This window comes from Microbacterium sp. NPDC003461 (assembly GCF_053588335.1).
In genome coordinates this window covers 113831-168386 of record NZ_JBSFPT010000002.1, presented here as the reverse complement: position 1 = coordinate 168386, position 54556 = coordinate 113831, and the positions used below count along the sequence as shown (strand labels likewise).

Genomic DNA, 54556 nt, shown 5'->3' with positions numbered 1-54556 from the left:
GACCGCGGTGGCGATGCCCACGGCCAGCGCGAACACCATCGTCACACCGCCCGACAGGTGCAGGACGACGAGCGCGAGCACGGCGGCGGCGCTGGCGCCCGACGTGATGCCGATCACGTCGGGGCTCGCCAGCGGATTGCGCAGCAGCGTCTGGAACGTCGACCCGGCGATGCCGAGCGCGATGCCCGCGAGCACCCCCGTGACGGCGCGCGGGATGCGCAGCCGCCCGACCGTGAACGAGGCCCCCGGCACGTCCTGGCCGGCCAGGACGGCGAGCACATCCGAGATCGGGTAGATCGTGGATCCGAGCATCACCATCGCGACGACGAGCCCCGCGAGCAGGACGGACAGGATCGAGATGCCGACGACGCGGCGCCGCGCGCGCCGGGAGCGGCCGCGGCGCAGCGCCGCGATGTCGGTCGCGGCGGCGGGGGCGAGGGCGACGGCCATCAGAGCGCCCTCATCCGGGTGCGGCGGGCGATGATGACGAGCACGGGCGCGCCGAGGAAGGCCGTGAGGATGCCGGCCTCGACCTCGCCGGGCGAGCCGAGCACGCGCCCCGCCGTGTCGGCGAGCGTGAGCAGCACGGCGCCGCCGAGGGCGGACAGCGGCAGCAGCCAGCGCTGGTCCGGGCCCGAGACGAGTCGCACCACGTGCGGGATCATGAGGCCGACGAAGGCGATCGGCCCGGCGACGGCGGTCACCCCGGCGCACAGCACCACGCCGGCGATCGCGGCGACCGCGCGGGTGCGGCCGACCTTGACGCCCAGCCCCACGGCGACGTCGTCGCCGAGGGCGAGGGCGTTCAGCGCCGGCGCGAGCGCGAACGCCGCGGCGGCGGCGACGGCGAGCAGCGGGGCGACGATGCCGATGTTCTCCCACGAGGCCCCGCCCACGCCGCCGACCTGCCAGAAGCGGAACTCGGTCATGGCCTGCGCGCGCGGCAGCAGCACGGCGCTCACGAGCGACGACAGCGCCGCGGTCGTCGCCGTGCCCGCGAGGGCGAGCTTGATGGGCGTCGCGCCGCCCGGCCCGACCGACCCCACGAGGTAGACGAAGGCGGCGGCGAGCAGGCTGCCGGCCAGCGCCAGGCCGAGGAACTGGAACGCCGTGGTCATGCCGAACAGCGCCATGCCGCACACGACGAACAGCGCGGCGCCCGTGTTGACGCCCAGGATCCCCGGATCGGCGATCGGGTTGCGGGTGATCGCCTGCATGACGGCGCCCGACATCGCGAGCGCGGCTCCGGCCAGGAGCGCGAGCACCGTGCGCGGGATGCGCTCCTGCACGGCGATCGCCCCGATGTCGGCCGCGACCTCGCCGCGGGTCCACGCCGACAGCCCCTCGACGACCTCGGCGAGGCTGACGAAGCGCGAGCCGAAGGCGAGGGAGAGCACGATCGAGAGCCCGACCGCGGCGATGCCTGCCGCGAGGACGACGCCGCGCCGGGGCGCCCGCACCGTGGTGGTGGGGGCGCCCCGGCGTGCGGCCAGGCCGATCGTCACAGGTGCCGTCTCACTCCGCCGTGGCGACGGCGTCGGAGAGCAGCCCGACGTACTCGTCGAGCATCCACGGGATCGACAGCGCGGTCGCGCTCACGGCGCCGCTGAGCGGCTCGCCCGCGCCGACCGTGACGACCGCGCCGTTGCGCACCGCGGGCACCGTGCTCCACAGCGGATCGGCCTGCAGGGCCTCCAGCAGCGACTCGTGGCCGTAGGTCACGATGACGTCGACGTCGGCCAGCTGGTCGGCGTTGTCGGCGGCGATGTCGGCGTAGAAGGTGCCGCTCTCGGCCGCCTCGATGGCGACCTGCGGCATGTCGAAGCCGAGGTCGCCGAGGAACGCCGAGCGCACGTCGCCGTCGGTGTAGACGGAGGTGGTCGACAGGTCGGCCTCGTTGAAGGAGAAGAACGCCGCGGTCTTGCCCTCGAAGCCGGCTTCGGCCGTGGCATCGGCGATCTGCTGCTCGAGGTCGGCGATGAGCTCCTCGCCCTCGGCCTTCATGCCGAGCGCCTCGGAGTTGAGTGCGATCGACTCGCGCCAGCCGGTGAGCCAGGGCACGCCGGGGTGCGCGACGACGGGGGCGATCTCGCTGAGGGTCGCGTAGTCCTCCTCGCTCAGGCCCGACTGCGCGGCGATGATGACGTCGGGCGCGGCGTCGGCGATGGCCTCGAAGTCCACGCCGTCGGTCGTGTCGAAGATCACGGGATCCTCGGCGCCGAGCTCGGCGTACGCGTCGAGCGACCACTCGTAGATGCCGAGGCCGTCGCTGCCGTCCATCGACCAGGTCTGGTCGTCGACGCCCACCGGCGCGATCCCGAGCGCGAGCGCGGTGTCGTGGTTGCCCCAGCCGACCGCCGCCACCCGCTCCGGGTGCGCCGGCACCTTGGTCGTGCCGAGCGCGTGCTCGACCGTGATGGTGTCGTCGGAGCCGCCGCCGGCGTCCGCGGTGGTGTCGGCGGCGCACGAGGCGAGCAGCGCGAGGGACGCGGCGCCGGCGGCGAGGGCGATGAGGGGCCTGCGGACCACGGGGGCCTCCCTTTCGGAGGATGGCACATCAGCGGGTAGAGGTGAGGCTCACCTAACTTCGGGAGCCTCAAGCAAGGTTCACCTAACTCGACGCGATGTGCAAGTTCCGAATCATTCGCGAGAAAGCGACACGGTGCGGTCCGGGATTCGTCGCGGGCCGACGGATCTGGCAGAATAGAGGTTTGGAGCGCGCGCTCGACCCTCTATCCAGCGCAGCGATCCACCCTTTTGAGCTTCCCGCTGGCGTGCATGACCCCACGCACCGGCGAATGGTTCGTTCACTTTCACACACCACAGGAGAATCGTGGCTGTCAAGATCCGTCTGAAGCGCCTGGGCAAGATCCGCGCACCTTACTACCGCATCGTCGTCGCCGACTCGCGCACCAAGCGCGACGGTCGCGTGATCGAGGAGATCGGCAAGTACCACCCCACCGAGGAGCCCTCGTTCATCGAGGTCGACTCGGAGCGCGCGCAGTACTGGCTGTCGGTCGGCGCCCAGCCGACCGAGCAGGTCCGCGCCATCCTCAAGCTCACGGGCGACTGGGGCACCTTCAAGGGCGAGAAGGACGCGAAGTCCACCGTCCAGGTCAAGGGCGAGAAGCCGGCGTTCGAGATCGACGCCAGCAAGAAGTCGGTCGTCAAGCCCAAGGCCGAGAAGAAGGCCGAGGAGCCCACCGAGGCTCCCGCCGAGGCCGAGGCTCCGGCCGAGACCGCCGAGTAATCGCCGTGCTGGCCGCCGCGCTCGAGCACGTCGTCAAGGGGATCGTGGATCGCCCGGACGACGTGCGCATCGTGTCCTCCTCGTCCCCGCGGGGCGACGTGCTCGAAGTGCACGTCGCCGCCGAGGACCGGGGGCGCGTGATCGGGCGCGGCGGTCGGACCGCGAAGGCGCTGCGCACCGTCGTGGCGGCGCTCGCGGACGGCAAGCGCGTGCGCGTCGACGTCGCGGACGGCTGACGTGGCGACACCGCGCGCAGGGAGGACGCAGCTCCGCGTCGGTCGCCTGCTGAAGGCTCACGGCCTCAAGGGCGCCCTCAAGGTGGAGCTGTACACCGACGACCCCGACCGGCGCTTCGTGCCGGGGGCGTCGTTCACGCTGCAGGTGCCCGAGGGCTCCAAGTGGCACGGCAGGAGCGTGACCGTCCGCGAGTTCAAGTGGATGAACGGTCACCCCGTGGTCTTCCTCGAGGGAGTCGAGGACCGCACCGAGGCCGAGACCCTCGTCCGCGCGATCCTGTGGATCGATCAGGACCAGGACGAGCCGGCCGAGCCCGACGCCTGGTACGACCACCAGCTGGTCGGGCTGGACGTGATCCGCGAGGGATCCGTGGTGGGCAAGGTGGCCCGCGTCGATCACTTCCCGGCGCAGGATCTGCTCATCGTCAAGTCCGGCGACCGGGAGGTCATGGTCCCGTTCGTCGCGGCGATCGTGCCCGAGGTCGACGTGGAGGGCGGCCGCATCGTCGTGACGCCGCCCGCCGGCCTGTTCGAGGAGCTGCCGGACGAGCCGCCGGCGGACGAGGACGCCGCCGAGAGCTGACATGCGCATCGACATCGTCACGATCTTCCCGGCGTTCTTCGATGTGCTCGGCGTCTCGCTCGTCGGCAAGGCGCGCGAGCGCGGCCTGCTGGACGTGCGCGTGCACGACCTGCGCGACTGGACGCACGACCGGCACCGCACGGTCGACGACACCCCGTACGGCGGCGGCGCCGGCATGGTCATGAAGCCGGAGCCCTGGGGCGAGGCGCTCGACGAGATCCTGGGCGACGACGCCGTGCTCATCGTGCCGTCGCCCGCGGGGGAGCGCTTCACACAGCGCATGGCACGCGAGCTGGCCGAGGAGTCGCAGCTCGCGTTCGCGTGCGGGCGGTACGAGGGCATCGACCAGCGCGTCATCGACGAGTACGCCGAGCGGGGCCGCGTGCGCCTCGTGAGCCTCGGCGACTACGTGCTCAACGGCGGCGAGGTCGCCGCGATGGCGATGATCGAGGCCGTCGCGCGGCTCATTCCCGGCATGGTCGGCAACCCCGAGAGCCTCGTGGAGGAGTCGCACGAGGACGCGGGGCTGCTGGAGTACCCGATCTACACCAAGCCCGCCGTCTGGCGCGGGCGGGAGGTGCCCGACGTGCTGCTCAGCGGCAACCACGCGCGGGTGGCGGCGTGGCGGCGCGAGCAGAGCCTGGAGCGCACGCGACGCGTGCGGCCCGACCTGCTTCCGGACGGCGACTGAGCGCGTTCTCACACCCGCGCACCGCGCGCCGTGATCACAACGTTCCCTGCGCGTGACGGGCGGCGACCGCGGCGGTAACGCCGCGCGCGCACAGTGGTCGGTACGCACCACCGATCACTCGCACCGGAGGCACCCATGTCGTACGTCCCGCCCGCCGATCTCGCCCAGTCCATGATCGAGGCCGGCCAGTCCAAGGTCCTGATGTCCACGCGCGACACGCTCATCCGCGCGTTCATGGGCGGCGCGATCCTCGCCCTCGCCGCCGCATTCGCCATCACCGTGTCGACGCAGACCGGCCAGCCGCTGCTGGGCGCCGTGCTGTTCCCCGTCGGCTTCATCCTGCTGTACCTGCTGGGCTTCGACCTGCTCACGGGCGTGTTCACCCTCGCGCCGATGGCGCTCATCGACAAGCGGCCCGGCATCAACCTTGAGCTTGTGCGGGGCGCGCAGGCCCCGATAGCGCAGCTCGAGGCGCACGGCCATGCCGACGGCGTCGAGCACGCCGTAGCGGCACCAGGTCGACCCCACGCACGACTTCACCGTGCGCAGCGACTTGCCGTACGCGTGGCCCGACTCGAAGCCCGCGTCGACGAGGCGCTGCCAGATGAGCGGCAGCTGCTCGAGCCGCGCGCCGAACATGTCGATCCGCTGCCCGCCGGTGATCTTCGTGTACAGGCCGAAGTCCTTCGCCACCTGCCCGACCGCGATGAGCCCCTCGGGCGTGACCTCGCCGCCCGGCATGCGCGGCACGACCGTCGGGGGAGCGGCCCTCGAAGTACGCCGTGAGGCCGACGCGGTCATAGGGGAGCCGGCCCTCGTCGCCGATCACCGTGATCCGCCGCGGAGCGTCGTCGCGGGCCAGCAGGCTCTCGACGAGGCGATGCGCGACCATGCCGGCGCCGACCACGACGACCTGCTGCGGGACTGCGGGGGAGGGAGCGCTCATGCGGCCAGGCTAGGAACCGCGTGTTTCCGGCCCCGCGCCCGGGAATTACCTCGCGCGAACGAAACCCTCACATCCCGCCGTGCGGCGGCGTGAGCCGCGCCCCGATCAGAGGTGCGAGCGGTCGGTGAGGATGATCGGGCCGTCCTCGGTGATCGCGACGGTGTGCTCGGAGTGCGCGCCGCGCGATCCGTCCACGGCGCGCAGCGTCCAGCCGTCCGGGTCGGTGAACAGCTCGTCGGTGGTCTGCAGCAGCCAGGGTTCGAGGGCGAGGACGAGGCCGGGCTTGAGCGGGTAGCCGCGGCCCGCGCGCCCGTCGTTCGGCACGTGCGGGTCGCCGTGCATCGTCCGGCCCACGCCGTGGCCGCCGAAGTCGGTGTTGATGGAGTAGCCGTCGCCGTGCGCGACCGCCGCGATGGCCGCCGAGATGTCGCCGATCCGGTTGCCGACGACGGCGGCGGCGATGGCGGCGTCGAGCGCGCGCTCGGTGGTGTCGATGAGGCGCAGGTCCTCGTCGCGCGGCGCGCCGACGATGAACGACACGGCGGAGTCCGCCACCCAGCCGTCGACGGAGACGGCGAAGTCGAGGGTGACGAGATCGCCGTCGCGCAGGTTGTAGTCGAACGGCAGCCCGTGCAGCACGGCGTCGTTGATCGACGTGCAGATGACCTTGCCGAAGGGCATGGCGCCGAACGACGGGTGGTAGTCGATGTAGCAGGACTCGGCGCCGGCGGCGCGGATCATGTCGTGCGCGCGCCGATCGATGTCGAGCAGGTTGGTGCCGACCTTCGTCTCGTCCTTCAGGGTGGCGAGCGTCTCGGCGACGAAGCGGCCGGCGGGCCGCATCTGCTCGATCTCGGCGGGGGTGCGCAGTTCGATCATGCGGTCCATTCTCCCGGATGATCCGGGAGCGGACGCCGTGCGCTCCCATTTGGGCCGCTCGCCGATCCGTGGCAGAATGGACAGCTGTGCCGTGGCACGGTGCGCCGTTGCGCGCCGCCGCTTCGGTTCTGCCTCAGGGGAGCCGAGGGCCGGGATCCGGCCTCACCGCACGAGAATCTACTTCCTTCGATGGCGGTCGACCTGTGGCGGCCGCAGAAAGATTGCGCCATGAACCTCATTGACGCCGTCGACGCGGCATCGCTGCGTACCGACATCCCCGCGTTCGGCCCCGGCGACACCGTCAAGGTGCACGTGAACATCGTCGAGGGCTCGCGCTCGCGTGTCCAGGTCTTCCAGGGCGTCGTGATCGCCCGCCAGGGCGGCGGCGTGCGCGAGACCTTCACGGTCCGCAAGATCAGCTTCCAGGTGGGCGTGGAGCGCACGTTCCCGGTGCACTCGCCGGTCATCGACAAGATCGAGGTCGTCACCCGCGGTGACGTGCGTCGCGCGAAGCTGTACTACCTGCGCGAGCTGCGCGGCAAGAAGGCGAAGATCAAGGAGAAGCGCACCAACGCGTGACCCCTTCCGAAGCGCCCCGGTCTGTCGGACCGGGGCGCTTTCGCGTTCCCGACCTCAGCGAGACAGCAACTGTGCGCCGAGACAGTGTGCACGCGCCGCTGTCTCGGCGCGCAAATGCTGTTTCGCGGAGGGGAGTGCACGGCGGGATGTGCGACGCTTGAAGCAGCGCCCGCTCCGGGGCCTGACGAAGGATCACATGAGCAGTTCAGACACCGCCGACGCCGCGCCCCGTACCCGCCGCCGCGGGATCGCCCTCTTCGCGCGGGACATCCTCGTGATCGTCGTGATCGCCGTCGTGGTGTCGTTCCTCGTGAAGACGTTCGTCGTCCGCTCGTTCTACATCCCATCCCCGTCGATGGAGGACACGCTTCTCATCGACGACCGGATCCTCGTGGACGAGCTGACGCCCCACTGGAACGAGTACGAGCGCGGCGAGATCGTCGTGTTCGCGGATCCGGGCGGATGGCTCGACACGCCTCCCCCGGCGGAGCGCACGCCCATCGAGGAGGGCATCGACTGGTTCCTCACGCTCATCGGCATCTCCGCCTCGGACTCCGAGGATCACCTCGTCAAGCGCGTCGTGGGGCTTCCCGGCGATCACGTGGTGTGCTGCAACGGTCTCGGGCAGATCACCGTGAACGGTCAGGCCGTCGACGAGCTGGGCTACCTCAAACTGCCCGCCGGCGACACGCGGGCCTCGAACGATCCGTTCGACGTCGTGGTGCCCGAGGGCTCGCTGTGGGTCATGGGCGACAACCGCGACCGCTCGAAGGATTCCCGCTACAACAGGGAACAGCCGGGCGACGGCTTCGTGCCGATCGACAACGTCGTGGGGCGGGTGTTCCTGCGCACGTGGCCGCTGGATCGCTTCGGGCCGATCGAGGGGACGAAGGCGTTCCAGAGCGTGCCGGATCCGGAGAGCGCGCAGTGACCGTCGTCGCGCCGCGCCTGACGCTCGAGCGGCGGCTGCTGCGCGAGACCCCGCTCGTGTTCGCGTGCGACGAGGTCGGCCGCGGCGCGCTGGCGGGGCCCGTCGCGGTGGGGGCCTCGGTGATCGACGCCGCCGACGCGCGCCGGCGCGTGCCGGAGGGACTGCGCGACTCCAAGCTCGTCTCGGAGCCGCGCCGCCCCGAGGTGGCCGCACGCGCCGCCTCGTGGGTGCGCGCGAGCGCCGTGGGCTGGGCGTCGGCCGCCGAGATCGACGAGATCGGGATCATCCGGGCGCTCGGGCTGGCGGCGCTGCGCGCCCTCGCCGCCGTCGAGGAGCAGGGCTTCGCCGCCGCCGCGGGCGTGGTGCTGCTGGACGGCAACCACGACTACATCACTCCGGCCGGCGGCCGGGGGCTCGACGTGCGCCCCGTCGTGAAGGGCGACCGCGACTGCGCGTCGATCTCGGCCGCGTCGGTGATCGCGAAGGTCGCGCGGGATGCGCACATGACGCTGCTGCACGACGATCATCCGCCGTACGAGTGGGGGCGCAACAAGGGGTACGCGAGCGCCGTGCACCGCGACGCGATCCGAGAGCACGGCCTCAGCCCGCACCACCGCCGCTCGTGGGCGATCGCCGACGCCCCGACGCTGTTCTGACGCGCCCGATCGGCGGCGCCCGGTGCCGTCGGCGGCGCGCGGCCGCGTGGATCCGCCGACTCCTCCGGCACATAGGATGGACGCACCATGGATGACGATGTCTTCGAGGACTATGACCGCGAACTCGAGCTGGCGCTGTACCGCGAGTATCGCGACGTCGTCGGTCAGTTCCAGTACGTGATCGAGACCGAGCGCCGCTTCTACCTCGCCAACGAGGTCTCCGTCGTCCGCCACGACACCGAGAACGACTTCTACTTCGAGCTCACGATGAGCGACGTATGGGTGTGGGACATCTACCGCGCCGACCGCTTCGTGAAGTCGGTGCGCGTGCTGACGTTCAAGGACGTCAACATCGAGGAGCTGACCCGGCGCGACTTCCAGCTGCCGGAGGACCTCTCGCTCGACGGCAAGTGAGCCTGCCGCTCCGGCGCGCTCGCCTCGCTCACAGCTGACGGATCCGGCCGCACCGGCCCGATCCATCCACATCCTGCGTCGTTCCGCCCCGGCGGGCCCCTGCGCTCCACGACGCTGGGCGCATGGCACGCAAGGACGAACTGGGACGGGCGGGTGAGGAGCGCGCGGCGGCGCACCTGAGGGCGCGCGGCTACGAGATCCTCGACCGCAACTGGCGCTGCGACCAGGGCGAGCTCGACATCGTCGCGCTGCACGACGACGGCGTCGTCGCGGTGGAGGTGAAGACGCGCACCGGCACCCGGTTCGGGCACCCCTTCGAGGCCGTGGACGAGCGCAAGCTGCAGCGGCTGTGGCGCCTCGCCTACGCGTGGCGCCGCGCGCACCCGGCGCTCGCGCGGGGGCGCCGCCTGCGGGTGGACGTCATCGCGCTGATCGGGCCCGACCCCGCGGCGGCGCGGATCGAGCACGCCGAGGGGCTGTGGTGAGCGTCGCACGCACGTGGGCGGTCGCGCTGAACGGCCTGCGCGGCGCGCTGGTGGAGGTCGAGGCCGACGTCACCTCGCACACGCCGGAGTTCCGGATCATCGGCCTGCCGGACAAGACGCTCGGCGAGGCGGCGCGACGGGTCGTGAGCGCGTGCGAGAACAGCGCCCTGCCGCTGCCGCGCCAGCGCATCACGGTGAACCTGTCGCCGGCGGCGCTGCCGAAGCACGGCTCGGCCTTCGACCTGGGCGTCGCGGTCGCCGCGCTCGCGATCGAGGGCGTCGTGGAGGCGGCGTCGATCGCCCGCACGGTGCACCTGGGCGAGCTCGGGCTCGACGGGCGGCTGCGCCCGGTGCCCGGCGTGCTGCCGGCCGTCCGCGCGGCCGCCTCGCGCGGCTTCGAGCGCGTGGTCGTGCCGCACGCCAACCGCGCCGAGGCGGAGCTGGTGCCGGGCGTCGAGGTGGTGGCCGCCGCCTCGCTCGCCGAAGTGGCCGCCCGGCACGGCGCCGAGATCGAGGTGCCCGACGTCGTGCCCGTGCGCCCCGACCGCCGGCCGGCGGGCCGCGACGAGACGGGGGACCTCAGCGAGGTGGTGGGGCAGCGGGAGGCCGTCGAGTCGCTCATCGTCGCGGCGGCCGGGGGCCATCACCTGCTGATGACCGGCCCGCCGGGCGCCGGCAAGACGATGCTCGCCAGCCGCCTGCCCGGCATCCTGCCGCCGCTCGACGACGAGGCGGCCCTCGAGGTGGCGGCGCTGCGCTCGCTGGCGGGGGAGGAGGTCGAGGGTCTGTCCCGGCGGCCTCCGTTCGAGGCTCCGCATCACAGCGCCACGCCCGCGGCACTCGTCGGCGGGGGATCGCGCACGGCGCGACCGGGGGCGATCTCGCGCGCGAGCCGGGGCGTGCTGTTCATCGACGAGGCGAACGAGTCGCGCGCGGGGCTGCTCGACGCGCTGCGTCAGCCGCTGGAGCGCGGACGGATCGACATCCACCGCGCGGGGTTCACGGCCAGCTATCCCGCCCGCTTCCAGCTGGTGCTCGCGACGAACCCCTGCCCGTGCGGCGAGTTCGGGGTGCGCGGCGGCACGTGCGTGTGCGCGCCGAGCGTGGTGCGCACCTATCAGCGCAAGCTGTCGGGACCGCTGCTGGACCGAATCGACATCGAGCTGCACCTCACGCGGGTCACCGCCGCATCGGGGCGCGGAGACGTGTCGTCGGCCGCCGCGCGGGAGCGGGTCGTGGCGGCCCGCGAGCGCGCCGCGGAGCGGCTGCGCGGCACGCCGTGGCGCGTCAACGCCGACGTGCCGGGCGCGTGGCTGCGCGGCGACGGCCCGCCGATCCCGCCGTCGGCGCGGGGATCGCTCGATGCCGCGCTGCGCCGCGGCGCCATCACCCTGCGGGCCTACGACCGGATCCTGCGCGTCGCGTGGACGATCGCCGATCTCGCCGAGCGGGAGGTGCCCACGGCGGCCGACGTGGGGCGCGCGCTGTACCTGAAACGAGGGGGAGAGTCATGAGCGGCATCCTGCAGGAGCGCTCCGTGCGCGAGGCGGCCGAGCGGATGTGGCCGCACGCAGGCGACGACGCGCGCCGGACGCGCATCGCGCGCGCGGCGTGGTCCGTCCTCGCCGAGCCCGGCGACGGACCGGCCGGTCGGCTCGTCGCCGCGCTGGGGCCGGTGCGCGCCCTGTGCGCGATCGGCCGATCCGAGGGGCCGCCCTCCGGCTTCGACAGCGAGGCCTGGCGCGCGGCGGTGATGCGCTGGCGGCCGCGGCTGGCCGAGGGCGCGCGGCTCGTCGCGGCGGCGCTCGGCACGGCCGCGCAGCGCGGCCTCACGCTGCTCACCCCCGAGGACGACGACGCGTGGCCGACGCAGCTGGCGGATCTCGGCGACCACGCGCCCGCGGCGCTGTGGGTGCGCGGCGATCCCGGGGTGCTCAGGAGCCTCGAGCGCGCCGCGGCGATCGTGGGCGCCCGCGCCGCGAGCGGGTACGGCGAGCACGTCGCGACGGAGCTCGCCGGCGACCTCGCCGTCGACGGCATCCCCGTCGTCTCGGGTGCCGCGTACGGCATCGACGGGGCCGCGCACCGTGCCGCCCTCCGCGAGCGGGGCGCCACCGTGGCGGTGCTCGCGGGCGGCGTGGACCGCGTGTACCCCGCGGGCCACGCGCATCTGCTCGGCAGCATCGCCGAGTCGGGCGCGGTCGTGAGCGAGGTGGCGCCCGGCACGCCGCCCACGAAGTTCCGCTTCCTCATGCGGAACCGGCTCATCGCGTGCCTGACGGGGGCGACCGTCGTGGTCGAGGCCGGCTGGTTCAGCGGATCGCTCAACACGGCGTCGCACGCCGCGAGCCTGGGCCGCCCGCTGGGAGCCGTGCCGGGGTCGATCGTGTCGGCGACCTCGGCGGGGTGCCATCGCCTGCTGCGGGAGTTCGACGCCGTCTGCATCACCGGTGCGGCCGACGTCAAGGAGCTGCTGGGCGTCGGCCCGGCCGCGGAAGGGGGCGCCGGCGGCGCGCGCGAGGACCCGACCGTCACGCGCGTCGCCGACGCCCTCGGCACACGCTCCTGGCGCACGGCCGACGAGGTCGCGCTCGGCAGCGGCGTCGCGGTCGCCGAGGTGGAGGCGGCGCTGGGCGTGCTCGCGCTGGAGGGTCGCGCCGAGCGCGACGGCTCGGCCTGGCGTTTGGCGGCGCGGTGAGGTCCGGGTGCGCGTGGGGTCGGCCGGATCGGCGCGCGTCCTTCTACGCGGGTCGCGCGCCCGGTGCAACCCCGTTGCCGATCGGGGGTCCGCGTCGTGAAGTGGGGACGCGGGGCGCGGTCCGCGCCCGTGGACCGATACGGGGAGGAACGCGCATGAGCGACGACGGCCAGACCTTCGACCCACAGACCCTCAAACCTCGGTCTCTGGACCCGCGGGGTGCGCCGGGGCCCGAGGAGGCACGGGGCGGCGCGGAAGGGCCGACGGGCAGCGACGGGCAGCTCGGCGCCGACGCGCCGAGCGGCGACGCGGGACTTGCCGGTGCCCATGAGGTGGGCGAGGGCGCGATGCCCGGAGGGGCCGACAGCCCGAGCGACGTGTACGGCGACGACGACCTGTACGACGACGGTCTGGGCCCCGAAGCCCCGGACGAGGAGGAGGGCCAGCTGTGACCGACGACACCATGGGCGAGCCCCTGCCCGAGGAGCGCGACGGCGAAGCCACGACCGACGAGGCGGCGCTGCGCGACGCCGCGGAGTACAACCGGATCGCGACGGAGCAGGGGGTGGCCGACCCCGGCGGCTTCCCGGCGCCGGAGTCCGGAGGCGCGGACGTGAGCGACGTGCCGGATCGTCCGGACGCGGTCGAATCGTCACTCGAGTCGGCAGCCGACGACGAGGACCCGCTGGCGCCCGACGACCGCGCGGACGACGCCGTCGAGGAGCTCGGCCCGCCCCAGTAGCGGATCGGCTCGCGCGGCTGAGCCGCGGGTCGCGCCGCGCACGTCGGACGGGCGCGGCATGCTGGAGGCATGCAGCTGGAGCGGGCCGTCGAGGCGTTCGCGGCGCACCTCGAGCGGGTGCGTCGCCTGTCACCCGCGACCGTGCGCGCATACCGGAACGACCTGCGCGACCTGCGCGCCACGCTCGGCGACCTCGAGATCGGCGAGATCGACCTCGAGCACCTGCGCGAGTGGCAGTGGGCTGCCACCCGGCGCGGCGACGCACGCTCGACGCTCGCGCGGCGCACGTCGTCGGCGCGCGCGTTCTTCGGGTGGGCGCGCGAGGAGGGGCTCGTGGAGGTCGATCCCAGCCTGCGCCTCGTCTCGCCCAAGCGCGGCCGCACGCTGCCCCAGGTCGCGGCGGCCGACGCGCTCGGTGAGGTGCTCGAGCGCGCGGCCGCGGCCGCCGCCGACGGCGACCCCCTGGCCCTGCGCGATCACGCGGCTCTCGAGCTGCTGTACGGGGCGGGCATCCGCGTGTCGGAGCTGTGCGGCCTCGATGTCGACGATCTCGACGGCGAACGCGCGACCGTGCGCGTGCTGGGCAAAGGGGCCAAGGAACGCGTCGTCCCGTTCGGCGCGCCGGCGGGCCGCGCCCTGTCCGCCTACCTCACGCGCGGGCGGCCCGTGCTCGCGGCACGGGCGGACGATGCGACGCCCGCCCTGTTCCTCGGGGCGCGCGGCCGCCGCGTGGGCCCCCGCGCGGTCTACGACGTCGTGACCCGCCACGTCGGACCGGCCGTCGGCTCCTCGGCCGTCGGGCCGCACGCCCTGCGGCACTCCGCGGCCACGCACCTGCTCGACGGGGGCGCCGACCTGCGGGCCGTGCAGGAGATCCTCGGTCACGCGAGCCTCGGCACGACGCAGATCTACACGCACGTCTCGTCCGAGCGGCTGCGTGCCGCCTACGCGCTCGCCCATCCGCGGGCCTGAGACGCCGCCAGGGGGCGGGCCCGAGCCGTCGCCTCAGCAGCAGGGCAGCAGCACCGCCCGGGGCACGCCGCCCAGCAGCAGCAGCGGATTGACGTACGCCCCCTGCAGCCGCACCCCGAAGTGCACCGACCCCGCCGGAGCGTGCCCGCCCGTGGCCACCGTGCCCACGACGTCCCCGCGCGTCACGGCGTCGCCGGGGGAGAGGTCCGTGGTGACCGGTTCGAGCGTGGTGACGAGCCCGTCGCCGTGGTCGATCGTGATCACCGGCCGGTCGACGACCACCCCCACGAAGGCGACGGTTCCCGAGGCCGGCGCGCGCACCTCGCCGCCGGCGGCGAGGTCGATGCCGCGGTGGCCGGGGCCGTAGGCGTGCGGGGGCGCGACATAGGGTGCGACGATGCGCACGGGGGCGACGGGCCACTCCCAGCGCTCGCGCGTGGGGATCTCGGAGGCGCCCGTCTCGGCGGACACGACGATGCGGGCCGGTGTGCTCGGCTCCGGACCGCGCGCCGCGGCGACCGTGGAGGCCCGGTCGAGGGCGGCCGGCGGCATCGCCCCGGCGGGGGTCGCCGAGACGAGCACGAGGAGGGCGGAGAGGACGAGTGCGGCGGCGATTCGGGACATGGTTCCCACGATCCGCGGGGACGGGGAGGCGCGGGGCGCGGGAGCCCGGATTGTGGACGAATCGCGCGGTTTCGCCGCCTGTGGACGGGGCGGAACGCCGCGCGGCGCCGGCCCCGCTGCTGGTATGCTGGCAGGGCACCTCGCTGAGTCGGGGTGACTTCGCGTGTCCACAGCGATCTCGATCGCGGCGCATCGCTCCCCACGGTCCCTCGGAAGAGGGCGGGAGCGCGTCGGGCACCAGGCTCGCCGGCCGACCGGTCCGGCAGAACAACCGCAACAGAAGGAGAACGGCCATGGCCGTCGTCACCATTCGCCAGCTGCTCGACAGCGGCGTCCACTTCGGACACCAGACCCGCCGGTGGAACCCGAAGGTCAAGCGCTTCATCCTCACGGAGCGCTCGGGCATCCACATCATCGACCTTCAGCAGTCGCTCGCCTACATCGACAAGGCGTACGACTTCGTCAAGGAGACGGTCGCCCGCGGCGGCACCGTGCTCTTCGTCGGCACGAAGAAGCAGGCGCAGGAGGTGCTCGCCGAGCAGGCCACCCGCGTCGGCCAGCCCTACGTCAACGAGCGCTGGCTCGGCGGTCTGCTGACCAACTTCCAGACCGTCTCGAAGCGCCTCGCCCGCATGAAGGAGCTCGAGGAGCTCGACTACGACAACCCCGCCGAGTCGGGCTTCACGAAGAAGGAGCTCCTTCTCAAGAAGCGCGAGCTCGACAAGCTGCACAAGTCGCTCGGCGGCATCCGCAACCTCACCAAGACGCCGTCGGCCCTGTGGGTCGTCGACGCCAAGCGCGAGCACCTCGCGATCGACGAGGCCAAGAAGCTGGGCATCCCGGTGATCGGCATCCTCGACACGAACGTCGACCCCGACGACCTGCAGTTCCCGATCCCGGGCAACGACGACGCGATCCGCTCGGTGTCGCTGCTGACGCGCATCATCGCCGACGCCGCGGCCGAGGGCCTGCAGCAGAAGCACAACCCCGAGGCGGGCGACGCCGAGCCGCTCGCCGAGTGGGAGCAGGAGCTCCTCTCGGGCGAGACCGAGGCCCCCGCGGCCGCGGCCACCGAGGCGCCTGCCGACGCCGCCGCCGAGGCCCCGGCCGAGGCGGAGACCACCGAGGCAGCCCCCGCCGAGTAATTCTCCCGATCCGCCGGTCCCGCACGGGGCCGGCGGATCACCCGAAACGAACCAAGGAGAGCCAGGACACATGGCCAACTTCAGCATCGCCGACATCAAGGCCCTGCGCGAGCAGCTCGGCACGGGCATGGTCGACACCAAGAAGGCGCTCGAGGAGGCCGACGGCAACGTCGAGAAGGCCATCGAGATCCTCCGCCTGAAGGGTGCGAAGGGCAACGCCAAGCGCGCCGACCGCGCCACCAGCGAGGGCCTCGTGGTCGCTCGCGAGCAGGACGGCAAGGCGACGCTCATCGAGCTCGCGTGCGAGACCGACTTCGTCGCGAAGAACGACCGCTTCATCGCGCTGGCCGAGAAGGTGGCCGACGCGGTCGCCGCCGCGGCCGCCGAGAACGTCGAGGCGGCGCTGGCCGCGTCGGCCGGCGAGCAGACCGTCGACCAGCTGATCGCCGACGAGGCCGCCATCATCGGCGAGAAGGTAGAGCTGCGCCGTGTCGCCACGCTCAGCGGCGACGCGTTCCAGGTGTACCTGCACAAGACGAGCAAGGACCTGCCGCCGCAGGTCGGCGTCGTCGTGGCCTACTCGGGCGACGACGCCGAGACGGCGCGCAGCATCGCGCAGCACATCTCGTTCGCCGACCCGGCGTACCTGACCCGCGACGAGGTCCCGGCCGAGGTCGTCGACAAGGAGCGCGACATCGTCACCGAGATCTCGCGCAACGAGGGCAAGCCCGAGGCCGCCCTGCCGAAGATCGTCGAGGGCCGCGTGAACGCGTTCTTCAAGCAGGTCGTGCTGCTCGACCAGCCGTACGCGAAGGACAACAAGCTGTCGATCGAGCAGGTCGCGAAGGACGCCGGGATCACGATCACCGGCTTCGCCCGCTTCAAGGTCGGCGCGTAAGCACCACGAGGGGGCTCGGATCCGCGGGATCCGGGCCCCCTTCCCATGCCCGGGGCGCCGCTCACGGGCTCGGCACAGGGTCAGCCGATCGCGTCGCGATACGGTGAGAGACGGCACAGCGACAGCCGGTACAGGAGAGACAACATGCGAGAGAGCACCGGGCGCCGCCGCGTCCTTCTGAAGCTGTCGGGAGAGGCGTTCGGCGGGGGTCAGCTGGGTGTGAACCCGGATGTCGTCAGCCAGATCGCGCGCGAGATCGCCGCCGCCACCGAGTCGGTCGAGATCGCGATCGTCGTCGGCGGTGGCAACTTCTTCCGCGGCGCGGAGCTCAGCCAGCGCGGCATGGACCGCGGGCGCGCCGACTACATGGGCATGCTCGGCACGGTCATGAACGCGCTCGCCCTGCAGGACTTCCTCGAGCAGGCCGGCGCCGCCACGCGCGTGCAGTCGGCGATCGAGATGACGCAGGTCGCCGAGCCGTACATCCCGCGCCGCGCCGAGCGCCACCTCGAGAAGGGCCGCGTCGTGATCTTCGGCGCGGGCGCCGGTCTGCCGTACTTCTCCACCGACACCGTGGCCGCCCAGCGTGCGCTCGAGATCCGCGCGAGCGAGGTGCTCGTGGCCAAGAACGGCGTGGACGGCGTCTACACCGCCGATCCGCGCACCGACCCCACCGCCACGCGACTGGATCGCGTCACGTACGGCGACGCGCTGCAGCGCGGACTCAAGGTGGTCGACTCCACGGCGTTCAGCCTGTGCATGGACAACGGCATGGACATGCGGGTGTTCGGCATGGAGCCGGCCGGCAACGTCACCAAGGCGCTGCTCGGCGAGGAGATCGGCACGATCGTCACCGCCTGATCCGCACGGATCCGCGCCGAGGGCGCATTCGCGGGGGCGAGGGCGCCCCGCGACTAGACTCGACCCCAGTTCCCACGACGAATGGAGTGACCCGTGATCGCGGATGTCATGACCGAGGCGACCGAGCGCATGGACCGCGCCGTCGATGCCGCGAAGGAGGACTTCGCCACCGTCCGCACCGGACGCGCCAATCCGCAGCTGTTCCAGCGGCTGATGGTCGACTACTACGGCACGCCCACGCCGCTGCAGCAGCTGGCCTCGCTGCAGAACCCCGAGGCGCGCACGCTCATCGTCACGCCGTACGACAAGTCGGCGCTGAAGGCGATCGAGGACGCGATCCGCGACATGCCGAACCTCGGGGCGAACCCGACCAACGACGGCAACATCGTGCGCATCACGATGCCCGAACTGACCGCCGAGCGCCGCAAGGAGTACGTCAAGCTCGTCAAGGCGAAGGCCGAAGACGCCAAGGTGCGCATCCGCGGCATCCGCCGGCAGATCAAGGACGACCTCGACGCGCTGAAGGACGAGATCGGCGAGGACGACATCGCCCGCGCCGAGAAGGAGCTCGACGCGCTGACCAAGGCCCACGTCGACCAGGTCGACGAGGCGCTGAAGCACAAAGAGGCCGAGCTCCTCGAGGTCTGAGGCCGGCAGATGACCGACTCTCCCGACGACGCCGCCGTCACGCCGCGCACCCGCCGCGAGGCGGCGTCGCGCCGTGACGACGCGGTGCCGCCGGCCGTGGTCGCGGGGCGCGCCGAGGGGCGCGAGCCGCACGAGCATGCGCGGGCGCACCTCGAGTACGCGCGCGACCAGCTGGGGCACGCGCGCGAGCAGTTCGAGGCGACGAACGAGCGCATCAAGGCGCGCACGGGCCGCGATCTGCTCCTTGCGATCCTCACGGGCCTGGTGCTCGGGGCGCTCGTGCTCGCCTCGCTGCTGTTCGTGAAGTGGACCTTCGTCCTCGTCGCCGTCGCGGGCGCCGGACTCGGCACCTTCGAGCTGGTGCGCGCCATGCAGGCGGGCGGCCGTCGCGTCGACGTCGCACCGCAGCTGATCGCGGTCCCGCTCATCCTGCTTCCCGCGTACGCGTCGGAGCACTGGCTGCACTGGACGGCCCTGTTCGCCGCGGTGTTCCTCATCGTCGTGTGGCGGCTGCTCGGGCAGATGGCGGCGCGCGATGGCCGGACCTACGGCGACGTGCTGGGCGACGTCCTCGCATCGGGCCTCGTTCCCGTGTACGTGTCGCTGCTCGCGAGCCTCGCGCTGGCGCTGCTGCGCCAGCCGGACGGCGAGTGGTGGGTGCTGGCGTTCCTCATCGCGGTGATCGCCGCCGACACGGGCGCCTACGCGGCCGGCCTCGCGTTCGGACGCCATCCGATGGCCCCGCGCATCAGCCCCAAGAAGACCTGGGAGGGCTTCGCCGGCGCGGCCCTCGCCGCGCTGACCGCCGGTGCGCTGCTCGCGCAGTTCATGCTGGGGATGCCGTGGTGGACGGGGCTCGTCTTCGGCGCCGTCATCCTCGGCACGGCCACGGTGGGCGACCTGGGCGAGTCGATGCTCAAGCGCGACCTGGGCATCAAGGACATGAGCTCGTGGCTGCCGGGCCACGGCGGCGTGCTCGACCGGCTCGACAGCATCCTGCTCTCGGCCGCGGCGGCGTACGCGCTGCACGCGCTGCTCTCGCCGCTGGGCGGGATGTGAGTCCGCATGCGCAGGAGCGACGGGCCGGCGGACGGACGGGATGACACGGAGGCGGATGTGACGCACGAGACCGAGGCGGCCGACACGACGGGTGCGCAGCCCGTCATCGGCGGCGTGACCGCGCTGCTCCACGTGATGGGTGACGAGCCGGGCCTGCGCGACACGGACGCGCCCGCACCCCCGGAGGCCTTCGACGAGACGCTCGGCGCGCCGGCACCCACGGTCCGCGTCGCGGCGCCCGCCGCGGCCGCCGCGCCGGAGCCGCGGGACGCGCGAGCGGATGTCGCGCCGGTCTCGACCGAGCCGGACGACGCGGCGCCCTCTGCCGGGGGCGGCAAGCACCTGCCCTTCCCCGTGATGCACGGTCGCGAGCGCGGCTACCGCCGCGACGCCGTCGAGGCGTTCATGGCGCGGGCGCGCGAGGCGTTCGAGCGCGGCGACGACACCGTCGACGCGCGCGCCGTGCGTCAGGCGGGCTTCCCGCTCGTGCGCGGCGGCTACCAGATCGCCGCGGTCGATGCGGCGCTGGGGCGGATCGAGGACGCGTTCGCGGCACGCGAGCGACAGGCGGCGATCGCGGCGGAGGGACCCGAGGCCTGGGTCGAGCGCGCGCGTGCCGAGGCGCAGGTGATCCTCGAGCGGCTGGCCCGACCCGCCGGCCGCCGCTTCGATCGCGTCGGCCCGCTCTCGTTCGGCTACGCGCCCAAGGAGGTCGACATCGTCGCCGACCGGATCAGCGCGTTCCTGCAGGACGGCGACCCTCTCACGGCGGAGCAGGTGCGCTCGGCAGCCTTCCGCATGTCGCGCGGCGGCTACCGCGAGGAGCAGGTCGACGCCCTGCTCGATGCCGTGGTCGACGTCATCCTCGCCGTGCGCTGATACGCGGATCAGATCACGGAACCGTAACGACCCTGGTACAGTAGGCCCCACTGTGACTTCCACACCCGAACCTCCCACCCGAAAGACGCTGTCGCGGCGCGAGACGCGAGCCCTCGTCGCGCGCGCGGGCGTCGGACCGTCGCGCCCCGCCACGGCCTGGTCGGCGAAGCGCGCCGTCGCGAGCGTGATCGCGGGAGCCGCCGCCGTCGGATTCCTCGCCTCGTACCTCGCGCCCACCGTGGCCGCCATGGCGGAGCCGGGGCAGGAGGACGTCACCTCGGCCTACGCCGAGACGGTGGCCGACGCCCAGATCTACACGGCGCCGGCCGATCTGTCCGTCGCGACGTCGCTCACGAGCACGGCGTACGAGATCTACGTCACGCCGACTCCCACTCCGACGCCCACGCCCGAGCCGGCGGAGGTCGCGGCGGAGCCCGCGTCGTCGTCCGCCCCGGTCATCCCCGCCTTCGCCGCGCCGGATCCCGGCAGCGCCCAGGCGGTCGCGTACGGCATGGTCGCGGCGCGCGGCTGGGGCGACGACCAGTTCTCGTGCCTCGTCGCCCTGTGGAACAAGGAGTCCGGCTGGCGCGTGAACGCGTACAACGCCTCGAGCGGCGCCTACGGCATCCCGCAGTCGCTGCCCGGCAGCAAGATGGCCAGCCACGGCGCCGACTGGCAGACCAACCCCGCCACGCAGATCGCCTGGGGCCTCGACTACATCGCGGGCCGCTACGGCACCCCGTGCGGAGCCTGGGGCCACTCGCAGTCGGTCGGCTGGTATTGAGCCGTGCCGCGGTCGAATCGCCCGCGAGGGCGTCGACCCGGCGGCGGTGACGAGTCGGGCGACGCCTCGTTCGAGCGCCTGCTCGCCGGTTGGAAGCGCACCGAGACGCGACGCGGCCGGGACTACACGGTTCAGCCGGTCACGGGCGCGCGCACCGAGAAGACGTACACGTGCCCCGGGTGCGCCCAGACGATCGAGGTGGGCACGCCCCACGTGGTCGTGTGGCGCGAGGACGGGATCCTCGGCCCCCAGGCCGACCTCGCCGCGCGGCGGCACTGGCACAACCACTGCTGGAGGATCAACGGATGACCGACGCGAGCACCGGGGCCGAGCCCACCGAGATCCGCGGGGCCACGCTGCTGCCCGCGCGGCGCGAGGACGTCGAGCTGCGCACCGCGGACGGGCTGACCCTCGTCGGCGAGCTGTCGCTGCCGGCCGGGCGCGAGCCCGTCGCCACGCTCGTGACGCTGCACCCGCTGCCCACCGCGGGCGGCTTCATGGACTCGCACATCATCCGCAAGGCGGCGGCGCGGCTGCCCGCCCTCGCCGATCTCGCGGTGCTCCGCTTCAACACGCGCGGCACGACCTCGCCGCGTGGCACGAGCGAGGGGGCCTTCGCCGAGGGCGTCGACGAGCGCCTCGACGTCGCCGCGGCGATGGCGCTGGTCGCGGAGCGCGGCCTGCCCGATCCGTGGATCGTCGGGTGGTCGTTCGGCACCGAGCTCGCGCTGAAGTACGGCAGGGAGCACGACATCCGCGGCATGGTGCTGCTCTCGCCGCCGCTGCACCGCGCGACGGACGACGACCTGCGCGCGTGGAACGGCGATCCGCGCCCGATCGTGGCGCTCATCCCCGAGCACGACGACTTCCTGCGGCCCGCGGAGGCCGCGCGGCGCTTCGCCGTGGCGCCGGGCATCCGGCTCATCGACGTGGAGGACGGCAAGCACCTGTGGGTGGGCGAGAAGCAGACCTACCGCGTGCTCACCGAGATCGTGAACGTCGTGAACCCGGGCGCGCTGCCGCTGCCGACCACCTGGCCCACCGACTGAGGCGAGGCGTCAGCGCTCGTTCATGCGCGGGATGACGACCTGGCGGTAGATGATCAGCACACTCGCCGCCACGGGGATCGCGATGAGCGCGCCGAGCAGGCCCAGCAGCGCGCCGCCGGCGAGGGCCGCGACGACGACCACGCCGCCGGGCACCGACACGGCCCGGCTCATGACGCGCGGCGAGACGACGTACGCCTCGATCTGCATGTAGATGAGGTAGTAGATGGCGGCGATCAGCGCCGTGGTGGGCGATCCCAGCCCCGGGACGAGGCACGTCAGCACGATGATCGTCGAGGCCGAGATGGTGCCGACGAGCGGGATCAGCGAGCCGAGGAACGCGACGACGGCGAGCACGGCGGGGAACGGCGCGTCGATGATCGACAGGAAGATCGCGCTCAGCACGCCGTTGATGATGCCCAGCGTCACCTGGCCCATGACGTAGTAGCCGACGGAGTCGGTGATCTGGTCGGCGAGGACGATGAACGACTCCCGCTTCGAGGCGGGGACGAGCTGGTAGACGGCGCTCTTGAGCGAGGGCGTCGAGGCGGTGAGGTAGATCGTCAGGATGATGACGATGAACGCGCCGAAGAGCCCGCTCACCACGCCCACAGTGGCCCCGAGGACGCCCTCGCTGATGGTCGTGATGTTGTCGAGCAGCCACTGGTTGATGTTCGCGAAGATGTCGTCGATCGCCAGGCCCGGGAACATCTGGTCGAGCGACGCGCGGATGTCGGTCTGCCACGTGCCCCGGTTCACCAGCCGGGTGATCTGCGTCACGAGCTGCGAGATCTGCTGGATGAGCGTGGGCAGGATGATCCACACGATCCCCGCGAACAGGCCCAGCACGAGGATGAGGGTGATGAGCACCGCCGCCCAGCGCGGCAGCCGACGCCGCTCGAGCCACGACACGAGGGGATCGAGCCCGAGGGAGATGAACAGCGCCGTGCCGACGTAGAGCAGGATCGTCGACAGCGACTGCACGCTCTGGATCAGGAGCACGCCCAGTCCCACGCCGAGGGTCGCCACGAGCGCCACGCGGAACGGGTTGTGGATCTTCATGTGTCTCCTTCTCGGGTGCCCTCGTCACAGGATAGGGTCACGGGGACCCGCGGCCCGGCAGGACGGGCCGCGCGCTCCCGGGGGACACCCAGCGGCGCGTTCGCTAGTCTGGGACGTCGAGTTCTGTGCGATCCGCGGTCCGACGGCACAGCCGGAGGGCCGGTCGGGCGGATCGCCGAGGGAGTGGTGCCGTGCGTTTCGTCTGGGCTGTGGTGTCGTTCGTGCTCGCCGCGGGGCTGATCGGCGCGGGCATCGCCCAGCGCACCGTCTGGCTCGGGCCGTCCGAGCGGTCGGTCGCGATCGAGATCGACGACGAGGCGCGCTACGTGCTCATCGACGACGACGTGTTCACGGCGCTGCCCGAGTCGCTCGAGGGCAGGGCCGGCGTGCTCGACATCGCGGGCGACGGCGAGGTCTTCTCCGCGTACGGCCGCGAGCACGACATGCGGGCGTGGCTGGCCGACCAGACGTACGCGCACGTGTCGGTCGCCGAGGGGGACCAGGCGGCGGGCGTCGTCGCGGTCGACACCGTCGAGCCGTCGATCGAGCCGGAGGACGGCGAGGAGCCGGAGCCCCGCGACCCGGCCGGCTCGGACCTGTGGTTCGAGGAGTTCGCGGGCACGGGTTCCCTCGAGCAAAGCTTCGCCTTCCCCGAGGGCGGCGAGATGAGCGTGCTGGTGGCGTCCGACGGCACTGAACCCGCGCCCGCCGACATCTCGGTGACGTGGCCGATCGACAACAGCACCCCCGCGGCGCCCTGGCTGATCGTCGGCGGCGCCGCCCTGCTGGTGCTCGGCCTGTTCCTCTACGTCTCGGGCATCCTGCACTCCCGTCGCTCGCGGGGTCCGCGCCGCAAGGGGCTGCCGGTGCCGAAGACCGAGCCCATCGACCTCTCCACCGACCGGATCGAGGGCGGCGAAGAGAAGGGCGTCATCACCGCGACGCCCACCCGCCGCTCGCGGGGACGCAAGGGCCGCGGCCTCATCGCCGTGCCCGCGACGGGACTCGCGCTCGCGCTCATGGCCGGCTGCACGCCGGACGCGCTGCCCGCGCCGACGCCGACGCCGACGCCGACGGTCGTGGCGCCGGAGAACCAGCAGGCGCCCGCGCTCACCGATGCGCAGGCGGCGCGGATCCTCGCGGACATGTCCGCGACCGTGGCCGCGGCCGACGAGGCCGGCGACGTCGCCGTGGCGGAGCAGCGGCTCGAGGGCATGGCGCTCACGATGCGCCGCGTGAACTACGAGATCCGCGCGCAGTTCGGCGACTACGCCACGCTGCCGGCGATCCCCGCGTCGCCGATCCAGATCCTTCTGCCGCAGGCGTTCGACGAATGGCCGCGCACTGCCCTGGTCGTCGTGTCGGACGCCGAGGATCCGTCGATCGCCCCCACGATCCTCACGATGACCCAGCAGGACCCGTGGTCGGACTACCGCGCGTCGTACATCGCGAGCCTCGAGCCGAACGCGGAGATCCCGAGCCTCGCGCCGTCCTACCAGGGCGCGGCCCTCGTGCCGCCGGCCTCGTCGTTCCTCACGATCGCACCCGAGGACGTCGCGGCGGCCTACGCCGACGTGATCGGCAACGGCGAGAACAGCGAGTACGCCGAGCTCTTCGCCGAGGAGGGCGACACGTTCCGACCCGAGGTCGCCCGCGTCCGCGAGGCGACGGCCGCCGAGTTCAACCAGGCCGACGTCGCCGGCGAGATCTCCTTCGGCCAGTCGGCGGCCGACACCCCGCCCGTGTCGCTGGCCACGGTGCACAACGGCGCGATCGTCGCCGTCGCCGTGAACCGCACCGAGCGCGTCACGGCGACCGACGAGCTCGGCGTCGTGCGCCACGGCGACCCCGCGCTGGAGGCGCTCACGGGCGAGACCGAGACCGCGGGCAGCTTCGAGCGCACCGACAGCAGCCCGCTGTTCTTCTACGTGCCGGCGCAGGGCACCGACGAGAAGATCCGCCTGCTCGGCTGGGCATCCAGCGTGACGGCGGGCACCGTCGAATGAGCCACCCGATGATCCACCCCGAGGAGAGCCGATGAGCGACTACGCACCCCACGCCGCGCTGCGCGGCGCCGTCGATCTGTCCGCGCTGCGCAACAGGCCGGCGGGCGGACCGCCCGAGGGCGCATCGTCGGCCGCGGCATCGCCGACCGGAGACGGCGCGGCCGGCACCGCGCGTCTCGTCTTCGACGTCACGGACGCGACGTTCGGCGAGGCGCTCGAGCTCTCGCGCACCGTTCCCGTCGTCGTGGACCTGTGGGCCGAGTGGTGCGGGCCGTGCAAGCAGCTCAGCCCCGTGCTCGAGAAGGTCGTCAGGGAGCTGGCCGGCCGGCTCGTGCTGGCCAAGGTCGACGTCGATGCCAACCCGCAGCTGATGCAGGCGTTCCGCGCCCAGTCGATCCCGCTGGTCGTCGCGCTCGTCGCCGGCCAGCCGGTGCCCTTGTTCACCGGGGCGGTGCCGGAGGAGCAGGTGCGCCAGGTGTTCGCGCAGCTGCTGCAGCTGGCGGCGCAGAACGGCGTGACCGGCACGGTGCCCGTGGCGGACGGCGAGGCGTCGGATGACCAGGCGCAGCCGCAGGAGCCGGAGCTGCCGCCGCTGCACGCCGAGGCGTACGCGGCGATCGAGGCGGGCGACTTCCCGCGGGCGATCGCGGCGTACGAGGAGGCGCTGAAGCAGAACCCGCGCGACGAGGACGCGCAGGCGGGCCTCGGCCAGGTGCGGCTGCTCGCGCGGGTGCAGGACCTGGATCCGGCGGCCGTGCGCGCCGCCGCCGCCGACGGTCCGCACGACGTCGACGCGCAGCTGGCCGTGGCCGATCTGGATCTGGCCGGAGGCCACGTCGACGACGCGTTCGAGCGGCTGCTCGACCTCTTCGCCGCGCTGCCCTCCGATCAGCGCAAGCCCGTGCAGGAGCGCCTCGTCGAGCTGTTCGGCGTGGTGGGCACGACCGACCCGCGCGTCGTGCGGGCCCGCGGGCGCCTCACGAGCCTGCTGTTCTGAGCGGATGAGGGTCTACCTCGACCACGCGGCCACGACGCCGCTGCGGCCCGAGGTGCGCGACGCGTGGCTGGCCGCGCACGAGACGATCGGCAACGCCTCGTCCATCCACGGCGCGGGGCAGGACGCGCGCCGGCTGCTGGAGGACGCCCGCGAGCGGCTCGCGGGCGTGCTCGGGGCCGAGCCGATCGAGGTCGTCTTCACCTCGGGCGGCACGGAGTCCATCGGGCTGGCGCTGCAGGGACTGTGGCGCCGCCGCGCCGCGGACGCCGACGGGATCGTCCTGCCCGACGGCGAGCACCACGCGGTGCTCGACACGGCCGGGTGGCTGGCGTCGCACGAGGGCGCGCGGGTCGTGCCCGTCGCGCTCGACGCCGTGGGGCGCATCCCGCTGGACTCCTTCGCGGCGGCGGCGGGCTCCGGGCGCATCGCGCTGGCGACGGCGATCGCGGCGGGCAACGAGTCGGGCACGATCAACGACGCGCCGGGGCTCGCGGCGGCGGCCGCGGCGGCCGGGGTGCCGATGCACATCGACGCGGTCGCGGCCTTCGGGCGCGTGCCCGTGAGCTTCGCGGGCTGGCGCGGCGACGCGCCGGCGGGCGCGGGCCTCGTGGCGCTCAGCGTGTCGGGGCACAAGCTCGGCGCGCCGGTGGGCACCGGGGCGCTCGTCGTGTCGCGCACGGTGGCGCTCGAGCCGATGCTGCACGGCGGCGGCCAGCAGCGCGGCCTGCGCGCCGGCACGCAGGACGTCGCGGGCGCGACGGCCCTGGCCACCGCCGCGGAGCTGGCCGCGGCCGAGCGCGAGGCCGAGGCCGCGCGGCTCGCGGCGCTGCGCGATGGATTCCTCGCCCGGCTGCGCGAGGCGCTGCCGGAGGCCGAGCTGCTGGGCGACCCCGTGGAGCGGCTGCCGGGCACGATCCAGCTGCTGCTGCCGGGCGCGGCGGGGGAGTCGCTGCTGTTCCTGCTCGATCAGGAGGACATCGCCGTGTCGACCGGATCGGCCTGCCAGGCGGGCGTGGCCGAGCCGTCGCACGTCGTGCTCGCGATGGGGCGCTCGGAGGCCGAGGCCCGCCAGGTGCTGCGCATCACGCTCGGCCGCACGACGACCGCCGCCGACCTCGACGCCCTCCTGCACGCCCTGCCGCGCGCGTACCGCCGCCTCGTGCACTGAGACGGTGTGCGGGGAGCGGCCTCAGCCCCAGATGCTCTCGACGATCGCGCTCGTGTAGCCCTCGGGGGCGAGGTTCGAGTAGTCCGTGTCGATGAGGATGCCGTCGCGCCAGTACACCGTGCGGCCGTCCGTGACCGGGTACGCGTCGCTGGTCCACGTCTTCTCGCACCGCGTGCCCGCGTCGGGCTCGTAGCACGTGAAGCCCTCGGCGGAGAGGCCGCTGAGAAGCTCGCGGGCGTCGCCCTCGGTCATATGCGTGATGGTCGTGTACAGCCCTGTGGTGTCGGCGCGCGGGTCGCGCCACAGACAGATGAGGCCGCCGTCCGGCTGCGGTCCCGACGAGATCCCCGTGCCCGGGTCGTTCAGCGGGGTGTCGCCGAGCTGCTCGAGCACCTCGTCGCTGAGGATCGTGCGGCAGTCGTCCGGGATCTCCGCCGGAGGTGCGGCATCCGGCGTGGGAGAGGCGGACGGGGGCGTCGTCGGCGCTGTCGTGTGGGGCGAGGGGGAGGACGCGCTCTCGCTCGGTGCGGGATCGGTCGTGGGACGATCGGCGCCGCACCCGGCGAGGGCTGAGACCGCGAGAGCGGCAAGGGCGGCGCCGAGGGCAGCACGCCGGAGCGGAGGGGTCACGCGCCCACCATAGGGTATGCGGCGGGTCGCCGACGGGGCCTCCGTCCAGCCGGCGCGCGTAGGCTGGATGCATGCGCGTGCTGGCGGCCATGAGCGGCGGGGTGGACTCCGCCGTCGCCGCCGCGCGCGCCGTCGAGGCCGGCCACGAGGTGGTCGGCGTGCACCTCGCGCTCTCGCGCGCGGGCGGCACGCTGCGCACCGGCAGCCGCGGCTGCTGCACGATCGAGGACGCCATGGACGCCCGGCGCGTCGCCGACCGGCTCGGCATCCCGTTCTACGTGTGGGACTTCTCCGAGCGCTTCCGCGACGACGTGATCGAGGACTTCGTGAGCGAGTACCGCGCCGGCCGCACGCCGAACCCGTGCATGCGCTGCAACGAGCGGATCAAGTTCGCCGCGCTGCTGGAGCGCGCGCTCGAGCTGGGCTTCGACGCCGTGTGCACGGGGCACTACGCGATCCTGCGCGAGGGGGAGGGCGGGCTCGAGCTGCACCGCTCCAGCGAGGAGGCGAAGGACCAGTCGTACGTGCTGGGCGTGCTCACGGCCGAGCAGCTCGCGCACTGTCTGTTCCCGCTGGGCGAGACGCCGTCGAAGGCGCTCGTGCGGGCCGAGGCCGAGGCGAGGGGCCTGGCCGTGGCGTCCAAGCCCGACAGCTACGACATCTGCTTCATCCCGGACGGCGACACGCGCGGCTGGCTGGCCGAGAAGGTCGGCACGGCGCGGGGCGAGATCGTCGACCGCAGCGGGGCGGTCGTGGGCAGCCACGACGGCGCGCACGCCTTCACGGTGGGCCAGCGCAAGGGCCTGCGCCTGGGCGTGCCCGCGCCCGACGGCAAGCCGCGCTTCGTGCTCGAGGTGAGGCCCGTCTCGAACACCGTCGTCGTCGGCCCGAAGGAGGCGCTCGCGATCGGCGAGCTGGCGGGCTCGCGATGGTCGTGGGCGGGGGCCGCGCCGGCGGACCCGCACGAGGAGTTCGCGTGCCACGTGCAGGTGCGCGCGCACGCCGATCCCGTGCCCGCGACGGCGGTGCTGCGCGACGGCGAGCTCGTGGTGCGCCCCGACGAGCCGCTGCACGGCGTGGCGCCGGGGCAGACGGCCGTCGTCTACGTCGGCACGCGCGTGCTGGGGCAGTGCACGATCGACCGCACCGTCTCGGCCGTCCCCGCCGAGGCCTGATCGGAGCGCCCGCGCGGCGCAAGCCCTCGGGGGATGTCGCGGGCCGAATCTAGACTCGGGGTGTGGCGGATGAGATCGAGCAGCTGACCCTCGACGAGGCGCGCGCCGAGGCACGCGCGCTCACGGAGCGGATCCTCGAGGCGAAGGAGGCGTACTACGGGCGCGACGCCTCGCTCGTGGACGACGCGACCTACGACGGGTGGATGCGCCGGCTCGAGGCGCTCGAGCGCCGCTATCCCGAGCTGCAGGGCCAGGACTCGCCGACGCAGGCCGTGGGCGCCGCGGACGGCACGGAGCTGGCGACGATCGAGCACGCCGAGCGCATGCTCAGCCTCGACAACGTGTTCTCCGTCGACGAGCTGCGCGACTGGTGCGCCAAGACGCAGGCGGCGGCCGGCCGCGAGGTGGCGTGGCTGACGGAGCTGAAGATCGACGGTCTGGCCATCTCGCTGCGCTACGAGGACGGCGTGCTCACCTCGGCCGCCACGCGCGGCGACGGCCGCGTGGGCGAGATCGTGACGGAGAACGCCCTCCGCCTGGCCGACATCCCCGAGCGGCTCTCGGGGGAGGGGCATCCCGCGATCGTCGAGGTGCGCGGCGAGGTGTTCATCCCCGTCGCCGCCTTCGAGCGGCTCAACGCGCTGCAGGCACAGTTCCGGGAGCGCGCGGTGGCCGAGGCGCGCGAGCGCGCCGGCGGGCGCGGGCGCGCGTTCGACGAGGCGCGGGCGACCGCCGCGGCCGCGCGGCGCTTCCCGGCCTTCGCGAACCCGCGCAACGCCGCCAGCGGCGGCCTGCGTCAGCAGATCGAGAAGAAGCAGGGCCTCGAGCTCGAGGCGGCGCTCGAGCGGGTCGGCTCGCTGCGGCTGTACGTGCATGGCATCGGCGCATGGCCCGATCCGCCCGTGGCGGCCCAGAGCGAGGTGTACGAGCTGCTCGCCGCGTGGGGACTGCCGACCAGCCCGCACGCGCGCGTGTGCCACGGGGTGGACGAGGTGGTGGCGTTCGTCGAGCGCTTCGGGGAGAACCGCCACGCCGTCGAGCACGAGCTCGACGGCATCGTCGTGAAGGTGGACGAGCTGGCGCTGCACGACGAGCTCGGCATGACCAGCCGCGCCCCGCGCTGGGCGATCGCCTACAAGTACCCGCCGGAGGAGGTGCACACGCGCCTCCTCGACATCGTCGTCTCGGTGGGGCGAACGGGCCGCGCCACGCCGTACGCCGTCATGGAGCCCGCGCACGTGGCCGGCTCGGTCGTGCGCCAGGCGACGCTGCACAACCAGGACGTCGTCAAGGCCAAGGGCGTGCTCATCGGAGACACCGTCGTGCTGCGCAAGGCGGGCGACGTCATCCCCGAGGTGCTCGGCCCCGTCGTCGAGAAGCGCGATGGATCCGAGCGGGCGTTCGTCATGCCGAGCGCGTGCCCCGAGTGCGGCACGCCGCTGCGGCCGATGAAGGAGGGCGACATCGACCTCCGCTGCCCGAACGGCAAGGACTGCCCGGCGCAGGTGCGCGGCCGCGTCGAGCACATCGGATCCCGCGGCGCGCTCGACGTCGAGGCGCTCGGGGAGGTCACCGCCGCCGCGCTCACCCAGCCCGACGTGCCCGCCGATCCGCCGCTGCGCACGGAGGCCGGGCTGTTCGACCTCCGGCTCGAGGACCTGTTCCCGATCGACGTCGTCGTGCGCGACCCCGAGACCGGTCTGCCGCGCGAGGACGCCTCCGGACGAGCCAAGCCCCGCAGTCCGTTCCGGCGCAAGCGGAAGCCGTCGGGCAAGGACGCCGACCCGCCGTTCGATCCGGACGGGCCGTTCGACGGCGACGAGACGCACATCGTCTCCGCGCAGGCGCTCAAGCTGCTCGACGAGCTCGAGAAGGCGAAGACGAAGGACCTGTGGCGCCTGCTCGTGGCGCTCAACATCCGCCACGTCGGGCCCGTCGCGGCGCGTGCGCTGGCGGGGTGGTTCGGGTCGCTCGACGCCATCCGCGCGGCCTCGCGCGACGAGCTCGCGGCGGTCGAGGGGGTCGGCCCCATCATCGCCGACTCGCTCCTGGAGTGGTTCGAGATCGACTGGCACCGCGAGATCGTCGAGCGGTGGACCGCCGCGGGCGTCCGGTTCGCGACGCCGGGGCATCCCGGCCCCGGCGCGGCCTGCGCCGGCGGCGTCCTCGACGGCATCACGGTCGTCGCGACGGGCTCGCTCGAGGGCTACACGCGCGAGGGTGCGCAGGAGGCGATTATCCGCGCGGGCGGCAAGGCCGCCTCGAGCGTGAGCAAGAAGACCGACTTCGTCGCCGCGGGCCCCGGCGCGGGCTCGAAACTGGCCAAGGCCGAGGCGCTCGGCGTGCGGATCATCGACGCGGCCGCGTTCCATATCCTCGTCACGGAGGGGCCGGACGCACTGGGCGCGCCGGCCGACACCGACGCCGACTGAGACGTCGACGAGGGCCACCCGGCCCTAGGCTGGAGCCATGGAGCAGCGCACCCTCGGACGCACCGGACGCGACGTCTCGATCATCGGCCTCGGCACCTGGCAGCTCGGCGCGGATTGGGGTGACGTCGCCGAGAGCGACGCCCTCGCCGTGCTCGATGCCGCGCACGAGGCCGGCGTGACCTTCTTCGACACCGCCGATGTCTACGGCGACGGCCGCAGCGAGCAGCTCATCGGCCGCTGGCTGCGCGAGCACCCCGGGGCGGGCGTCACCGTCGCGACGAAGATGATCCGGCGGGCGGAGGCGCCCGACCTCGCACACGCCACCCTCGACAACTTCCGCGCGTGGACGGACCGGTCCCGCCGCAACCTCGGCGTCGACACGCTCGACCTCGTGCAGCTGCACTGCCCGACGAGCGACGTGTACGAGACCGATCGCGTCTTCGACGACCTCGACACCCTCGTCGCCGACGGCGCGATCGCGAGCTACGGCGTGAGCGTCGAGACGGTCGCCGAGGCGCGCCGCGCGATCGCGCGGCCCTCGGTGGCGAGCGTCCAGATCATCCTCAACGCCTTCCGGCGCAAGCCGCTCGACGAGGTGCTGCCCGCCGCCGTCGACGCGGGCGTGGGCATCATCGCGCGCGTGCCGCTCGCGAGCGGTCTGCTGAGCGGCCGGTACACGCGCGAGACGACGTTCGCGGAGAACGACCATCGCACCTACAACCGGCGCGGCGAGGCGTTCGACGTGGGAGAGACGTTCTCGGGCGTCGACTACGAGGTCGGCGTCGACGCGGCCGGCCGCTTCGCCGAGCTCGCGCGCGCCGCGGGCCTCGAGCCCGCCACCGCCGCCCTGGCGTGGGTGGCGCAGCAGCCCGGGGTGACCACCGTCATCCCCGGTGCCCGCAACCCGGAGCAGGCGAGGGCGAACGCCGCCGCCGGTGAGGTCGGCCCGCTGCCGCAGGAGTTCCTCGACGGCGTGCGCGACCTCTACGACGAGGCGATCCGCCCGCTCGTGCACGACCGCTGGTGAGGCCGGCGCGGCCGCCCCGGCGGGCGCGGCGCCGGGGCGGCCGGCTTGCCTCGACCGCTCCTTCTCCCTACGCGTGCGCGCGACGCGCGCGTGTCTAGCAAGCCGAGATCCGAGACCCCGTCAGCGTCTGGCCGTATCGTGGCGGCTGCACCGATCAGGGAGGATCTCCTGTCATGTCCGACACCGTCGTCTATCTCATCGCCCTCGCCGTGTACTTCGCGGCCATGATCGCCATCGGCTTCTACGGGTTCACACAGACCAAGAGCGACGAGGACTACGTCCTCGGGGGCCGCAACCTGCCCGCACCGGTCGCCGCGCTCAGCGCCGGCGCCTCCGACATGTCCGGCTGGCTCATGATGGGCCTGCCCGGCGCGATCTACCTCTCCGGCCTCATGGAGGCGTGGATGGCCATCGGCCTCACGGTCGGCGCCTACCTGAACTGGAAGCTCGTCGCGCCGCGTCTGCGCGCGTACACCGAGGTGGCCGGCAACGCGCTCACCGTCCCCACCTTCTTCGAGAACCGGCTGCACGACCGCTCGCGCGTGCTGCGGATCGTCGCCGGCATCGTCATCCTCGTCTTCTTCACGCTGTACGTGTCCAGCGGCATGGTCGCCGGCGGCAAGTTCTTCGCGAGCTCGTTCGGCGCCCTGTTCGGCGAGGACGCGAACGTCTACCTCATCGGCATGCTCCTCGTGGGCGGCATCACCGTGCTGTACTCGCTGTTCGGCGGCTTCCTCGGTGCCTCGTTCACCGACTTCGTGCAGGGCATCATGATGATGCTCGCCCTCATCGCGGTCCCGATCCTCGCGTTCGTCGCCGTCGGCAGCCTCGACGAGGTGACGGGGCAGCTCACCGCGGAGCAGGCGTCGTGGTTCGGCGGCGAGGTGACGGGCGCGAGCGTGCTCGCCGTCGTCTCGGCCGTCGCCTGGGGCCTCGGCTACTTCGGTCAGCCGCACATCATCGTGCGCTTCATGGCGCTGCGCAGCGCGAAGGAGGCGAAGGTCGCCCGGCGCATCGGCATGGGCTGGATGGTCGTCTCGCTGCTGGGCACGGTGCTCGCCGGCTTCATCGGCATCGCGTACCTGCGCCAGCAGGGCGTCGTGCTCGACGACGTCACGGCCGAGACGGTCGTGCTCGTGATGGCGCAGACGCTGTTCCACCCGTTCATCGCGGGTCTCGTACTGGCCGCCGTCGTCGCCGCCATCATGTCGACCATCTCCAGCCAGCTGATCGTCTCCTCCTCGGCGCTCGTCGACGACATCGCCCAGGCCTTCTTCCGCCGCAAGCCCTCCGCGCAGGGCGGCCTCTGGCTCGGGCGCGCCGGTGTGCTCGTCGTCTCGATCGTGGCGATGGTGCTGGCACTCGATCCCAACAGCTCGATCCTCGCGCTCGTGGGCTTCGCGTGGGCGGGCTTCGGCGCGGCGTTCGGTCCGCTCATCCTGCTGTCGCTGTTCTGGCGCCGGCTGACGACCTGGGGTGCGCTGGCCGGAATGGTCGTGGGCTCGGTGGTCGTCTTCACGTGGCAGTACCTGCCCGCGCCCGTCTCGGACCTCTACGAGCTGCTGCCCGGCTTCGTCCTCGCGCTGCTCGCGGCGATCGTCGTGAGCCTGGCCACCTTCCGCGCGGAGGGGGCCGGCCAGGACGACATCCAGGACGAGTTCACGCGCACCGGCGCCATCGTGCTCGAGGGCGTGCGCCCGAGCCGCGAGTCCTGACGTACGGGCCCGGCGGCGCCATGCTCGCACGCGTTCCGCGCGGGCAGGGCGCCGTCCGGCCGTCGGCGGGACCGCCCCGTACGATGGCAGGGTGACCACCGTGTTCGATCCGCCCCGCCCGTGGACCGCCTCGTACGCCGAGGGCGTGCCCGAGGACTTGGCGCCGATCTCCGGCTCGCTGATGGATCTCGTCGCCGACTCGGCGCGCGACTTCCCCGACGCCCCGGCGCTGCAGTTCTTCGGCCGTGTGACGACCTACGCGGCGCTGGCCGCCGCCATCGAGCGCGCCGCCGCCGGGTTGCGCGCGCAGGGCGTGCGCAAGGGCGACCCGGTCGCGATCATCCTGCCGAACTGCTCGCAGCACATCATCGCGTTCTACGCCGTGCTGCGCCTGGGCGCGATCGTCGTCGAGCACAACCCGCTCTACACGCCGCGCGAGCTGCGCAAGCAGTTCGAGGACCACGGCGCCAAGCACGCGATCGTGTGGAGCAAGGTCGCCAAGACCGTCCAGGAGTTCCCCGCCGACCTCGCCGTCGAGACGCTCGTCTCCGTCGACGTGACGAAGGGCATGCCCGCCGTCATGCAGTTCGCGCTGCGGCTGCCGATCCCGAAGCTGCGGGAGTCGCGTCGGCAGCTCACGGAGCCGGTGCGCGGTGCCGTCGCGTGGGAGCGGATCGTGGGGCACGCGCCGCTCGACCCCGACCTGCCCGGCCCGGAAACGGACGACGTCGCGATCATCCAGTACACGAGCGGCACGACCGGCGACCCCAAGGGGGCCGCGCTGACGCACCGCAACCTGCTCGCGAACGCGGCGCAGGCGCGCGCGTGGATCCCCGAGGTGAAGCGCGGGCTCGGCACCGTCGTCTACGCCGTGCTGCCGATGTTCCACGCATACGGACTGACGCTCTGCCTCACGTTCGCGATGTCGCAGGCCGCGCGGCTCGTGCTGTTCCCGAAGTTCGACCCGGACATGGTGCTCGCCGTCACGAAGAAGCACCCCGCGACCGTGCTGCCGGCGGTGCCCCCGATCGCGCAGCGCCTGCTCGCCCGCGCGCAGGAGAAGGGCGTCTCGCTCGAGGGCACGCGGATCGGCGTGTCCGGCGCCATGGCGCTCGACCCGGCGCTCGTCGAGCCGTGGGAGGCCGAGACGAAGGGCTACCTCGTCGAGGGCTACGGCCTGTCGGAGTGCTCGCCGGTGCTCATCGTGAATCCCGTCGCGCCGCACCGCAAGGCCGGCTCCATCGGCCTGCCGCTGCCGGGCACCGAATGCCGCGTCGTGGATCCCGACACGGGCGAGGACGTGCCGCAGCGGCAGGCGGGCGAGCTCGTCGTGCGCGGACCGCAGGTCTTCGGCGGGTACTACGGCAAGCCCGAGGAGACCGAGCGCGTCTTCCTCGACGGCTGGTTCCGCACGGGCGACATCGTCGAGATGGACGAGGACGGCTTCTTCCGCGTGGTCGACCGCCTCAAGGAGCTCATCATCACGGGCGGCTTCAACGTGGCGCCCACCGAGGTGGAGAGCGCGCTGCGCCAGCACCCGGCCATCGCGGACGCCGCCGTCGTCGGCATGCCGGGCACGAACGGCGAGGAGGTCGTCGCGGCGGTCGTGCTCGACGGCACCCCCGAGTTCGACCCGGAGGAGGTGCGGTCGTTCGTGAAGAAGGTGCTCACGCCCTACAAGGCGCCGCGGCGACTCGTCGTGGTCGACGAGCTGCCGAAGTCCATGATCGGCAAGGTGCTGCGCCGCCAGGTGAAGCAGCAGCTCCAGGAGAAGCTCGGCGGCTGACGGCACGAGGCCGGCATGGGGAGTTGTACTCATCGCGGGATTCGCGCGGTCGCCGTATCGTGACGGGAGGACACCCGCACGGGGTGACGACAGACGGGGGGAGTCTTCGATGCAGGCACAGGGCTTCGAGGTCGAGCTGGAGGGCATGTGCCGCGCGGGCGGCGCCGTGCAGTCGGTGTCGGACGGCTTCGGCGACATCCGGGGAGCGGCGACGTTCAACCTCGCGCTGACGCCGGCGGCGTTCGGGCTGCTGTGCTCGTTCTTCACTCCGGCCGCCACGTATCTCGGCACGCGAGAGGGCGCCGGCATCAACGCGCTCATCGAGGCGCTCGAGCGCCTCGCGTCCCGCGCCCGTGAGGCATGCGACGAGTATCGCCGCGCCGACGAGGACAGCGCCGAGCGGTGGCGCGGCTTCGACCCGAGCTCGCCGTATCGCCCACTCGATCCGGACGGATCGCGTCCGCCCATGCCGCACCTGCCGCCCGGGCCGTCGCAGCCGCACATTCCGCGCTACGACCCGATCCAGCCCGATGTGCGGCCGGCGCCGTACTTCCCGCCCCGCACCGATGGAGGTCCCGATGTCATCCCTGCGTGATCCCGGCGCCGCGCGCGCATCGATGCGGAACGGAGACACCGCGTGAACGATCTGATCGCCACCGACGCCGGCGACTTCCTGCACACGTACGAGTCGCTCATCCAGGACCCGCTGGGCTCGATCGCGTCGAACATCCCGATCGCCGCCGAGATCGTGTCGGCGGCGCGCGAGTTCGGCGAGGGCGACTGGGCCAGCGGCCTCCTCGCCGTCGGCGCCGGGGTCGCGTCGACCGCGGCCGCCGTCATCGACCCGTTCGGCACGCTCGCGTCGTCCGTCGCCTCGTTCCTGCTCGACTATGTGCCGCCGCTGCCGATGCAGCTCGACCTGCTCGCGGGCAATCCGGCTCTGGTCGAGAGCCTCGGCCAGACCTGGACGAACGTGTCCGGCGCCCTGGAGCTGAAGGCCACCGAGATCCAGCAGCTGATCACCGAGTCCGTGTCCGTCTGGGTCGGTGCCGCGGGAGATGCGTACCGCGAGGCGCTGAGCCGGCTTCACGAGGCAGCCGCGGGTCTCGCCGTCGGTGCGGCCGGGATCGGATCCGGGATGATCATCGCGTCGGAGGTCGTCGCCGCCATCCGCGACCTCGCCAAGGCGATCATCGCCGACCTCGTCGGCAAGCTCATCATCTACGTCATCGAGACGGTGGCGAGCGGCGGCATCGCGCTGCCGGCCGTCATCACGCAGGCGTGCACCGCGATCGCGAAGACGGCGGGCGATGTCGCGACCGTGATGGACGAGCTGGTCACCGTCATCAGCAAGGGCGCGATGCTGGCCGACGAGCTCGTCGAGGCGATCGGCGCCATCCAGAAGGCGCTCGCGACGATCGTCGCGCTCGGGAACGTCGGATGACGTCCGCGGTACGGTGCCTGTCATGAGGGAAGCGCTGCGCGAGGGCCGGCGGGAGTGGGCGGCCGCCCACGGCTGGTCCTACGCCCCGACCGCGTCGATCCGTCCGGACATCCTCTCGGGCGTGCTGGCGCGCGTCGACGTCACGGTCGAGGACGAGATCACGGGGCCGTTCGGCGGCAGGAACGCGTACGTGCACGATCGTGCCCCGTTCGTGGGCGGGGTGCATCCCTCGCAGTTCTTCCGCAGCGTGAGCGCGGTCGACGCCGGCGTCGCGGTGCCGCGCGCCTACGTGATGATGGGGAGCGGCCGCTGGTTCGACGCGGTCTACGACCTGAAGCGCCGCGCCTACTTCACGCCCCATGTGCGGGGCATGACGCACCTCGAGCGCGCGGGGGGCACGCACATCTGGTGCGAGCCGGCCGGCGTCGCGGCGCTGCAGAGCGTGCTGGGCCCCCTGCTCGAGGCCGGCGCGCCGGCGGCGCCCGCCGGGGCGCGGCGCACGCGCATGCTCATCGCCTCGGCGGGCCAGACGGTGTACGTCTGCGACCAGCTCTCGTTCAACGTCGAGAGCGACATCCAGCGGCTGGAGCTCGCCCACGGCCTGGGCGTGCGGTACGCGCAGCTGATGCAGGGCACCCTCCGGTGACCGGCGGCGCGCGCGACCACCGGGCACCCGACTTCGCAGGAACACGGATCGAGAGCGAGACGACATGACGGACGCCGGACGCGAGTACGCACAGGTCCAGCAGCAGATCGCGGCGCAGCTGGAGCGGGCGCTGCGCATGCAGCAGGAGGTCGCCGAGGTCGCCCCGACGACGGTGGAATCGGCCGACCGCGAGGTGGCGGTCACGCTGGACGAGCGTGGGCTGCTGGCGGAGGTGCGCTTCGCGCCGTCGATCGCCGAGCTGGAGGCCGGCGAGCTCGAGGAGATCGTCATGGCCACGGTGCGCGAGGCTCGCGAGCGGCGGCGTCCCGCGATGGTGAGCGCGGGTGGCGCGGCCGCGCTGCACGACGACACGCTGCGCAGGCGGCTGCTGGCGATGCTCCCGTCGCGGCAGGGCGCCGCGACCACGGGGGAGGAGCGCGCATGATCTTCCGCGACGCCGACGAGGCACGAGAGCACATCGCCAAGCTGCGCGAGCAGGCGGGGGCGCGGCTCGCGGCCGCCCAGGGCGCGGCCGCGCGCATGACGGCGCTGCGTCCCTCGGCATGGTCGCCGCGCCGCGAGGTGCGGGTGGAGCTGGACGCGTCGGGTCTGCTCCAGGCCGTCGAGTTCGCCGAGTGGGCGCCGCAGGAGCCGCCGGCGAGCCTCGGCAGGGCGCTGCTGAAGGCGCATGATCTCGCGCTGCGCGAGTGGCAGCGGCAGATGGACGAGATCGCCGACGAGGAGTACGCCGACCAGCCGGAGATCCTCGCGGCGACGAAGAAGGCGGCGCGCGACGGCATGCCCGCCCGGGTGCTGGCCGAGCAGGACGAGGACTGAGCGCGACTAGACTCGTGGGGTGTCTGAAATCACTCCCGATCTCGTGCGCCATCTCGGTGTGCTCGCCCGGATCCAGCTGAGCGACGAGGAGGTGACGCGCCTCACCCGCGAGCTCGACGTGATCGTCGAGAACATCGCCAAGGTCAGCGAGGTCGCGTCCGCCGACGTCCCCGCGACGAGCCACCCGATCCCGATGCAGAACGTCTACCGGCCCGATGAGCCCGGCAACATGCTCACGGTCGAGGAGGCGCTGCAGAACGCGCCCGACCGGGACGGCGACCGGTTCCGCGTGACCGCGATCCTGGGCGAGGAGCAGTGATGGACGACGTCATCCGGATGTCGGCGGCCGAGCTGGCCGCGCACCTCGCCGACGGCGAGATCTCGAGCGTCGACGCTACGCAGGCGCACCTCGACCGCATCGCCGCGGTGGACGGCAGCGTGGGCGCGTTCCTGCATGTGAGCGACCACGCCCTCGACGTGGCCCGCTCGATCGACGAGCGCCGTGCCGCGGGGGAGGAGCTGCCGCCGCTCGCGGGCGTGCCGCTGGCGATCAAGGACGTGCTCGTCACCACCGACATGCCGTCCACCTCGGGATCGCGGATCCTCGAGGGGTACATGTCGCCCTACGACGCCACGGTCGTCGCCCGCGCCCGCGCCGCCGGGCTCGTGCCGCTGGGCAAGACCAACATGGACGAGTTCGCGATGGGCTCGTCGACGGAGCACTCGGCATACGGCCCGACGCGCAACCCGTGGGACCTCGACCGGATCCCCGGCGGATCGGGCGGTGGCTCGGCCGCGGCCGTCGCGGCGTTCGAGGCTCCGCTGGCGCTCGGATCGGACACGGGCGGATCGATCCGCCAGCCCGCGCACGTCACCGGCACGGTCGGCGTGAAGCCGACGTACGGCGCCGTGAGCCGCTACGGTGCGATCGCGCTCGCCTCCAGCCTCGACCAGGTCGGCCCCGTCACCCGCACGGTCGCCGACGCGGGCCTCCTGCAGGACATCATCGCGGGGCACGATCCGAACGACTCCACCTCGATCCCCGGCGAGTGGCCGTCCATGGCCCTCGCCGCGGCGGAGGGCGCCTCGGGCGAGGTGCTCAAGGGCCTGCGGATCGGTGTGGTGAAGGAGCTGCCCGACGCCGGCTTCCAGCCGGGCGTCGCGGCATCGTTCCGCGAGGCGCTCGCGCGGCTCGAGGCGCAGGGCGCCGAGATCGTCGAGATCAGCGCCCCGCACTTCGAGTACGCCGTGGCGGCGTACTACCTGATCCTGCCCGCCGAGGCGTCGAGCAACCTCGCCAAGTTCGACTCCGTGCGCTTCGGCATGCGCCTCGACGTGCCCGGCGGCACCGTGGAGGACGTCATGTCGGCCACGCGCGACGCGGGCTTCGGCCCCGAGGTCAAGCGCCGCATCATCCTCGGCACCTACGCGCTGTCGGCCGGCTACTACGACGCCTACTACGGCAGCGCCCAGAAGGTGCGCACGCTCATCCAGCGCGACTTCGCCGAGGCGTTCGCACAGGTCGACGTGATCGCGACGCCGTCGGCGCCGACCACGGCGTTCAAGCTCGGCGAGAAGATCGACGACCCGCTCGCGATGTACCTCAACGACCTCACGACGATTCCCGCGAACCTCGCGGGCGTGCCCGGCATCTCGGTGCCGTCGGGCCTCGCGGCCGAGGACGGGCTCCCCGTGGGCATCCAGTTCCTCGCCCCCGCGCGAGAGGACGCACGACTGTACCGGGTGGGTGCGGCGCTCGAGGCGCTGCTGCTCGACGAGTGGGGCGGCCCGCTGCTGGACCGCGCCCCGGCGCTGGGCTGATCGCGCACGGGTCCTGACCGGCGACCGCCCGTGGCCGGCGGTCAGGACCCGTACCGCAGCACGAACTTCGCGTTGTCGCCGCGCAGGCGCCGGCGCACGTAGAACACGGGATCACCCGTGGCATCCGCCGTGACGCCGTCGCGCACGAGCAGGGCCGTGCCGGTGGGCACGTCGAGCAGGCGCGCCTCTTCGTAGTCGGCCGCGACGGCCGAGAACGCGCGCCACCGGTACGACAGATCCAGCCCGAGTCCGTCGCGGAGCGTGGCGATGACCATGCCGTGGTCCGCCAGCGCGTCGACGACCGCCTCGAGGCGCCGGGGGAACCAGTAGCTGTTCACGATCCACGCCTGGCCGGCACGGACCATGACGGTGTCGAGGCGGAACAGGTCGGCGGCGGCGAGCTCGAGCTCCTGTGCGGCCAGGTCGGCGTGCCGCCCTGCCGCGTCCGTGACGGCGACGATCCGCTCCTCGACGCGTCGCAGCGGCCGCGTCGGCCGCAGCTCGTCCACGCCGGCGTCCGAGTGCTCGGCGAGCGCGGCGTGCGTCGCATCCTCGTCCGACGCGCGCTCCGGGATGCGCGCGATGATCTCGACGAGATCGGGCGGGGTCGCCACGAACGTGCCCGTGCCGCGGCGGATCTCGACGGCGCCGAGGCGCTGCAGCTCGACGACCGCCTGGCGCACCGTGAGCCGGTTCACGTCGAACTCGGCCGCGAGCTCGGCCTCGCTCGGCATGCGATCGCCCGGCTGGAGCGCGCCGTTCTGGATCCGATCCCAGAGCTCCGTCGCGATGCGCCGGTAGAGGGGGACGCCGCCCTGCCGGGTGCGCGGTGTGTGGCCCATCCTTCTCCTCGTCGTCGCCGTCGCGTCATCGATCGTTCACGTTGCCCGTTTAGACATCTAGATGTCCTGCTTCGCAACGGTCGCCGATCCCTCACGGCGCTCTTCAGAAAGGTAGCCCATGTCACGCAAGCTCCTCGTCCTGCCGCTGCTCGCGGTGTCGGGGCTCGTCCTCGCCGGCTGCGCCTCGGCGACCGGCACGAGCGCCACGGAGGCCGGAATGGAATCGGCCGCCGACACCGACGCGACCGTCCACCTCCAGGTCGGCCTCGAGCCGACGAGCCTCGACGTGAGCGCGCAGTCCGGCGCCTCGCTCGAGCAGCTGCTCATCCCCAACGTCTACGAGGGCCTCGTCGACGCGGACGGCGAGGGCGGCTTCGAGCCGGCGCTCGCGACGGACTGGACGGTGAGCGACGACGGCCTCACGTACACCTTCACGATCCGCGACGACGTCGCGTTCCACAGCGGCTCGCCGCTCACGATGGACGACGTGGTGTGGTCGCTCGAGGCGGCCGCCGCCGACGACTCGCTCAACCCCGACGCGGGCCTCTTCGCCGGCATCGACGAGATCACCCCCGTCGACGACTCGACGCTGGAGATCACCCTCGCCTCCCGCGACTCGGACTTCCTCGAGTCCCTGACGTCGAACGCCGGCGTCATTCTCGAGGAGGGGGCGGACGTCGACCTCGCCAACGAGACCAACGGCACGGGGCCCTACACCGTGACCCAGTGGAACCAGGGCAGCACGATCACGCTCGAGCGCAACGACGACTACTGGGGCGAGGCGCCGCTGAACCGGGAGGTGGTGTTCCACTACATGACCGACGCCACCACCGCGGCGAACGCGCTCCTGGCCGGGGAGATCGACGTGCTCACGACCACGACGGCCGACACGCTGTCGATGTTCGAGGGCGACGACGCGTTCACCCTCACCGAGGGCGACTCGCGCAGCTGGATGACGCTCGGCTTCAACAACGCGGTGGAGCCGCTGAACGACGAGCGCGTGCGGCACGCCATCCGCCGCGCGATCGACAAGGACGGTCTCATCGAGGTGCTCGGCGGCCAGGCCACCCGCGTGGGCAGCATGGCCAGCCCGGCCGACCCCTGGTACGAGGACCTGACCGACATCGACGCGTACGACCCCGAGTCGGCGCGCGAGCTGCTGGCCGAGGCGGGCCAGGAGGACCTCGAGCTCACCTTCCGCGTCTCGAACACGTACGACACCCGCATCAGCGAGTACGTCGCCGCCCAGCTGGCCGAGGTGGGCATCGACGTGACGATCGAGCAGATGGAGTTCTCGAGCTGGCTGGAGCAGGTGTTCACGGGCGGCGACTACGAGATGACGATGGTGCTCCACGTCGCGCCGGCGCTCGCGAAGAACTACAGCAACCCGGACTACTACTGGAACTACGACGACGCGACGGCGCAGCAGCTCGTGGCGGACGCCCGCGAGGCGCTTGAGCTCGAGGAGCGCAACGAGAAGCTGCGCGAGCTCGCGCGCCACATCAGCGAGCAGGCCGTGAGCGACTGGCTCTTCTCGCCGACGGCCACGATCGTGGCGAGCGCCGACGTCACCGGCTTCCCGGTCGACGGCATCGCGAACCGCCTGCCCGTGTCCGGGATCCAGGTCGCCGCGCGGTGACCATCACGACCGAGCGCGGTGCCGTGGAGCGGGACGTCTCCACGGCACCGCCGTCGCCGCGATCGACGCGCGACCATGCCACGCTGCGGCTGGTCCTCGGTCAGCTCGCCGTGCTCGCGGTGTCGCTGCTCGTCGCGAGTGCCGTGATCTTCTTCGCGATCGACCTGCTGCCCGGCGATCTCGCGCTCACCAGGGCGGGGATCGACGCGTCGGCCGAGCAGGTGGCGCTCATCCGCGCCGAGCTGGGGCTCGATCGTCCCGCGATCGTGCGCTACCTCGAGTGGCTCGGTGGCGCGCTCCGCGGCGACCTCGGCGTCTCGCTGCTCGACAACCGTCCCGTCGCCGCCGCGATCGGGGAGAAGATGCAGGTCACCCTGCCGCTGTGCCTGCTGGCGCTGACGATGAGCGTGCTCGTGGCGCTGCCGCTTGGCATCCTCGCCGCCGTCGGCCGCGAGCGCTGGTACGGACAGCTCATCGGCGCATTCACGCAGCTCGGGCTCGCCGTGCCCGCCTTCGTGCTGGGCCTGCTGCTCGTGACCGTCTTCGCTGTGCAGCTCGACCTCCTGCCCGTGCAGGGATTCCCGCGGGAGCGGTGGGGCGACCCGGCCGGCGCCCTCGCATCGCTGCTGCTGCCCGCCGTCACGCTTGCCGTGCCCCAGGCGGCCGTGCTGGCGCGGTTCGTGCGCTCCGCCACGGCGGACGCGCTTGCGCAGGACTGGGTGCGCACCTCGCGCTCGCGCGGGTGGCGGCTGCCGGCGATCGTGCTGCGCCAGGGCCTGCGGAACACGGCACTGCCGCTCATCGCCGTCGTCGGGCTGGAGGCCGCGGGACTCATCACCGGCGCGGTGATCGTCGAGCGGGTGTTCGCCCTGCCGGGCATCGGATCGATGATCCTGGCGGATGTCGACACGCGCGACCTCGGAAAGGTGCAGGGCACGCTGCTCGTGCTGACGGCGACCATCATGATCATGACCCTCCTCCTCGACCTCGTGTACCGGATCGTCGATCCCCGGCTCCGGGCGGCCCGCGCATGATCCGCCGGCTGCTGTCCCGCCCCGGTGGCGTCTTCGGGCTCATCGCGGTCGTCCTGCTCCTCGGCAGCGCGGTGCTCTCGCTCGTGTGGACGCCGTACGACCCGCTCGCCGTCGACCCCGCCGCCGGCTGGGAGCCGTTCTCGCCCGCGCACCCTCTGGGCACCGACTCGCTCGGTCGGGATCAGGTGAGCATGCTCCTCGTGGGCGCGCGCGTGACCCTCCTCGCCACGGTCGTGGCCACCGGGATCGCGACCGCTCTCGGCGTCGCGATCGCCTTCGCCCTCGCGCTCACGCCGCGACCGCTGTCGTCGTTGCTGGAGCGCGCCGTCGACATCGCGATCGCGTTCCCGACGCTGATCGTCGCGATCATCCTCGTCACCGGATTCGGGGCGTCGACGTGGGTCGCCGCGATCTCGATCGGCCTGGCGGCGTCGGTCGTCGTCGCGCGGACCGTGCTGCCCGAGCTGCGCCGTGCGCTGCTGAGCGACCACGTGCTGCTCGCCACCGCCGCCGGCGCCGGCACCTGGCGCATCGTGACCCGGCACGCGCTGCCGGCGGTAGGGCCGACCCTCATCGTGCGCACAACGCAGATCATGGCGGCGGCCGCGCTGGCGGAGGCCGGGCTGAGCTACCTCGGCTTCGGCACGCCGCCGCCCACGCCCAGCTGGGGGCGCTCGCTTGCCGATCTGCAGTCGCAGATCGTCGTCCGCCCCGAGTACCTCATCGCCCCGGCTGTGGCGATCGTGATCGTGGTGCTCGGATTCAACCTGCTCGGCGACGCCCTGCGCGACGTCCTCGACCCGCGATCGCGCGCGACGCCGGCCGAGGACGCGGCGGCGGCGCGCCCCGAACCCAAGGGAGCCACGCTGTGAGCCTTCTCGACATCACCGGCCTCACGATCGAGATCGGCGGGCGGCGCCTCGTCGACGGTGTCTCGTTCGCCGTCGCACCCGGGGAGCGCGTGGGGCTCATCGGGGAATCCGGCAGCGGCAAGTCACTCACGTGCTTCGCCCTCAGCGGGCTCCTGCCGTCCGCGGCCACCGTGGCCGGCAGCATCGTGTTCGAGGGCGAGGAGATCGTCGGCGCGGACGAGCGGCGGCTGTCCGCCCTCCGTGGCGCGCGCATCGGCATGGTGTTCCAGGAACCGGCGACGGCCCTCGATCCGCTGCAGACGGTGGGGCGCCAGCTCGTCAGCGGACTGATGGCGCGGCGACGCCTCTCGCGCGCCGAGCGGCTGCGCGAGTCGCACCGCCTGGCGGCGGAGGTGGGCCTTCCCGAGCCCGAGGCGATCGTGCACCGCTACCCGCACGAGCTCTCGGGCGGCCAGCGGCAGCGCGTGGTGATCGCGGGCGCCATGGCGGCGGGGCCGTCGCTCGTGGTGGCCGATGAGCCGACGACGGCCCTCGACGTCACGGTGCAGGCCCGCGTGCTCCGGCTGCTCGAGGAGCGGTGCGCGGCGGCGGGAAGCGGCCTGCTCCTCGTGACGCACGACATGGCGGTCGCCATGCAGACGTGCGATCGGATCGTCGTGATGCGGCGCGGACGGATCGTCGAGGAGGGCACGCCGCGGCAGCTCATCGACGCGCCGGCCGACGCGTACACCGCGATGCTCGTCGACGCGGCGTACGAGACGAGCTGGCAGCCCGCGCACGAGGAGAAGGCGGAGGTGGCCGCATGACCGAGCTGTTCCGCCTGCACGAGGTGAGCCATCGCTACGCCCGCCGGTCGGCCGCGGCGCTCGAGGGCGTCTCGCTCGCCGTCGAGCAGGGGCGCAGCCTCGGCATCGTGGGCGAGTCGGGCTCCGGCAAGACCACGCTCACGCGCGTGCTGCTCGGCCTGCTCACGCCGACCGCCGGCACCGTCGCGTACCGCGGCGAGCCGGTGCCGTCCGGGCCCCGCGGCGGGGCGGGCGCCCGGCGGTTCCGCCGCCGCGTGCAGCTCGTGCTCCAGGACCCCTTCGCCTCGCTCAACCCCCGGATGCGGGTGGGCGACATCGTCGCCGAGCCGCTGCGCATCCTCGAGCCGCGCGTCGACTCCCGGCCGCGGGTGGCGGAGGTGCTCGCGGCCGTGGAGCTCGAACCGGAGCTCGCGCGGCGCTGGCCCCACGAGCTCTCGGGCGGTCAGCGCCAGCGCGTGGCGATCGCGCGGGCGATCGGGCCGCGCCCCGAGGTGATCGTCGCCGACGAGCCGGTGTCGGCGCTGGACGTCTCGGTGCGGCGCAACGTCATCCGGCTGCTGCGGCGGCTCGCGGAGCACGAGGGCGTCACGCTCGTCGTCGTGTCGCACGACTTCGGTATCGTGCACCGGCTGTGCGCGGACACCGCCGTGATGCACCGCGGGCGCGTGGTCGAGCAGGGCGACACCGAGGCGATCCTCGAGCGCCCGCAGCATCCGTACACGCGCGGCCTGATCGACAGCATTCCCCGCCTGCCGCGGCGGCCCGTGCTCGGAACCCGGGGCATGGCATGAGCGCCGTGCTGCACAACCTCCGCGACGTCGGGGGGCTACCGGCGCGGGAGGGCGTCGTCGCGCCGGGGCGCCTGTATCGCTCGGCCGCGCCCCTGCGCGATGATGCCCGCATCGCCGAGCTCGTGCGCTCCCTCGGCGTCGCCACCGTGATCGACCTGCGCGATCCCCGGGAGCGCGAGCTGAGTCCCGCGGTCTGGGAGCGGGCGGGGATCGACGTGCGGGAGGCGCCGGTCTTCGGCGGCCGCCTGGCGAGCATCCGCTTCCAGACCCTCGCCGAGCTGTACGACGTGATGATCGACCGCCATCTCGCCGACGTCGTGGCGGCGGTCGAGACGGTCGCGAGCGCGCCCGGGCCGGTGCTCGTGCACTGCACGGCCGGGAAGGACCGAACCGGCGTCGTCACGGCGCTCATCCTCGAGGCGCTCGGTGTCGCGCGCACCGACGTGCTGGCCGACTTCGCCCGCTCGGAGCAGGTGCTGGGGGCGGCATACCTCCGCGACCTCTTCGCGGGCACCGACCTGTCGCGGCTGCCTGGCGGCGCGGCGCACCGGGCCGTGTCGTCGCCGCCCGAGCTGCTGCGGGGCGCCCTCGAGCGGATCGACGCGCGCCACGGCGGGGCCGAGGCGCTGCTGCGCGAGCACGCGGCGTCGGATGCCGTCGCGGCGCTCACCGCCGCGTTCCTCGCGCCGGCCGGGGCGGTTCCGCGGATCGGGGACACCGCGGCGACGACCTAGGATTGAACCCATGGCCCACGCGGAACTCATGGACTTCGACAAGGCGCTCGAGCTGTACGAGCCGGTGATCGGTCTCGAGGTGCACGTCGAGCTCAACACGCGGACCAAGATGTTCTCGTCGGCGGGCAACCCCGCCCACACCGAGAACCACGACGCGGGCCCGAACACGCTCGTCGCGCCCGTCGACATGGGGCTGCCCGGCTCGCTGCCCGTCGTCAACGGCGAGGCGGTGCGCAAGTCGATCAGCCTCGGGCTGGCGCTGGGCTGCTCGATCGCGCCGTCGAGCCGCTTCGCGCGGAAGAACTACTTCTACCCCGACCTCGGCAAGAACTACCAGATCAGCCAGTACGACGAGCCGATCGCCTTCGAGGGCTCGGTGGAGGTCGAGCTGTCGGACGGCACGACGTACACGATCCCGATCGAGCGCGCGCACATGGAGGAGGACGCCGGCAAGCTCACGCACGTCGGCGGATCGACCGGCCGCATCCAGGGCGCCGAGCACTCGCTCGTCGACTACAACCGCGCCGGCGTGCCGCTCGTCGAGATCGTCACGAAGCCGATCCTCGGCGCCGAGCACCGCGCACCCGAGCTGGCGAAGGCGTACCTCGCGACCATCCGCGACATCGCGATCGGGCTCGGCATCAGTGAGGCGCGCATGGAGCGCGGCAACATCCGCTGCGACGCCAACGTCTCGCTGCGTCGCCGCGGCGCCGAGAAGCTCGGCACCCGCACGGAGACGAAGAACGTCAACTCCATGCGCTCGGTCGAGCGCGCCGTGCGCTACGAGATCCAGCGCCAGGCCGCGATCCTCGCGGACGGCGGCCGCATCGTGCAGGAGACGCGGCACTGGCACGAGGACACGGGCGTCACCTCGCCCGGACGCCCCAAGTCGGACGCCGACGACTACCGCTACTTCCCGGAGCCCGATCTGCTGCCGGTCGAGCCGACGGCCGAGCTGATCGAGGAGCTGCGCGCCGCACTGCCCGAGCCCCCGGCGGCCCGGCGCCGCCGACTGAAGGCCGAATGGGGCTTCACCGACCTGGAGTTCCAGGACGTCGCCAACGGCGGGCTCCTGGCCGAGGTCGAGGCGACGGTCGCGGCCGGCGCCGCCCCGCAGGCCGCGCGCAAGTGGTGGACGGGCGAGATCACGCGCATCGCGAACGCCGAGGGACGCGAGCCCGCCGAGCTCGTCTCGCCCGCCGACGTGGCGGCGCTGCAGCGGCTGATCGACGCCGGCACCCTCACCGACAAGCTCGCTCGTCAGGTGCTCGAGGGCGTCATCGCGGGGGAGGGCACGCCGCAGGAGGTCGTCGACGCCCGCGGGCTGGCCGTCGTCTCGGACGACGGCGCGCTCATCGCCGCGATCGACGAGGCCCTCGCCGCTCAGCCCGACGTGCTCGAGAAGATCCAGGGCGGCAAGGTGCAGGCCGCCGGCGCGATCATCGGGGCCGTCATGAAGGCGATGAAGGGCCAGGCCGATGCCGCCCGCGTGCGCGAGCTGATCCTGGAGCGCGCCGCGCAGTAGCCAGATCTCCCGCGGGCCGGCGCGCACTGTCGGCGGCCCGCGGGAGAATGGACGCATGGGGCGTGCGGACGGATCGGGGCGGCTGGTCTCGCCTCCCGGTGCCGACGACTCCGGCACCGGCATCCTGCACGTCGACATGGACGCGTTCTACGCGGCCGTCGAGGTGCTCGACGATCCGTCGCTGCGGGGCAAGCCGATCATCATCGGGGCGCCGGAGGGCCGCTCCGTCGTCTCGAGCGCGTCGTACGAGGCGCGCCGCTACGGCGTGCGCTCGGCCATGCCCGTGAGCCAGGCGCTGCGGCTGTGCCCGCAGGCGACGATCGTGCTGCCGCACTTCGAGCGCTACCGCGCGATCTCCGCGCAGGTCATGGAGATCTTCCGCAGCATCACGCCGCTGGTCGAGCCGCTGTCGATCGACGAGGCGTTCCTCGACGTGCGCGGCGCCCGTCGGCTGTGGGGGAGCCCCGCGCAGATCGCCCGGATGATCCGCGCGCGCGTGCAGGACGAGGTCGGCATCACGTGCAGCATCGGCGTGGCGGCCAGCAAGCACGTGGCCAAGATGGCGTCGACGCTGTCCAAGCCCGACGGGCTGCTCGTCGTCGCAGCGTCCGACACGCTCGACTTCCTCGAGCCGCGGTCGGTGCGCGCGATGTGGGGCGTGGGACCGAAGACGGCCGAGACGCTGGAGGGCCGCGGCATCCGCACGATCGGCGACATCCGGCGCACGCCCGTGGCGGTGCTGGCGAGGGCGGTGGGCCAGGCGGCCGCGCAGCGGATCTCGGAAAGGTCCCGCGGCATCGACGTGCGCGAGGTGGAGACGGAGCGGGCGGAGAAGAGCGTCGGCCACGAGGAGACGTTCATGGAGGACGTGGCCGATCCGGACTTCCTGCGCGCCGAGCTGCTGCGGCTGGCGGATCGCGTGGCCGTGCGCCTGCGCCGCGCCGGATGGGAGGCCGCGGGCGTGGCCATCAAGGTGCGGTTCTCGGACTTCTCGACCCTCACGCGGTCGCTCACGCTCGCCGAGCCGACCGACCTTGGCCAGCGCATCGGGACGGCCGCGCGCGACCTGTTCGCCGCCGTCGAGCTTCGCGCACCGGTTCGCCTGATCGGGGTGCGGGCGGAGCGGCTGCAGCCCGCAGGAGGCTCGACGCCGGCGCTGTGGGACGACGACGAGGACTGGCGCCGCGCGGAGGGCGCGCTGGACGAGGCTGTGGCCCGGTTCGGGTCGGGCGCGCTCACGCGTGCGGCGTTCCTCGGGCGCGAACGGAACCCGCGGCTGCCCGCGCATCCGCGGCCGCCGGAGGACTCGGACTGACGGGGCGGTCGCATCGCGATCGGGTCTCGTCGCGCGGGGCGAAGGCGGGTAACGTGGCCTCATGCCCAACATCGCGATCGAACTCGGCAGGATCTCGTCTCAGCTCGGCGTGAACGCGTCGTACGGAGAGCAGCAGGACGTCGACGGCGAGAAGATCATCCCGGTCGCCGCCACGTGGTCGGGCTTCGGCGGCGGCTCGGACGAGGCGGGCAACGGCGGCGGAGGGGGCGGCGGCTTCACGGCGCCCGTCGGCGCGTACGTGCGCCGCGACGGCGAGCTGCGCTTCGAGCCGAATCTCATCGCGCTGCTCGCGGTCGGCATCCCGTTCGTCTGGGTGGCGGGCGGGGCGCTGCGCAAGATCATCCGTGCCCTCAAGAAGTAGCGACCCGTTCGGCGCGGCGCTCGAGGCGGCGCTCGGCGAGGTCCTCGCCGCGGTCGCCGCTCTGGACTCTGAGCGGCCGCGCGTGCTGATCGACGGCCGCAGCGGCTCGGGCAAGACCACCATGGCGGCGCTGCTCGCGGGGCGCTGGCCGCTTGAGCGCGCGCCGCGCGTCGTGGCGATGGACGACTTCTACCCGGGATGGGACGGCCTCGCGGCCGCGTCGCGCATGCTCGTGACGGGCGTCCTCGAGCCGCACGCCCGCGGCCTTCTCGGTCTGTACCGCCGGTGGGACTGGGCGCAGGACCGCCCGCGGAGCATGCGCGACGCCGGGCTCGTGCCACCGGATCGCGCGCTCATCGTCGAAGGCTGCGGCGCCCTCACGCCCCTGAGTCTCGTCCTGGTCGATCTCGCGGTCTGGGTCGACGCGCCCGAGCCCTCGCGGCGCGCGCGGGCGCTGGAGCGCGACGGCGACGGCTACGCACCGCACTGGGAGCGCTGGGCACGTCAGGAGAACGAGCACATCGCCGCGCATCGGCCGCGGGAGCTCGCCGACCTGGCGTTCGACCTGCCCTGAGTCAGTCGAGGCCGTCGGCGGCCTGCACGAGACCGTCGAGACGGTATCCGAGCCAGTCGTAAACGGCGAAGCGCGGATCGGCGGGATCACGGTCGTCGTCGGAGACGATGCCCAGCCGGTTTGCGATCACGAGCCGCACGGCGGTGAGCGTGCGCAGCCACGCATCGACGTCCTCGCCCGGGATCGCGATGTCGGCGGGGGAGAAGTCGGCGTCGCTGCCGTCGGTCGGCTCGATGGCCTCGAGCGCGCGACGCACGACCGCCGCTTCATGCGCGCGCCGGTGCAGCAGGTCGCCGCGCGTCAGGCTGCGGAACTCCCGCGAGGCCTCGGGGTCCTCGGGATACGCGTCGGGCGTGAGCCGGTCCAGGGCGGCGTCGGGCGCGGTCGGGGTGGCGTTCACGAGATCCGTGAACTGCCCCACGAGGTCGGCGAGGTGCGCGGCCTCGATCCGCGTGAGCGTGAGCATGATCATCCGGTCGCTCATGAGCGACCCCCTTCCCGCACGGTGGCCCACAGGCCGTAGTCGTGCATCGCGCGCGCGTGCAGCTCCATCTGCTCCCTGGCGCCCTCGGCGACGACGGCGTGGCCGTCGTGATGCACCGCGAGCATGAGGCGCGTGGCGTGCTCCGTGCTGTAGCCGAAGTACTCGCGGAACACCCGCACGACGTAGCTCATGAGGTTGACAGGGTCGTCCCACACGACGGTCTGCCACGGGCCGCTCGTGGCCGCGTGCAGGTCGACCTGCTCGTCCAGCTCGGGGAGTGCGGTGCTCATGCCCAGCCCAGTTCGTGAAGTCGGTCGTCGTCGATGCCGTAGAAGTGCGCGATCTCGTGCACGAGGGTCGTGTGGATCTCGTCGCGCAGCTCCTCCATCGTCTCGCATCGGGCGAGGTGGGGCTCGCGGTAGACGATGATCCGATCGGGCAGCTCGCCCATGCCGTAGCGGTCGCGCTCCGTGAGCGCCAGGCCGTCGTACAGGCCGAGCAGGTCGAGCCCGCCGTCCTCCGGGCGGTCCTCGACGACGAACACGACGTTGTCGAGGCCGTCGACCATGTCGTCGGGGAGCAGGTCGAGCTCCTCGACGACGAGCGCCTCGAACTCCTCGGCGCCGAGCGCGAGTGGCGAGGGCGTCGACGCGGGATCGATCATGTGGGGTCCTCCGTCGCGAGGCGACGTACGACCCTCAATCGCTCGTCGCATGACACGAACCTTCGGTTCGGTCCTGCTCCTCGCTCAATCGGGTGGCTAACCGGGCTTGAACCGGCGACCTCCTGGACCACAACCAGGCGCTCTACCAACTGAGCTATAGCCACCGTGGTCCCCCTCCGCGAACGGCGCGGGGACAACCGCTCCATTCTGTCACACATCCCCGCCGAATGACGAAACGACGGCCGAGGCGATCGCGCGCGCGCCGTCGCTCGTGGGGCCGGGCTCGGGCACGAACACCGCGCGGCGGTAGTACTCGAGCTCGCGGATCGACTCGAGGATGTCGGCGAGGGCGCGGTGCCCGCCGTCCTTCGCCGGGGCGTGGATGTAGGCGCGCGGGTACCAGCGGCGCGAGAGCTCCTTGACGCTCGACACGTCGACGTTGCGATAGTGCAGGTACTCGTCCACCTGGGGCATGTACTTCGCGAGGAACATGCGGTCGGTGCCGATGGTGTTGCCCGCGAGCGGGGCCTTGCGCTCCTGAGGCACGAAGCGCTTGATGTACTCGAGCGACAGGCGCTGCGCCTCCTCGAGGGAGACGCCGCCGTCGAGCTCCTCGTACAGCCCGCTGGACTTGTGCATGCGCGTGACGAAGTCGCCCATGTTCTTGAACGCGGCCTCGCTCGGGCGGATCACCACCTGGAACCCCGGATCGAGGATCCGCAGATTGAAGTCGGTCACGACGATCGCGATCTCCACCAGCTCGTCGACCGCGAGGTCGAGGCCGGTCATCTCGCAGTCGATCCAGACGAGCCGGTCGTTCTCGGAAGCTCCCACCATGGGTTCCACCCTATCCGCGGGCACCGACGAGGCCGTCGGGAGCCGCGTACCGGGGGAGTAGGGATCGGGTCCCCCAGGCACGATTCGAACGTGCGACCGGCGACTTAGAAGGTCGATGCTCTTCCGCTGAGCTACTGGGGGTCGCCATCCAGAGTAGCGAGCCTTCCTGTTCGCGCGCCCGCTGCCGGCATGCGGTGCCGCTGAGGGGGAGCGGATCAGCGGGAGTGGCGGAGCGCGGCGACGGCCTCGTCGGCGGTCCAGAACGTGCCGAAGTCGATGAAGACGGCCGTGGCGCGGTGCAGGCGCTCGGCGCGGAAGCGCAGGCCCAGCGGATCGTCGACGACGCGCACGTGGCCGATCACGCGGTCGCCGCGCTCCACCACGCGCCACAGGTCGGCGGCGGCGCGCACGAGGCGCTCGCGCGGGTCGCGGAGCGGGGGAGTCGCGTAGGGCACGCGCGGGGCGGTCTGCAGATCGGTCATGGTCATCTCCTCTCCGCGCGCCACGATACGAGGGACCTCCGACATCCGTTCCGGCGCCGTCGCGCCGCGCACTGACTACGCTGGAGGGATGCAGACCTTCGTGCTCGCCGGTGGATGTTTCTGGTGCCTCGACGCGGCCTACCGCGCCCTCGACGGGGTGGAGAGCGTCGTCTCGGGCTACACGGGCGGCACGGTGGCGAACCCGTCGTACGAGCTCGTGTGCACGGGGGCCACCGGCCACGCGGAGGCCGTCGCGGTCACCTTCGACCCGGAGCGCATCCCGGCTGAGGTGATCCTCGACGCGTTCTTCACGATGCACGACCCGCGCCAGCTGAACCACCAGGGCGCGGACCAGGGCACGCAGTACCGCTCGGCGATGTTCCCGGCCGACGAGGAGCAGCGCGCGCTGTTCGAGACGGCGCGCGAGCGCGCGACGCAGCTGTGGGACGCCCCGCTCGGCACCACGGAGGGCACCGTCGTGACGACGATCGAGCCGCTGGGCGCGTTCTACGAGGCCGAGGACTACCACCAGGACTTCTTCGCGAAGAACCCCACGCAGGGCTACTGCCTGGCCGTGGCCGTGCCGAAGGTCAACAAGGTGCGCGCGTCGTTCTCGCAGTACATCCGCTGAGCGCGGTTCGCTCACAGGCGGCCGGATGAGGGCCGCCATCCACATTCGCGCCTTTCGTCCCCCGCCGCCGCGCTCGTGTCGTCACGCTGAAGACGGATCCGCCGGGATCCCATCAGCGAGAGGACACAGACATGAGCGACATCATCACGATCACGGGCAACATCGCGACCGATCCCACCCAGGTGACCACGC

The 54556-nt window shown here is 72.8% G+C and carries 62 protein-coding genes, 2 tRNA genes and 3 pseudogenes (2 of these 67 cut by a window edge); 51 read left to right on the top strand and 16 right to left on the bottom strand.

The window, feature by feature from the left end; all coding sequences use genetic code 11:
• The 3 genes in view from ACWDR7_RS02145 to ACWDR7_RS02135 are tightly spaced (at most 10 nt apart) and all read right to left on the bottom strand, a layout consistent with a single transcriptional unit that may run on beyond the window.
• Window positions 1-450, bottom strand: partial view of a FecCD family ABC transporter permease gene (locus tag ACWDR7_RS02145; protein WP_449853287.1) — the 5' portion only. 603 nt of this gene lie to the left of the window's left edge; the window shows 450 of its 1053 coding nt (coding positions 1-450); the start codon lies at window positions 448-450; its stop codon lies off the left edge, out of view.
• Window positions 450-1505, bottom strand: a complete 1056-nt coding sequence (locus ACWDR7_RS02140; RefSeq protein WP_449853286.1) for a FecCD family ABC transporter permease — start codon at window positions 1503-1505, stop codon at window positions 450-452. The genes ACWDR7_RS02145 and ACWDR7_RS02140 overlap by 1 nt, the downstream gene beginning before the upstream one ends.
• A gap of 10 nt (window positions 1506-1515) precedes the next feature.
• Entirely contained in the window at window positions 1516-2529 is a 1014-nt protein-coding gene (locus ACWDR7_RS02135) for an iron-siderophore ABC transporter substrate-binding protein (protein WP_449853285.1), read from the bottom strand.
• Window positions 2530-2833: 304 nt separating this feature from the next.
• Between ACWDR7_RS02135 and rpsP the strand changes: the two genes are divergently transcribed.
• The 5 genes and pseudogenes from rpsP to ACWDR7_RS02110 form a co-directional block, all read left to right on the top strand.
• Complete coding sequence (gene rpsP, locus ACWDR7_RS02130) at window positions 2834-3250, top strand: 30S ribosomal protein S16 (RefSeq protein ID WP_449853284.1); 417 nt, start codon at window positions 2834-2836, stop codon at window positions 3248-3250.
• A 5-nt stretch (window positions 3251-3255) separates the two neighbouring features.
• Window positions 3256-3486, top strand: a complete 231-nt coding sequence (locus tag ACWDR7_RS02125) for an RNA-binding protein (protein WP_449853283.1) — start codon at window positions 3256-3258, stop codon at window positions 3484-3486.
• Window position 3487: 1 nt separating this feature from the next.
• The gene (rimM, locus tag ACWDR7_RS02120; RefSeq protein WP_449853282.1) at window positions 3488-4069 is read left to right on the top strand and encodes a ribosome maturation factor RimM; all 582 of its coding nucleotides are present in this window, start codon (window positions 3488-3490) and stop codon (window positions 4067-4069) included.
• A 1-nt stretch (window position 4070) separates the two neighbouring features.
• A complete protein-coding gene (trmD, locus tag ACWDR7_RS02115) occupies window positions 4071-4760 on the top strand; it encodes a tRNA (guanosine(37)-N1)-methyltransferase TrmD (RefSeq protein ID WP_449853281.1) in 690 nt (229 codons plus the stop codon).
• A 135-nt stretch (window positions 4761-4895) separates the two neighbouring features.
• Window positions 4896-5183, top strand: a pseudogene (locus ACWDR7_RS02110) (formate/nitrite transporter family protein); the annotation flags it as partial.
• Here ACWDR7_RS02110 and ACWDR7_RS02105 read toward each other — a convergent pair.
• Window positions 5184-5516 (bottom strand): annotated as a pseudogene (locus ACWDR7_RS02105) (nitrite reductase (NAD(P)H)); the annotation flags it as partial.
• Between the two features lie 295 nt (window positions 5517-5811).
• Entirely contained in the window at window positions 5812-6585 is a 774-nt protein-coding gene (gene map, locus ACWDR7_RS02100; protein ID WP_449853280.1) for a type I methionyl aminopeptidase, read from the bottom strand.
• A 228-nt stretch (window positions 6586-6813) separates the two neighbouring features.
• Here map and rplS point away from each other — a divergent pair, with 228 nt between their 5' ends.
• The 10 genes from rplS (at window position 6814) to ACWDR7_RS02050 (ending at window position 14062) form a co-directional block, all read left to right on the top strand.
• On the top strand, window positions 6814-7164 hold the full coding sequence (gene rplS / locus ACWDR7_RS02095) for a 50S ribosomal protein L19 (protein WP_449853279.1): 351 nt from the start codon (window positions 6814-6816) through the stop codon (window positions 7162-7164).
• A 196-nt stretch (window positions 7165-7360) separates the two neighbouring features.
• Window positions 7361-8095: a signal peptidase I gene (lepB, locus tag ACWDR7_RS02090; protein WP_449853278.1), complete on the top strand. Its 735-nt coding sequence runs from the start codon at window positions 7361-7363 to the stop codon at window positions 8093-8095.
• Window positions 8092-8751 carry a ribonuclease HII gene (locus ACWDR7_RS02085; RefSeq protein WP_449853277.1) on the top strand — a complete coding sequence of 220 codons (660 nt, stop codon included), beginning with the start codon at window positions 8092-8094 and terminating at the stop codon, window positions 8749-8751. The genes lepB and ACWDR7_RS02085 overlap by 4 nt, the downstream gene beginning before the upstream one ends.
• 87 nt (window positions 8752-8838) lie before the next feature.
• The gene (locus ACWDR7_RS02080; RefSeq protein ID WP_449853276.1) at window positions 8839-9165 is read left to right on the top strand and encodes a DUF2469 domain-containing protein; all 327 of its coding nucleotides are present in this window, start codon (window positions 8839-8841) and stop codon (window positions 9163-9165) included.
• 122 nt (window positions 9166-9287) lie between these two features.
• A complete protein-coding gene (locus tag ACWDR7_RS02075) occupies window positions 9288-9650 on the top strand; it encodes a YraN family protein (protein WP_449853275.1) in 363 nt (120 codons plus the stop codon).
• The gene (locus tag ACWDR7_RS02070; protein WP_449853274.1) at window positions 9647-11164 is read left to right on the top strand and encodes a YifB family Mg chelatase-like AAA ATPase; all 1518 of its coding nucleotides are present in this window, start codon (window positions 9647-9649) and stop codon (window positions 11162-11164) included. The genes ACWDR7_RS02075 and ACWDR7_RS02070 overlap by 4 nt, the downstream gene beginning before the upstream one ends.
• Entirely contained in the window at window positions 11161-12348 is a 1188-nt protein-coding gene (dprA, locus tag ACWDR7_RS02065) for a DNA-processing protein DprA (RefSeq protein ID WP_449853273.1), read from the top strand. The genes ACWDR7_RS02070 and dprA overlap by 4 nt, the downstream gene beginning before the upstream one ends.
• A 155-nt stretch (window positions 12349-12503) precedes the next feature.
• A complete protein-coding gene (locus tag ACWDR7_RS02060) occupies window positions 12504-12800 on the top strand; it encodes a hypothetical protein (RefSeq protein WP_449853272.1) in 297 nt (98 codons plus the stop codon).
• The gene (locus tag ACWDR7_RS02055) at window positions 12797-13090 is read left to right on the top strand and encodes a hypothetical protein (protein ID WP_449853271.1); all 294 of its coding nucleotides are present in this window, start codon (window positions 12797-12799) and stop codon (window positions 13088-13090) included. The genes ACWDR7_RS02060 and ACWDR7_RS02055 overlap by 4 nt, the downstream gene beginning before the upstream one ends.
• Window positions 13091-13159: 69 nt before the next feature.
• Window positions 13160-14062 (top strand): tyrosine recombinase XerC, encoded by a 903-nt coding sequence (locus ACWDR7_RS02050; RefSeq protein WP_449853270.1) that lies wholly within the window; start codon window positions 13160-13162, stop codon window positions 14060-14062.
• 33 nt (window positions 14063-14095) lie between these two features.
• On the opposite strand, the gene ACWDR7_RS02045 is transcribed toward ACWDR7_RS02050, so the two are convergent.
• A complete protein-coding gene (locus ACWDR7_RS02045) occupies window positions 14096-14686 on the bottom strand; it encodes a murein hydrolase activator EnvC family protein (protein WP_449853269.1) in 591 nt (196 codons plus the stop codon).
• Window positions 14687-14979: 293 nt separating this feature from the next.
• On the opposite strand from ACWDR7_RS02045, the gene rpsB reads away from it, so the two are divergent.
• The 9 genes and pseudogenes from rpsB (at window position 14980) to ACWDR7_RS02000 (ending at window position 22009) form a co-directional block, all read left to right on the top strand.
• Window positions 14980-15831, top strand: coding sequence for a 30S ribosomal protein S2 (gene rpsB, locus ACWDR7_RS02040; protein ID WP_449853268.1), 852 nt, complete (start codon window positions 14980-14982; stop codon window positions 15829-15831).
• 70 nt (window positions 15832-15901) lie between these two features.
• Entirely contained in the window at window positions 15902-16729 is an 828-nt protein-coding gene (tsf, locus tag ACWDR7_RS02035) for a translation elongation factor Ts (protein ID WP_449853267.1), read from the top strand.
• Between the two features lie 144 nt (window positions 16730-16873).
• Complete coding sequence (pyrH, locus tag ACWDR7_RS02030) at window positions 16874-17590, top strand: UMP kinase (protein WP_449853266.1); 717 nt, start codon at window positions 16874-16876, stop codon at window positions 17588-17590.
• A 93-nt stretch (window positions 17591-17683) separates the two neighbouring features.
• Window positions 17684-18238, top strand: coding sequence for a ribosome recycling factor (frr, locus tag ACWDR7_RS02025; RefSeq protein WP_449853265.1), 555 nt, complete (start codon window positions 17684-17686; stop codon window positions 18236-18238).
• Window positions 18239-18247: 9 nt separating this feature from the next.
• Window positions 18248-19297 (top strand): phosphatidate cytidylyltransferase, encoded by a 1050-nt coding sequence (locus ACWDR7_RS02020; RefSeq protein ID WP_449853264.1) that lies wholly within the window; start codon window positions 18248-18250, stop codon window positions 19295-19297.
• 57 nt (window positions 19298-19354) lie between these two features.
• Window positions 19355-20176, top strand: a complete 822-nt coding sequence (locus ACWDR7_RS02015; RefSeq protein ID WP_449853263.1) for a DivIVA domain-containing protein — start codon at window positions 19355-19357, stop codon at window positions 20174-20176.
• 418 nt (window positions 20177-20594) lie between these two features.
• Window positions 20595-20960: pseudogene (locus tag ACWDR7_RS02010) on the top strand (aggregation-promoting factor C-terminal-like domain-containing protein); the annotation flags it as partial.
• Window positions 20961-20963: 3 nt separating this feature from the next.
• On the top strand, window positions 20964-21269 hold the full coding sequence (locus tag ACWDR7_RS02005) for a hypothetical protein (RefSeq protein ID WP_449853262.1): 306 nt from the start codon (window positions 20964-20966) through the stop codon (window positions 21267-21269).
• Window positions 21266-22009, top strand: coding sequence for an alpha/beta hydrolase (locus ACWDR7_RS02000; RefSeq protein WP_449853261.1), 744 nt, complete (start codon window positions 21266-21268; stop codon window positions 22007-22009). Before ACWDR7_RS02005 ends, ACWDR7_RS02000 begins: the two co-directional genes overlap by 4 nt.
• 9 nt (window positions 22010-22018) lie before the next feature.
• Here the strand turns inward: ACWDR7_RS02000 and ACWDR7_RS01995 are convergent, their stop codons facing one another.
• On the bottom strand, window positions 22019-23068 hold the full coding sequence (locus ACWDR7_RS01995; RefSeq protein ID WP_449853260.1) for an AI-2E family transporter: 1050 nt from the start codon (window positions 23066-23068) through the stop codon (window positions 22019-22021).
• Window positions 23069-23259: 191 nt separating this feature from the next.
• On the opposite strand from ACWDR7_RS01995, the gene ACWDR7_RS01990 reads away from it, so the two are divergent.
• The 3 genes from ACWDR7_RS01990 to ACWDR7_RS01980 are packed head-to-tail and all read left to right on the top strand — an operon-like array spanning window position 23260 to window position 27239.
• Window positions 23260-25074, top strand: a complete 1815-nt coding sequence (locus ACWDR7_RS01990; protein WP_449853259.1) for a glycosyl transferase — start codon at window positions 23260-23262, stop codon at window positions 25072-25074.
• A gap of 31 nt (window positions 25075-25105) precedes the next feature.
• Window positions 25106-26071, top strand: coding sequence for a tetratricopeptide repeat protein (locus ACWDR7_RS01985; protein WP_449853258.1), 966 nt, complete (start codon window positions 25106-25108; stop codon window positions 26069-26071).
• A gap of 4 nt (window positions 26072-26075) precedes the next feature.
• Window positions 26076-27239, top strand: coding sequence for a cysteine desulfurase family protein (locus ACWDR7_RS01980; RefSeq protein WP_449853257.1), 1164 nt, complete (start codon window positions 26076-26078; stop codon window positions 27237-27239).
• A 21-nt stretch (window positions 27240-27260) separates the two neighbouring features.
• Here the strand turns inward: ACWDR7_RS01980 and ACWDR7_RS01975 are convergent, their stop codons facing one another.
• Window positions 27261-27869: a DUF3558 family protein gene (locus ACWDR7_RS01975; protein ID WP_449853256.1), complete on the bottom strand. Its 609-nt coding sequence runs from the start codon at window positions 27867-27869 to the stop codon at window positions 27261-27263.
• Window positions 27870-27940: 71 nt separating this feature from the next.
• On the opposite strand from ACWDR7_RS01975, the gene mnmA reads away from it, so the two are divergent.
• The 12 genes from mnmA to gatA all read left to right on the top strand — a co-directional run bounded on the left by mnmA (window position 27941) and on the right by gatA (window position 40752).
• Entirely contained in the window at window positions 27941-29044 is a 1104-nt protein-coding gene (gene mnmA / locus ACWDR7_RS01970) for a tRNA 2-thiouridine(34) synthase MnmA (RefSeq protein ID WP_449853255.1), read from the top strand.
• Window positions 29045-29106: 62 nt separating this feature from the next.
• Window positions 29107-31476, top strand: coding sequence for an NAD-dependent DNA ligase LigA (gene ligA / locus ACWDR7_RS01965; RefSeq protein WP_449853254.1), 2370 nt, complete (start codon window positions 29107-29109; stop codon window positions 31474-31476).
• 37 nt (window positions 31477-31513) lie between these two features.
• Window positions 31514-32503: an aldo/keto reductase gene (locus tag ACWDR7_RS01960; RefSeq protein WP_449853253.1), complete on the top strand. Its 990-nt coding sequence runs from the start codon at window positions 31514-31516 to the stop codon at window positions 32501-32503.
• A 173-nt stretch (window positions 32504-32676) separates the two neighbouring features.
• Window positions 32677-34218: a sodium/proline symporter PutP gene (putP, locus tag ACWDR7_RS01955; RefSeq protein ID WP_449853252.1), complete on the top strand. Its 1542-nt coding sequence runs from the start codon at window positions 32677-32679 to the stop codon at window positions 34216-34218.
• A gap of 91 nt (window positions 34219-34309) precedes the next feature.
• Window positions 34310-36004, top strand: a complete 1695-nt coding sequence (locus ACWDR7_RS01950) for a long-chain-fatty-acid--CoA ligase (protein ID WP_449853251.1) — start codon at window positions 34310-34312, stop codon at window positions 36002-36004.
• Between the two features lie 109 nt (window positions 36005-36113).
• Window positions 36114-36599: a hypothetical protein gene (locus ACWDR7_RS01945; RefSeq protein ID WP_449853250.1), complete on the top strand. Its 486-nt coding sequence runs from the start codon at window positions 36114-36116 to the stop codon at window positions 36597-36599.
• Between the two features lie 42 nt (window positions 36600-36641).
• Window positions 36642-37448, top strand: coding sequence for a hypothetical protein (locus ACWDR7_RS01940; protein ID WP_449853249.1), 807 nt, complete (start codon window positions 36642-36644; stop codon window positions 37446-37448).
• Between the two features lie 22 nt (window positions 37449-37470).
• Window positions 37471-38094 carry a hypothetical protein gene (locus ACWDR7_RS01935; RefSeq protein WP_449853248.1) on the top strand — a complete coding sequence of 208 codons (624 nt, stop codon included), beginning with the start codon at window positions 37471-37473 and terminating at the stop codon, window positions 38092-38094.
• 64 nt (window positions 38095-38158) lie between these two features.
• Window positions 38159-38539, top strand: a complete 381-nt coding sequence (locus tag ACWDR7_RS01930; protein ID WP_449853247.1) for a YbaB/EbfC family nucleoid-associated protein — start codon at window positions 38159-38161, stop codon at window positions 38537-38539.
• Complete coding sequence (locus tag ACWDR7_RS01925; RefSeq protein ID WP_449853246.1) at window positions 38536-38931, top strand: hypothetical protein; 396 nt, start codon at window positions 38536-38538, stop codon at window positions 38929-38931. The genes ACWDR7_RS01930 and ACWDR7_RS01925 overlap by 4 nt, the downstream gene beginning before the upstream one ends.
• Before the next feature lie 19 nt (window positions 38932-38950).
• The gene (gene gatC / locus ACWDR7_RS01920; protein ID WP_449853245.1) at window positions 38951-39250 is read left to right on the top strand and encodes an Asp-tRNA(Asn)/Glu-tRNA(Gln) amidotransferase subunit GatC; all 300 of its coding nucleotides are present in this window, start codon (window positions 38951-38953) and stop codon (window positions 39248-39250) included.
• Window positions 39250-40752 carry an Asp-tRNA(Asn)/Glu-tRNA(Gln) amidotransferase subunit GatA gene (gene gatA, locus ACWDR7_RS01915; RefSeq protein WP_449853244.1) on the top strand — a complete coding sequence of 501 codons (1503 nt, stop codon included), beginning with the start codon at window positions 39250-39252 and terminating at the stop codon, window positions 40750-40752. Before gatC ends, gatA begins: the two co-directional genes overlap by 1 nt.
• A 41-nt stretch (window positions 40753-40793) precedes the next feature.
• Here the strand turns inward: gatA and ACWDR7_RS01910 are convergent, their stop codons facing one another.
• Window positions 40794-41594, bottom strand: a complete 801-nt coding sequence (locus tag ACWDR7_RS01910) for a GntR family transcriptional regulator (RefSeq protein ID WP_449853243.1) — start codon at window positions 41592-41594, stop codon at window positions 40794-40796.
• 118 nt (window positions 41595-41712) lie between these two features.
• Between ACWDR7_RS01910 and ACWDR7_RS01905 the strand changes: the two genes are divergently transcribed.
• The 10 genes from ACWDR7_RS01905 to ACWDR7_RS01860 all read left to right on the top strand — a co-directional run bounded on the left by ACWDR7_RS01905 (window position 41713) and on the right by ACWDR7_RS01860 (window position 51266).
• Window positions 41713-43233 (top strand): ABC transporter substrate-binding protein, encoded by a 1521-nt coding sequence (locus ACWDR7_RS01905; protein ID WP_449853242.1) that lies wholly within the window; start codon window positions 41713-41715, stop codon window positions 43231-43233.
• Window positions 43230-44267, top strand: a complete 1038-nt coding sequence (locus ACWDR7_RS01900; RefSeq protein WP_449853241.1) for an ABC transporter permease — start codon at window positions 43230-43232, stop codon at window positions 44265-44267. The genes ACWDR7_RS01905 and ACWDR7_RS01900 overlap by 4 nt, the downstream gene beginning before the upstream one ends.
• On the top strand, window positions 44264-45139 hold the full coding sequence (locus tag ACWDR7_RS01895; RefSeq protein WP_449853240.1) for an ABC transporter permease: 876 nt from the start codon (window positions 44264-44266) through the stop codon (window positions 45137-45139). The genes ACWDR7_RS01900 and ACWDR7_RS01895 overlap by 4 nt, the downstream gene beginning before the upstream one ends.
• Window positions 45136-45945 (top strand): ABC transporter ATP-binding protein, encoded by an 810-nt coding sequence (locus ACWDR7_RS01890; RefSeq protein ID WP_449853239.1) that lies wholly within the window; start codon window positions 45136-45138, stop codon window positions 45943-45945. Before ACWDR7_RS01895 ends, ACWDR7_RS01890 begins: the two co-directional genes overlap by 4 nt.
• Window positions 45942-46736 (top strand): ABC transporter ATP-binding protein, encoded by a 795-nt coding sequence (locus tag ACWDR7_RS01885; protein ID WP_449853238.1) that lies wholly within the window; start codon window positions 45942-45944, stop codon window positions 46734-46736. The genes ACWDR7_RS01890 and ACWDR7_RS01885 overlap by 4 nt, the downstream gene beginning before the upstream one ends.
• On the top strand, window positions 46733-47470 hold the full coding sequence (locus tag ACWDR7_RS01880; RefSeq protein WP_449853237.1) for a tyrosine-protein phosphatase: 738 nt from the start codon (window positions 46733-46735) through the stop codon (window positions 47468-47470). The genes ACWDR7_RS01885 and ACWDR7_RS01880 overlap by 4 nt, the downstream gene beginning before the upstream one ends.
• A 10-nt stretch (window positions 47471-47480) precedes the next feature.
• Window positions 47481-48995: an Asp-tRNA(Asn)/Glu-tRNA(Gln) amidotransferase subunit GatB gene (gatB, locus tag ACWDR7_RS01875; protein ID WP_449853236.1), complete on the top strand. Its 1515-nt coding sequence runs from the start codon at window positions 47481-47483 to the stop codon at window positions 48993-48995.
• A 55-nt stretch (window positions 48996-49050) separates the two neighbouring features.
• On the top strand, window positions 49051-50310 hold the full coding sequence (locus tag ACWDR7_RS01870; RefSeq protein ID WP_449853235.1) for a DNA polymerase IV: 1260 nt from the start codon (window positions 49051-49053) through the stop codon (window positions 50308-50310).
• 61 nt (window positions 50311-50371) lie between these two features.
• Window positions 50372-50692 carry a hypothetical protein gene (locus ACWDR7_RS01865; RefSeq protein WP_449853234.1) on the top strand — a complete coding sequence of 107 codons (321 nt, stop codon included), beginning with the start codon at window positions 50372-50374 and terminating at the stop codon, window positions 50690-50692.
• A complete protein-coding gene (locus ACWDR7_RS01860) occupies window positions 50676-51266 on the top strand; it encodes a hypothetical protein (RefSeq protein ID WP_449853233.1) in 591 nt (196 codons plus the stop codon). Before ACWDR7_RS01865 ends, ACWDR7_RS01860 begins: the two co-directional genes overlap by 17 nt.
• Window position 51267: 1 nt before the next feature.
• Here ACWDR7_RS01860 and ACWDR7_RS01855 read toward each other — a convergent pair whose 3' ends face one another.
• The 7 genes from ACWDR7_RS01855 to ACWDR7_RS01825 form a co-directional block, all read right to left on the bottom strand.
• A complete protein-coding gene (locus ACWDR7_RS01855) occupies window positions 51268-51750 on the bottom strand; it encodes a DUF2017 family protein (RefSeq protein WP_449853232.1) in 483 nt (160 codons plus the stop codon).
• Complete coding sequence (gene clpS / locus ACWDR7_RS01850; RefSeq protein ID WP_449853231.1) at window positions 51747-52040, bottom strand: ATP-dependent Clp protease adapter ClpS; 294 nt, start codon at window positions 52038-52040, stop codon at window positions 51747-51749. The genes ACWDR7_RS01855 and clpS overlap by 4 nt, the downstream gene beginning before the upstream one ends.
• The gene (locus ACWDR7_RS01845; protein WP_449853230.1) at window positions 52037-52414 is read right to left on the bottom strand and encodes a metallopeptidase family protein; all 378 of its coding nucleotides are present in this window, start codon (window positions 52412-52414) and stop codon (window positions 52037-52039) included. Before ACWDR7_RS01845 ends, clpS begins: the two co-directional genes overlap by 4 nt.
• Window positions 52415-52505: 91 nt before the next feature.
• Window positions 52506-52578, bottom strand: a tRNA-His gene (locus ACWDR7_RS01840).
• A gap of 46 nt (window positions 52579-52624) precedes the next feature.
• The gene (gene orn / locus ACWDR7_RS01835) at window positions 52625-53251 is read right to left on the bottom strand and encodes an oligoribonuclease (RefSeq protein WP_449853229.1); all 627 of its coding nucleotides are present in this window, start codon (window positions 53249-53251) and stop codon (window positions 52625-52627) included.
• A 69-nt stretch (window positions 53252-53320) separates the two neighbouring features.
• Window positions 53321-53392: transfer RNA gene (locus tag ACWDR7_RS01830), tRNA-Arg, on the bottom strand.
• A gap of 74 nt (window positions 53393-53466) precedes the next feature.
• Complete coding sequence (locus ACWDR7_RS01825; RefSeq protein WP_449853228.1) at window positions 53467-53733, bottom strand: hypothetical protein; 267 nt, start codon at window positions 53731-53733, stop codon at window positions 53467-53469.
• Between the two features lie 88 nt (window positions 53734-53821).
• Between ACWDR7_RS01825 and msrA the strand changes: the two genes are divergently transcribed.
• On the top strand, window positions 53822-54364 hold the full coding sequence (gene msrA / locus ACWDR7_RS01820) for a peptide-methionine (S)-S-oxide reductase MsrA (RefSeq protein ID WP_449853227.1): 543 nt from the start codon (window positions 53822-53824) through the stop codon (window positions 54362-54364).
• A 131-nt stretch (window positions 54365-54495) separates the two neighbouring features.
• Window positions 54496-54556: the 5' end (the start) of a single-stranded DNA-binding protein gene (locus ACWDR7_RS01815; protein ID WP_449853226.1), read on the top strand. The gene runs 455 nt beyond the window's last position; only the first 61 of its 516 coding nucleotides appear in the window; the start codon lies at window positions 54496-54498; the stop codon falls past the right edge of the window.

Coding starts and splice junctions, on each gene's coding strand:
- ACWDR7_RS01885 (WP_449853238.1), top strand. CDS start 45,942: ATGACCGAGCTGTTCCGCCTGCACGAGGTGAGCCATCGCTACGCCCGC.
- msrA (WP_449853227.1), top strand. CDS start 53,822: ATGCAGACCTTCGTGCTCGCCGGTGGATGTTTCTGGTGCCTCGACGCG.
- ACWDR7_RS01910 (WP_449853243.1), bottom strand. CDS start 41,594: ATGGGCCACACACCGCGCACCCGGCAGGGCGGCGTCCCCCTCTACCGG.
- ACWDR7_RS01895 (WP_449853240.1), top strand. CDS start 44,264: ATGATCCGCCGGCTGCTGTCCCGCCCCGGTGGCGTCTTCGGGCTCATC.
- ACWDR7_RS01905 (WP_449853242.1), top strand. CDS start 41,713: ATGTCACGCAAGCTCCTCGTCCTGCCGCTGCTCGCGGTGTCGGGGCTC.
- ACWDR7_RS02050 (WP_449853270.1), top strand. CDS start 13,160: ATGCAGCTGGAGCGGGCCGTCGAGGCGTTCGCGGCGCACCTCGAGCGG.
- lepB (WP_449853278.1), top strand. CDS start 7,361: ATGAGCAGTTCAGACACCGCCGACGCCGCGCCCCGTACCCGCCGCCGC.
- ACWDR7_RS01960 (WP_449853253.1), top strand. CDS start 31,514: ATGGAGCAGCGCACCCTCGGACGCACCGGACGCGACGTCTCGATCATC.
- putP (WP_449853252.1), top strand. CDS start 32,677: ATGTCCGACACCGTCGTCTATCTCATCGCCCTCGCCGTGTACTTCGCG.
- dprA (WP_449853273.1), top strand. CDS start 11,161: ATGAGCGGCATCCTGCAGGAGCGCTCCGTGCGCGAGGCGGCCGAGCGG.
- ACWDR7_RS01945 (WP_449853250.1), top strand. CDS start 36,114: ATGCAGGCACAGGGCTTCGAGGTCGAGCTGGAGGGCATGTGCCGCGCG.
- orn (WP_449853229.1), bottom strand. CDS start 53,251: ATGGTGGGAGCTTCCGAGAACGACCGGCTCGTCTGGATCGACTGCGAG.
- ACWDR7_RS01855 (WP_449853232.1), bottom strand. CDS start 51,750: ATGAGCGACCGGATGATCATGCTCACGCTCACGCGGATCGAGGCCGCG.
- pyrH (WP_449853266.1), top strand. CDS start 16,874: ATGCGAGAGAGCACCGGGCGCCGCCGCGTCCTTCTGAAGCTGTCGGGA.
- ACWDR7_RS01865 (WP_449853234.1), top strand. CDS start 50,372: ATGCCCAACATCGCGATCGAACTCGGCAGGATCTCGTCTCAGCTCGGC.
- ACWDR7_RS01845 (WP_449853230.1), bottom strand. CDS start 52,414: ATGATCGATCCCGCGTCGACGCCCTCGCCACTCGCGCTCGGCGCCGAG.
- ACWDR7_RS01980 (WP_449853257.1), top strand. CDS start 26,076: ATGAGGGTCTACCTCGACCACGCGGCCACGACGCCGCTGCGGCCCGAG.
- ACWDR7_RS01925 (WP_449853246.1), top strand. CDS start 38,536: ATGATCTTCCGCGACGCCGACGAGGCACGAGAGCACATCGCCAAGCTG.
- rplS (WP_449853279.1), top strand. CDS start 6,814: ATGAACCTCATTGACGCCGTCGACGCGGCATCGCTGCGTACCGACATC.
- ACWDR7_RS01825 (WP_449853228.1), bottom strand. CDS start 53,733: ATGACCGATCTGCAGACCGCCCCGCGCGTGCCCTACGCGACTCCCCCG.
- ACWDR7_RS01985 (WP_449853258.1), top strand. CDS start 25,106: ATGAGCGACTACGCACCCCACGCCGCGCTGCGCGGCGCCGTCGATCTG.
- rpsB (WP_449853268.1), top strand. CDS start 14,980: ATGGCCGTCGTCACCATTCGCCAGCTGCTCGACAGCGGCGTCCACTTC.
- ACWDR7_RS01995 (WP_449853260.1), bottom strand. CDS start 23,068: ATGAAGATCCACAACCCGTTCCGCGTGGCGCTCGTGGCGACCCTCGGC.
- mnmA (WP_449853255.1), top strand. CDS start 27,941: ATGCGCGTGCTGGCGGCCATGAGCGGCGGGGTGGACTCCGCCGTCGCC.
- ACWDR7_RS01930 (WP_449853247.1), top strand. CDS start 38,159: ATGACGGACGCCGGACGCGAGTACGCACAGGTCCAGCAGCAGATCGCG.
- clpS (WP_449853231.1), bottom strand. CDS start 52,040: ATGAGCACCGCACTCCCCGAGCTGGACGAGCAGGTCGACCTGCACGCG.
- ACWDR7_RS01870 (WP_449853235.1), top strand. CDS start 49,051: ATGGGGCGTGCGGACGGATCGGGGCGGCTGGTCTCGCCTCCCGGTGCC.
- trmD (WP_449853281.1), top strand. CDS start 4,071: ATGCGCATCGACATCGTCACGATCTTCCCGGCGTTCTTCGATGTGCTC.
- map (WP_449853280.1), bottom strand. CDS start 6,585: ATGATCGAACTGCGCACCCCCGCCGAGATCGAGCAGATGCGGCCCGCC.
- ACWDR7_RS02045 (WP_449853269.1), bottom strand. CDS start 14,686: ATGTCCCGAATCGCCGCCGCACTCGTCCTCTCCGCCCTCCTCGTGCTC.
- ACWDR7_RS02060 (WP_449853272.1), top strand. CDS start 12,504: ATGAGCGACGACGGCCAGACCTTCGACCCACAGACCCTCAAACCTCGG.
- gatB (WP_449853236.1), top strand. CDS start 47,481: ATGGCCCACGCGGAACTCATGGACTTCGACAAGGCGCTCGAGCTGTAC.
- tsf (WP_449853267.1), top strand. CDS start 15,902: ATGGCCAACTTCAGCATCGCCGACATCAAGGCCCTGCGCGAGCAGCTC.
- ACWDR7_RS02020 (WP_449853264.1), top strand. CDS start 18,248: ATGACCGACTCTCCCGACGACGCCGCCGTCACGCCGCGCACCCGCCGC.
- gatA (WP_449853244.1), top strand. CDS start 39,250: ATGGACGACGTCATCCGGATGTCGGCGGCCGAGCTGGCCGCGCACCTC.
- ACWDR7_RS01880 (WP_449853237.1), top strand. CDS start 46,733: ATGAGCGCCGTGCTGCACAACCTCCGCGACGTCGGGGGGCTACCGGCG.
- ACWDR7_RS01935 (WP_449853248.1), top strand. CDS start 37,471: ATGAGGGAAGCGCTGCGCGAGGGCCGGCGGGAGTGGGCGGCCGCCCAC.
- ACWDR7_RS02075 (WP_449853275.1), top strand. CDS start 9,288: ATGGCACGCAAGGACGAACTGGGACGGGCGGGTGAGGAGCGCGCGGCG.
- ACWDR7_RS02080 (WP_449853276.1), top strand. CDS start 8,839: ATGGATGACGATGTCTTCGAGGACTATGACCGCGAACTCGAGCTGGCG.
- ACWDR7_RS02000 (WP_449853261.1), top strand. CDS start 21,266: ATGACCGACGCGAGCACCGGGGCCGAGCCCACCGAGATCCGCGGGGCC.